Genomic DNA, 46,315 nt, shown 5'->3' with positions numbered 1-46,315 from the left:
GCGATAAAGCAGGATATTAGCGAAAAAGATAGCTTAGCAGCCAAGCGTAGAAAGTCAGGTTGGTCCGGCGAATATCGTTCAAAGATTATATTTGGTTAAAAGTTGAACAAAGTGGAATCCCGCCCTGACCACATACTTAGGTACTTTGGTAAAAACTATGGGTAACCCAGGGTCAAAGTTATTCGAAGAAGATCATCAGTTTTCACCATACTACATGGCCGGGCTTGCATTCTATAGGCTCGATTCGCTATTTCTAAATGGCACTATTGACAAGAAGTACAAGAAAGTTCGCTTCTATATTTTAATGCTCGTACCTATGATCGCTAGTACGAAAGACTTCCCACCATTAAATAGTCAGAAAAAATGTGAGCGTTTTTGTGCTCCGATCATTGATAAGCTAAATGATGAAAGTGTATATCCGAATATCTTTCTAAAGGCAATCAATGTTATTGATAAATCGGGCTCCAATGTAGAAGATAAACAAGCCCTTAAATCAAAAAACATGACTGATATGATATTAGGAGCCTATGATGGAGAAAAAATATAGCATACACATTTTGACGGACTGGTTTTCCGCTGAGATCCAGACCAACCGAAAATGCGGGCGTTCATCTTCAAGGAAATGTTGTGGTAAACTCTAATAATGAAAGTAATTGGCTAGTTTCATATGGACTATTGATTTTTTCATGTATTTTTAGCTTAAGCTTATTTTTTATTTACGGCTTGGCTTATGATTCATTTAACCCTCTAAAATGGACGTTTACAGACTCTTTCATATTTTGGTCTTTATTTTTTACGTTTCCGACTTGCTTTATCTTGAACTACTTAATAGAAAAGTCGAATCTAGACGTTGTGGGCTTTATAGGCTCATTTTTTGATATTTTCGAATATAAAAACTCAAATAAAAAGGCATTAGATTGCATTCTTTCTCATTACACCAACGTTGCTACCGTTGGTTTACTACTGATGTCTATTATATATATCTCTAAGCCTTATATACCTGAAGTGATCGGATTTTTATCTGGTTTTGGGCTAGCTATACTTTATTGCCTAGTATTCTTTATTTACTCGCTTTTCTTGGCTCGCTTAGCTGTAGGCCTGATTAACGGGAATAAATTTATTTATTTCATATCTTGTATAGGAGTATTATTTCTGGATATGCAAGTTATAGAGTTACTAATAAAAAGCGTACCAAATGCAACTTAAAACAAGGAGAAAATTGAGGACTCCCATCAATTCCATGAAATTATAGCCAGTCCCTGTTTCCAAACGCGCTGTTGCACAGAGGAGTACAAGTGGCACCGTTAATCATTGCGGCCTTATATGGCCTAATGTTTCTACTCATTAAACTGATCGCTCCTCTTGAAATGAGCAATGAAGTCAGGTTGCTACTTAATGTGGTTGGTGGCATTGGTGCGCTGCTCCTGCCGCTTTATATATACTCACGGATCGAATCAAGGCTCACTTATCGAGCGGTGAAGCAAGTGGGCATCGATTGGTGTCAAGATCAAGGCTTTGAATTCGCGAACGTTGAAGTACATAAGAATCACTATGTAGTGGTATACAAGCTGTCGGAAAAGCTAGTTCGCAAGAAGTTTAGACTCAGATTTATACCAACAACTTGGTTTGTAAAAACCGTCGACTGGCTAGATTAATCATGCTTTAGCGCAGGCATACTTCCCTCAGTTTCAGTCAAACCCGGCCAGCATTACCTTTGTGTTATGCCGCGGGGCGGAATGTGAGCAAGCCAATCAAACCCCACTAGTTTGACTATCCTCTCAGCTTTTTGCCAAAGATTACGGCACTATATTATATATATCAAACACATAAAGGAATCATCCGAAATGAAGAAATGGTTGGCTGCGGCTATCGCTTTGGCTGTATTTGCATTCATTGTGAGCAATTCAACAAAGCCAGAACGGACACCTATCAACGAAGCCTTACCTGATAGCCCGCCTTTCATTGTTTCGAATCATTTTGACGGCAATTGGCAGGGAAAACGCGTTGATGTGAGTGGTGACAGCATCTGTTCGCCAACAAGCATCATTGGGACGATTAAAGACGGCATCGTTTCATTGCGGTTAAAGTATAACAATACCCTGCTGAAGGGTTGGATCGCCGACAGTGGCGAGCTGGTGCTGTATGCCGATAGTCAAAGGTGGGGTTATCGCTTTACAGGATCGGCTAACCATGGCCGTATTGAGGGTGAGTGGAAAGTAACCAATGCCCCTTGCCATGGCACTTGGTATGTAGAAGCACAATCAAGTCAGTAGCACATCGTCACCCATAAGCTTAGGGGTTGCAGGGCCAGCCCCCTTCGTCCCCCACACTTCTATTGTATTTTTCTATTCATACCTAAGTATTAAATTCATCAGCTAAATAAAATTAACCATTCCCAACCCTTGACCTGATAAATTTTGGGAATATAATCCCAAACATGAATGAAATAAGAGAAATTGCGCTAAGAAAAGCGCTGCTAATGATCTTGAAGCCACTGGTGCGCATTTTGCTACGCAATGGTGTTGTGTTCAGTGAATTCAGTGAATTAGTAAAAAAAGTTTATGTCGACGTTGCGTTTGCTGAGCATGGTGAAAGCGGTAAAAAACAAACCGTCTCTCGTGTCGCCGCTCTCACTGGCCTAACCCGTAAAGAAACCAAACGTCTACATGAGCTCAAGCAGCCACAGAGTAATACCTCCGGGAATAAATATAATCGGGCCTCCCGAGTTATCAGTGGTTGGTTGAATGACGCTGAGTTTTCAGATGCGCCTTTGCATCCCTCTCTCCTTTCAATCGAAGGTGAAAAAGGTTCATTTGCAGCCCTCGTTAAGCGATATAGCGGTGATATCCCCACCAAGGCTATGTTGGATGTGCTTAGCGCGGCAGGCAACGTGGTTATTTCTGAACGCGGTGTGATGTTGGTGCAACACGCTTTTGTCCCGCGAGCAGATGAAATAGCTAAGTTGTCGATTCTTGGCGTGGATACCGCTGAGCTGATCAGCACCTTAAATCACAACTTGGTTTGTGATGCTGATCAGCTCTGGTTCCAACGAAAGGTGTCCAACTCTCTTATTCGTCAGCAAGATCTTAAATTATTCCATGCTTACGCCGCTCAACACTCGCAAGCCCTATTGGAAGATTTCAACCAGTGGCTGGGTGAAAAAGAGGTGCCTGAAGGAGAAGACGAATCGGATTGCTGCTATGTCAGCCTCGGCATTTACTATTACCAGAATAAACAAGGAAATCAGAATGATGAAGTTTAATAAATGTGCGCTTAGCGTCGGCGTCGCGTTGATCGCGTCAACGTTATTTGCATGTGGCGGCAGCGACTCTACCGCTAATCGCGGTGGGGGTATCGGCGGCACAGGCATCACACTCAGTAACCAGTTCTCGGGTGAAATCAGTGGCTTTGGCAGCATTTTTGTTAATGGGGTGCGCTTTAACACCGATAACAGCCAGTTTTTTGTTAATGGTAAAGCCACAGATGAATCCGCATTATCTGTGGGCATGGTGGTGCGAGTTGAAGGTGAAGCACAAAATGATCAAGGTGTTGCTAATAAGGTGTACTTTGATGCGGGCATTGAAGGGCCAATTAGCGGTGACATCATGGCATTAGGCCGCGAACAAATCGTGTTACCCGTAATGGGGGTTGAGGTTGTACTGCATGGCAGCAAAACCCAATTTGATCAGGTCACCTTTGAGCAACTCAGCCAAGATACAACCTTGTTAGCCGCCGGCAAGATGGTTGAGCTCAGTGGCTTTTATAATGCTCAAGGGCAATTTGAAGCCAGTTATTTTGAACTAGACGATAAGCCGTTTGCGGCCAACGCATCTGAAGTGCAGGTGATAGGTACGGTGACTCAATTATCCGATAGTCAATTTGCCCTTACACTCAGCGAAGGGGTAACCCCTCTGACCGTCGAGATGATCAATGCCAGCGCTGACGCGTTAGTCGAAGGTCAACTGGTAAAAGTGGAAGGCACCCTAGCCGCGTTGGATAGCCAAACGATTCAAGCGCTTGAAATTGAATCACTTGACGCGCAAGAAGCGCAAGAAGTTGAACTACAAGGCTTGATTACTGCCTTAGAAAACCAACAAAGCTTTACCTTAAACGGGGTCACCATTGACGCCAGCCAAGTTACATTACAAGAGCCACTCACGACAGATATGTTAGTAGAAGTTGAAGGCGTGATGAAACAAGGTGTGCTGGTAGCGGAGTCGATTGACATATTACGCGCCGGTGATGAACAAGAAATCGACCTAGCAGCACAGGTCGAAAGCGTTGATTTGGAAGCGCAAACCTTAACCTTATCCGCTTTTGGTCAACCCCTAACACTCGCGGTTAACAACCGAACCGAATGGGATGATGAGCGTGATGATGTGCGCCGCTTTAATCTCAGTGATGTGGCAGTGGGTGATTACCTTGAGGTAGAACTAGTAGAAACCGCTGCTGGATTAGTTGCCCAAGAGATAGAGCGTGAAGACAATGAAGACGGCAGCACGTTGGAAGCTGAATTATTAGCGTCAAATCTGGATCTTGATAATCAGCAGGTTAAGATTGCCGGGTTAACCTTAACCCTAGATGAAAGTATTGAAATTGAAGGCGAACTGGCGGTCAGTGAGTTTTTTGACCAAGCCGCAACCTTTGATGAAGTTGTGTTCCTTGATGAAGATGGCGACCAAAAAATAGACAAAATTTTATTGGACGACTAATTCCGTAGCCTTGATCACTGTCTATCAGTGTTGTTTGGCGAGCTTAGGCTCGCCTTTTTTGTTTTGAAATGGGGTCACACCGCCCTCTCATAATCTGGAATTCTCATTGCATCACGCCCAGAAAAAGGAATAATCTTAAGCAGTAATCCACTATATAACCTATTGTATAAAAGGCGATTTTAAACGATGAAGCAGATATTGCTGGTATTGGCATTATTGATATCCAATGGCGCTATGGCCGATGTATTAAAGCCTTTTACCAGCGATGGTTGCAGTGCCTTTCCCGATGGCACCTTAGAGCACAATGAGTTGTGGCTGGCATGTTGTACCCAACATGACTTTGCTTATTGGCAAGGCGGCAGCTACAGCGAACGCGAAGCAGCAGACATGGCATTAAAAGAATGTGTCGCGGCACTGGGCGAACAAGAAATCGCTTTACTGATGCAGGCAGGCGTGCGCGTTGGTGGCACTCCCTTTCTGCCCACTACGTTTCGCTGGGGTTACGGCTGGCCCTATCCAAGGTGGTACGGCAAGTTGACAGAAAGCGAGCAAAAGCAAGTTCAGGCGCTCACCAAGGATATTAATATCCGTCAATAAGCCGTTAACTTGGCAAGGGAAGGCTGCCCTCGCCAGATCACCTTTGTTAACCCTACGCCCTCCCAAACATAATAAGAGCCTAGACATCACAGGTTATTTGTTGATAATAATTATCAATAAGTTTAAGGAGAAACACCTGTGAATGAAGCGGTACAGGAACGAATAAATGTCTTATTACTCCATGCGCGAGATTACCCTGCCGGCAATATTGTTGAGATCTTAAGCCTGCCACATATTGAGTTGGATGTGTTTGCTGAACATGCCTTCGAGCTAGCCATCCTTAACGAAAAACAATACGACGTGATCTTAATAGCGAACCACGAGTTTTTATCGGCCCAACAAGATAAGCTCAGTGCCATTCGCAGTTACACCACCACGCCCACCTTAGTGCTGGTCTATGAATATTCCCTGCATCAATGTGAGCTCTGCTTTTCATTGGGTGGAGACGATTACGTTGCCGGGCCCAAACACTTAATGGAGCTACCATCACGGATCATCGCCGCAATGCGCCGCTGCCAACGGCTTTCCGTTGCCCTATCTCGCACTGAAATGCTCCTAGGCGATCTGTATCTCAATCGGGGGCTAGGTAAGGTAAGAGTGGCAGAGCGCCTCGTTGCCTTAACCCCTATTCAGTTCAAGCTGCTTTGGGCCTTGGCAACCCATTACAAACAGGTGGTCGATAAGCGTTTCTTGTATAAAACCGTATTGAAAAAGCCTTGGACCGTACATGATCGCAGTTTAGACATGCACCTAAGCCGAGTCAGAAAAAAACTCACCGGTGTAGGATTTAATGAAGAAAGGATCGCCACTGTGCATGGTATCGGCTATTGCCTCGGCGATTAACAAAATGAATGTAACAGTTGTAAAAGTGCTTTACCAGCAGCCCCGAGATGGCGAGTATTGCTGCCTCAAATGATAATAAATATCATTACTACAGGGCCATTATGATACACCATACTCATTTTAAACTATCTGCTTTAGCTACCTTGATTGCGAGCCAGTGGCTGGTCAATACGGCACACGCCGAACAACAAGACACCATCGTCATTGTTGCTAAGCCTAACAATCAAGCTGAGCAAACCATAGATTCAGCCACATTAGAACAACGGCAAGCCAACGAGCTGTCGGATGTGTTTCGCACTACCCCAGAAGTGCAAGTGGGCGGCGGCTCAGCCGTATCACAAAAAATATACTTACGTGGCATTGAAGACAATATGCTCAACGTCACCATAGACGGCGCCGTGCAAGCCGCCAACCTTTACCATCATCAAGGGCGCTTATCTATCGAGCCCGATCTGATCAAATCAGTGAAGGTGCAAGCCGGGGTGGTGCGCGCGACCGATGGTGCCGGCGCATTGGGTGGCGCCATTGCCTTTGAAACAAAAAATCCACAAGATTTACTTGCCGCAGATGAGCGGGCGGGCGCACAACTTAATGCGGGCTATTACAGCAACACGGAAGGCTATAAAGGCAGTGCCACAGGCTTTGCTCGAGCCACCGACAAGGTCAGCGTACTTGCCAGTGTGACCCTGAGTGATTTGGACGACTTTGTGGATGGTGAAGGCAACTCGCAACCCCATACCGGCTCAAAAAACCAAGCCGGCTTGTTTAAAGCCGTTGCCGAATTCACCCCAGATCAACAGTTGGTATTAAGCTACGATGCCCGCCGCGACGAAGCGTATCGCTACCATCGCCCACAATGGCAACCCAGCAAGAAAAATATCGCCATCAATCAAGAAATGCAGCGCGATACCCTCACCGGCAAATATCATTTTGCGCCTGCAGGCAGCGCTTGGCTTGATCTGCAAGTGAATGCGTATCTCACCGAAACATCCCTTGAGCACATTCAAGGGCCTTGGGGCGACTATTTAGGTGAGGGTGAAAGTTTGGGCATCGATGTGCGCAACACCTCCGCCTTTGACGTGTTAACCCTCACTTATGGCGCTGATTATCGCGAAGATGAAGGGCATCTAACCAGCCCAACCTACGGCGCCGATAAAGACAAAGGACGCGTGCAAGGTGTTTACGCGCAGGCAGATTGGGAGATCGCATCACAATGGCGCTTAACCGCCGGCGCTCGCTACGATAAATACAAGCTTAAAGAATCAAAAGGCAGCCAGTTTAACCACTCAGGCGTGAGCCCCAATGCCACCTTAACATTTCAACCCCTGCCAAATTTAAGCATTTATGCCGGTGCTGGTCAGGTGATCCGTGGCGCCACCGTACGTGAGATTTTCAAATTGGATGGTGCAACCAGCCATCCCGAGCGCAAAGAAGAAACCGCTATTACTCAAGAAGCAGGGCTGAATTGGCAGTACGACAACTGGGCCTTCACCGCCAAGTTGTTTGACCTAAAAATAAAGGATGTGGTTGCAGAAACCCACACCCGCCCTCGTCAATTAACCAATGTCGGCACCCTAAAAAACCAAGGCGGCAGCGCAACCTTGGCCTATAACTGGCAAGATTTAATCGCAGGACTCAGCTATAGCCACGCCAGACCAGAGCTCAATGGCCAACCCCTGAACGACGACACCAAGGGCATAGGCACCGCCATTGGCGATACTTGGGTGTTCACCCTCGACTATCAAGTCACGCAACAACTGCAACTCGGCTACGATGGCCGTTATGTCGAACGATTGACCCATGTCGCCGAAGGGTATGATGAGAAACCGGGCTACGCCCTGCATGATATTTATGCCCAGTGGACGCCATTTTCCCATCAGCCACTCACCTTAACTCTAACGGTCAAAAACCTATTTGATAAAGCCTACCGAGACCATGCCAGCTACGGCGAAACCAACGAAGTGGCTACAGGAACCCTAGACACCGGCCGTGATATTCGCTTTAAACTGGGCTATCAATTTTAATCACTCACTAAAGCGAACATAGCGCTGAATGACTCATCAATACCTAACCTAGGTTAGGTATTGACTGCAGTCCCACAGCCACAACCTTGATAAATCCCTTTATCTTGATCCAGCATCATGTCATAAGGTCACGAATAGATTAAATTTTGATCTTATTTGTCACAGCTTAAGCAAGGGAGGGCGACCGATGCTGAAGGTTAATCCAGTACATTGGTTAACGATATGCCTAGCGGGACTCGCCAGCGTTTCAGTATTTGCCAACACAACGTACTATTCTGAGACCTGTCAGACCAAAATTAGCTACCATAAAGGGAAACATTCACGTTTAGTGGATACCTTCTCTGATCCCTTTGGCAGCGGCCTTGCGACCATGAATGAAAACAATGAGCCCCGACCGCAAAGCGACCAGCATATTATGGTGCCGTTCCCTGGCATTTTTGATAAAGGTAGAACCTTTTATGGCAATGCTCTTAACCTGCCTGATTATGTCTGGGAATGCTCGGAATACGATGATAAAGGCATCTGTCTGGGCGTGTGCCGAACCCCGCAGAACCTAGAGTACGTTTCAATTTACAACATGTCGGTAGATGCCGAATGCGTAAAACTAGCCGGGCCGCCGCCAGAAGATTTAGAATGGCACGAGCAGAAAAAGTACCGTCAGGATGTAGAGCAAAAATGCAGCACCCTAATAAAAAGGCACCCCTCTGTTTTGGAGAGTATTAAGCGTAAGCGGCAAGCCTATACGAAACCGGATTAGTATTGAAGAGGAAGAGTGAGCCCCACCGATATCCAAATAGGTAAAAATCCTGTTTATAAACAATAAGATATGAAATGCACGCTTTCACTAAGATGCCCATAATAAAATCAGTTAGCTTTCAATTATGAACTTATATATCTCGGTAGTTTTACTCGTGATAGCTGTCAGCTACCTTATCTACATGCTTTACTCTGATGTATCGATGGAAATGGAGCTTGATAAGGGTGGATATAAGGATAACGGGACTATCTACCCGGATTTTTCTCGAGCCGATTTAGCTGATTTTATAAAAGAGTGTGAGCAAGTCGCTATCTCAACAGATCTTGCTATGTGTTTCGTTATTGCCATCTACAATACCTCAATATTCCAGCAAGAGCCTGAAGCTCCAAAATTAAATGACAACCGTTTTTCTGTTTGGGGTTACGATGATGATGTAGAAGACGTGATGAACTATGTACTAAGTGAATACAAGTTGCCACTCGTTCGGTGGCATGATCGAGAAGTATTGGACCTTGAGTCAATCGAAGATATTTTGGTGTTCATTGAGCATAAGTTAGCAGAGAAGAGGAAGAGTGAAGGCGTTCATCAAATTCTTAAAATCGATGACAAAAAGCCCCAGTCATAAACAATAAGATACGCTAGGCACCCATTGTTAATCGCGGAATAAATTCCGCTCCCACAGGGTTGAGAGCGACTACCAATACTTTTGGCTTGGGTAGGAACGATTTTTTAATCGCGAATCGATCTGCTCTCAATTCACTAATCCAAAAAATGATTTTCACTTCCACTTGAAACCAACAATATCAAACGTAAAGCGACAGGAAACCACACCCTAGCGCTTCCGTAAGTGGTTCAATATTCACTTAACACCACGGCCGCCAATTTCATTACCGTTTTATCTCACTACATACGGGTAATCTTTGTGTATTAAATCCTATTTGAGCCTTCTCAAAATTTTCTCTAGCCGTTGTTCAAAGCGGTGGTTATGATATACCCGCAATTAAATCAGTAAGTTGGTATCTATAATGCGCATCTCTACCCTGTTATCACTAAGAACATTTCGTTTAACCACCCTGGGGTTAGTTACTAGCTTGGTTTGGGGATGCGCTAATACCCCTCCAGCGACCCCATTGGTTTACAAAAGTGAACCTGTCAACACCACATCCCAAAGAGAAGAAGCTCTATTTTTCAACAATTTAACACCCGAACAAATCAAATTCTACATGGACCCTGAGCATATTGACGCCCTACATACCTGCATAGATTACATTTGGGGAAATGAAGCTGATGGCATTCAGGTTAACCTGAATAAAGCTTATAAAGCGTGCGAGAAACCAGCTCATCTCGGTGACCCACTGGCACAGGTGTTGATGGGAGTCGTTATCGAAAATGATCTAGATATCCGTAACGAAGATGCCACTGTATGGTTTGAGCGCGCAGCGTCACAAGGTAACATCTTGGGCAAGCGTATGTGGCTTAAATCTTACATAACGAATGGCGGCAACAACAAAGAAAAGGTTTTCCAAACAGTAGAAGAATTAGGTAGCGCAGGGGAAGTTGATGCTAACTATATTATCGGTATGTTCTATGAAGCAGGCTTATATACCGAGCGCAATCTAGAGAAAGCTTTTGAACACTATCATCGATCTGCCGAGAACGATAATCCCGAAGCTCAATATGCGCTAGCAAGGCTGTATCGGAGTAACGCTTATACGAAGCAAGATGATGTTAAAGCGTTCCACTGGACTTTGCTGGCAGCAACACAAGGTTTACCTGATGCACAAGCCATGGTCGGCTACATGTATCAAAATGCAATAGGTACCGAGAAAGATCACAAATCAGGGCTGACTTGGATCAAAAAAGCCATTGCACAAGAGTCTTTGGCAGGGTACGCCCACCTTGGAATGGCCTACTTACATGGTTGGGGGGTCCCAACAAATCCAAACAAAGCTATCCACTACTTGGAAATGGCCGCGAAACAGGGTTATGTACCTGCTAAAGTCATTTTAAAAAGTATGGCTCTTGAGACAAGTGATCCATCTAAGTCAACATTCGATTACTTAGAACAAGAAGCAGAATCAGGCAACTTTGAGGCGCAGTATCAGCTCGGTTTATATTTCAGAGAAGGAACCTTTGTCCAGCAAGATAATCAGCAAGCCTTTCATTGGTTTTTAAAAGCCGCCAAGCAAGGGCATGCCAAAGCACAGACCAATATTGGTTACCTTTTTTATAATGGACTGGGAGTTCAGCAGGATTACCAACTAGCACATGAATGGTTTTTAAAAGCCGCCAAGCAAGGACACGCCAGAGCACAGACTAATATTGGTTACCTCTATAAAGAAGGATTAGGAGTTAAACGCGACTATCAGCTCGCGCTTGAATGGTACTTAAAAGCCGCAGAACAAGGATATGTCAGAGCCCAAAACAACATTGGTTACCTTTATGATAAGGGACTGGGAGTTCAGCAGGATTACCAACTAGCACGTAAATGGTATTTAAAAGCTGCTAAACAAGGGGATACGATTGCCCAAACCAATATTGGTTACCTCCATGAAGAAGGATTAGGAGTTAAAAGCGACTATCTGCTCGCGCTTGAATGGTATTTAAAAGCAGCAGAACAAGGACATGCCGCAGCACAGACCAATATTGGTTACCTCTATGAAGAAGGATTAGGGGTTAAACGCGACTATCAGCTCGCGCTTGAATGGTACTTAAAAGCCGCAGAACAAGGTTATGCCAGAGCTCAAACCAATATTGGTTACCTCTATGAAGTTGGAACAGGAGTAAAGCGCGACTATCAACTCGCACTTGAATGGTATTTAAAAGCCGCCAAGCAAGGATATGCCAGAGCCCAAAACAACATTGGTTACCTTTATGATAAGGGACTGGGAGTTCAGCAGGATTACCAGCTAGCACGTGAATGGTATTTAAAAGCTGCCAAGCAAGGGCATGCCACAGCACAGACCAATATTGGTTATCTTTATCACAATGGACTAGGTGTTAAGCGCGATGAGCAGCTCGCTCTGCAGTGGTACCAAAAAGCCGCAGAACAAGGAGACAGCCGCGCAGCCAAAGCGATAAAAGCTTTAAACGCCCAGTGATGAGAGTTCGCCAGCAACATCCTGTACTTACGCTTCTTAAAATGCCACCAAAGCTGGCAAGCCTAATTAGGGCACTGCTTTAATTAAAAAGCAGTGCCAATCATGAAAAATCACATCAACTCATCACCACAGCCGCCACTTCTTTTGCGGTGCGACATTGTATGAGCTTACGCGCTAGCACTTTACGCGAAAAAGCTTGGCTAAGGGCTGCGGCTATCTCTTTTAAATGAGAAGGTTTTAGTCCGAGTAAGAGCAAGGCGCTTTCTTCATTAAAGCTAGCCAACTGCTGCCCGGTTACCTGCTCGTAAGCGGCTATGATGGTCGCTAGCTCCGAGGTTGTGTTAATGGCTTTGGGTTGGACCACACTTGGTTGGGCCACACTTGGCTGGGCGACAGTTGGCTTAACCACATTCTGCTTAGTCAAATTCGCTACCTTAAGCTGCGCGGGTTTGGGTTGCCCCATGGCGCTGACCAATAGCTCTCGGGCTTGAATGCGATCAAACTTACCGTTTCTTGATAAGGGAAGCTGTTCAAGCTCAAGCAGCTGTGACGGTACATGCGAGTTGGGTAGGCATTGCTGAGCAAACTCACGTATCTCGGCGGCACTGGCGGATTGGCCCTCGGCCAAGGTGTAAATGGCCCCAAGGGCGATATCGCCATTGCGCTCGGTATAGTCCACGATCAAGACTTGCTCTATCAAAGGACACAGGTTGAGTTCTTTTTCCACATCCGGCAGCGACACGCGCACGCCCCTGACCTTGACATAACCGTTTACCCGACCAGCAAAAATGATGTTGCCATCTTCACGGTAGTAGCCCAAATCCCCAGTTCTAAAGACTCTGACCGGATTGCCTTGGTCATCCATTATGGTGACAAAATCCGTTTGGGTAAGCTCGCCATCGGCCAAATAACCCGATGCCAAGTTCACCCCAGCCGTCATGATCCGACCGACCACGCCTTGCGGCACATGCTTACCTAGGCCGTCCATAATGTAATATTGATTGGCGGGAAATGGCTTGCCGTAAGGGATCACGGTTTTGTCTTGGTCGGTGATAAAGTGCCAAATACTCCAAATCGTGGTTTCCGTTGGGCCACCAATGGAGACCAGCGTGATGTCTTGCGGCAACGCTCTAAGCTCGTCGATGGTTTTAGGCTTAACATAATCGCCGCCCTGACACACCAATCGCAGGGATTTCAGCTTTTCCCCTTGCATACAGGCCAGTAGCATTTCCATTAAGGCCGGCACCGATTGCCAAATGGTGATGCCGTGCTGCTCCACCAACTGATTCCATCGGATCGCATCTTTTTCTTCGCCCGCGGCCGGTAAGACCAAGGTTGCCCCCGAGGAAAATGCAGCAAAAATGTCGAACACCGAAAGGTCGTGATGAAATGGCGTAACGCACATCAACACGTCGTCAGACGTTATCTGCCACGCCTTGCAGGTTTCGCCAATCACATTCGAAGTGGCGCGACTGTTGACCACTACGCATTTAGGCTTGCCCGTGGTGCCCGAGGTATAAAGGTAATAAGCGCCCTGCTCACTTTGGCTTAGTTCAATCAAGGCTTGCTGCGAAAGCGGTTCATAAGTTGATGTAACGCTTTGCAGCAGCGAATCATAAGTGACGGCGTTGGCCCGCGTGGACGGCGCTAAGGTCACCACTAAGTTGGCATTACAATTACTGAGTAAGTAATCCAAACGTCCTTCGGGTGACGACGCATCAATCGGTACCCAGATAATGCCAGACAGGGAACACGCTAGGGCCATCACCAAATGCTCTGGGCTTTTTGGTAAGCAAATCGCCAGCACATCGCCTTGCCCTAAGCCTAAATGGGCCAAGTGTTGCATCACTTTATGCACATCGGCGCCAAAGTCTTGATAGCTGATCTGGCGCTCGCCACAAATTATCGCGATGTCAGCGCTGGCATTTGCGCCTAGGTTATCCGCTATCTTGGCTAAAAACTGCGAGCATGCAAATTCGTTGCTATCACGGTTTAGCTTATAGTGATCAAGGTTCAGCACCTGATGGGAAGCGATCGCAAAACTTTGGGTGTCACATAAGGCTTGGATATGGCGTTCAATGGCACCAAGGATCGCCACCACCACCTTCTGCTCTAACGCCTCAACGGCGTAGTCAAAGCTTAATACTAGGTTCTTGTGCTCATCGAAATTGAGCCGGATATCTAAGGCAACCTGAGGAGTTTGGGTGATGCCATCAAAGAAGACTAAGTCGTCTTGGGCCGATAAGGTATGCCAAGCTAGGCCATTGGTCAGCACAACGGGTAACGCCAGTGCGCTTGAGCGCGAATTAATCAGCTGGCGGTTGATATCTATGCCAGAAAAATCAAGGTGTTCTAGCGCTTCTAACATGTCATTTTGCATGCCTTGCGCGCGCTCTAATAAACTACCTTCATTCTTGCGGTATTCCAACATCACAAAGGTCGAATCGTTACCTAACGGGCGATCACTTTGTGGAATGGCAACGGGAAAGCCAACTCGCATCTCTTGTTCTGAGGTCCAATAAGACATGCCTTCAAGGATCAACGCCGATAGCGTCGAGTTTAAAAACAAGCTATGGGTAGCCCCCACCATGGTCAGTTGGGTTAATCGCGACTTATCAATCACGATACTTTCACGCTGATAGCGCGACCCTGTGATCTGATCAAGGCGCTGCTTCCACGGCAGCGCTGGCGGCGCGCACTCTGGGTTCAGCTTATCGAGCCAATAGGCTTCATCAGCTTGGCGTTTGGCACTATCAGGTGTTGTCGCGGGAGGATGAGTTTGACCATTGGCAAAGCCTGTTGTTAATCCATGGCCTTGATTAGCTTCCTTTTGCAGTAGCTCGGATAAGATCAGCGAATGAGTGCGGCCATCAACAATCAACGCATCAAAGCTGGTAAATACTAAGGTTTGATAAGCTAAATCCGATGCGGGCAGTTGGATCACCGTCACCGACCAAGGCGATTTAGACAGCTCATGTTTAGCATGGTTACTGGCTTGGCGGATCGCGTCCACCTGTTGCAACGCGGCGTCAATCGCTAAGTGCTGTAGGTCATGGCACTGATAATTCAGCACAGGCTCTGCCGATACATATTGCACTAATCTAACGTCATCGATATGGGTGCGCAGGGCGGGGTATTTGGCCACCAAATGTCGCAGTCGCGTTTCCACCACAACAGGGTCGATTTGGCCGCGATATTCTCTAAATTCATGCATCGCACAGCCGCCCATCGGGATATGGGTCGAGCGACCCAGTAAATATGATTTTTGCAGCTCGGTGAGTGGCTTAGGCTCCGAACTCGGTAATGGCAAAGCAGGACACGCAAAGCCAAGCTGAGCCAAGGTGTGCTCTAAGGTGTGATGTATGCTTTGCGGATCGCCAGCCAAGGCTTGCACCATGGCGATAAACTTGTTGAACAAGGTATCGACAAAGCCGTCTGGAAACACATCCATACGGACATCCCAGTTAACGAAAATACCGTCATAAGCCGGGGCAATCTGCGCATCTAAGGTGACCTGCGCACTTTGCGAAATCACCCAGTTCATCTTGCCAAATGCCTGCGTCACCTCATCAGCAAACAAGTTATCGCCAGCTATGTCCATGCCCGAAGTAAAGACGATGGGCGATGCCTGCACCGTGCCGTGCAACCGCGATAGATCGCGCATCACCGATACGCCAGAATAACTTTCGTGATTAAGCAATTGATTTAATTGATTAGCGGTGCGTCGACACAGCTGTAAGGTCGATTCCTGGGCGCGTAAACTGGCACTGTAAATCAACAAATTGGAAAAATCGCCTATGGTCGAATCCACATCTTGGGTATAAAAGCCGCGATGAAAGGTCGGCACATTCAAACGAAAGCTGGGCTTATCACACGCACTGCCTACGGCTTGGGAAAACAAGGCCAAAAATAACTGGGTTAAGGTAAGGTGATGCTGCTTGGCTAGCCCTTCAATGGCGGCTCTTTCTGTCGATGTAAATAAATGAGTAAAGCGCTGACTATGGCCATGCTGGCGGTCTATGCTCTCACTCACATAAGGCAAGCTAGGGGCATCGGCCACCTTAGCTAATTGCCCTTGCCACCAAGCTTTATCCGCTTTCCTTTTCGCAATCAGGTAGCTGTCTGCTGCCTGCTGGTCTAAATAGTCAAAAAAGGAAACCCCTTGTGGTGCTTCACAGTTTGTCGCAGGCTCATGATAGAAACGCGCCAAATCGGCGACTAAGATGCGAAAGCTCTGCGCATCAACGGCCATCATATCCACATCGATATGCAAGCGACATTGGCCATTGGCATGGCGCGTCAGGCTGATTTGCGCCCCTTGTCCTTGGCTCAAATCCAATTGCTGATCGGTCATGGCTACGCGCTTATTGTTCAAAAAAGCACGCGTGTCTTCTGGCGAGAGATGCTCAATATCATCGACCGTGAGTTGATGAATAGAGGACAAAGGCGCGATGGTTTGCTGACCTTCTGGCGTTATCTGCATACGCAACATAGGATGCTGGGTAAACAGCTTAGTAACGGCCTGTGCCAACCTAGCTTGATCTAGATGCTCACCGTCAAACTCGGCATAAATATGGGCCGCTACCCCACCCATGGATTGACCTGATTGTCTGCCAACTAGGTAAGCAGCTTGTACAGTCGTCAACTCTCTCATCTTTCTTTCCACACTCTTTAATCCATTAAATGCGCCACAAGGCTAAATTGGGCACAGCCAATACTCGGTTATCAATTGCAATGAATATTAACAATAACCATTATCATTTTCATGTTGTATTTACCATCAGGGGGGATTTGGGAGGCAATTTTGTGGAGGAAAAATCCAGTAGGAGCCCCGGTCATGGGGCGATTTGGTCTTTCTATCTTGTGGGAGCCCCAGTCATTGGGCGATTTGGTCTTTCAATTAATCGCTGCATTACTGCAGCTCCCACAAAACTGCAGCCCCTACAAACTACAGCTCCCACAAAACTGCAGCTCCTACCAAACTGCTGCTAATGATCAAGGGTTGCGCCGCCATCCACACGAAGGTCGTGCATGGTAATGTGGTTAGCAGCATCGGACATGAGGAACAAGATGGTTTGGGCGATGTCCTTGGGCTCGGCGATCTTATTCAAGGGAATACCCAAACGAAACTGTTTGGCATCACCGGCGATCACCTGAGCTTCACCGTAGTTTTCATGCCAAAGCTGCAACTGCATTTCGGTTCGAGTTGAGCCAGGGCTAACAATATTACAACGGATCCCCAATGGCGCGAGTTCAATGCCAATGGATTTCACCAACATGTGCAGCGCCGCTTTCGATGCTGCATAAGCCCCCATATTGGCTCTGGGGGTATTGGCGGCATTTGAGCCTACTATGACCATGCTGCCCTTGCCCCGCTGCTTCATGCCCTTGGCCACTCCTTGCATTGCAGCCAGTACGCCAAATGAATTCACCATAAAGGTTTGCTCTATTTGCTGATGAGGCATATCGCAAAGCGCACCTAAATGCAGAATGCCAGCACAGCTCACCAGATGATCAAACTCGCCATACTCAGCTGCCCAGCGTTGAATACTTAATATCACTTGATCGGGTTGGGACAGATCCAGCTTGGCTACGCGTAACTGGCCTGAATAACGGCTGGCCAGCGCACGGGATTGGCTCGCTAACAATCGATCATCAATATCCGTTGCCAGCACCTTAGCGCCAGCGTCGAGTAAATGTGCCAAAGTACTCAACCCTATCCCCTTGGCAGCCCCTGTCAGCAAAACATGCTGCCCAGTTAAAAATCCATCCATGAAAAAATATAACCATATGAAATATAATAAATAAAAGCCTTGATTCGCATGTTTTAAACGCCTAACAGCAACCGATAACAAGGCACCAATTAAAAAATTAATGCTTAATAACAATTATTATCATTAGCATTTAATTGTCGATAAATGTAATCTTACAGCCCAAAATAAGCAAGCCGATGAAAAAATGCACAACCAAAGCCGATTTGGGTCATCGCAGACCTAGGTGCATCGTCATCACCATCTATATATCAAGAGGGATCTGTTATGAAACGTGAAGTGATAGGTTATTCAAAGATGGAAAGTGAACTGTTAGACAACGAGCTCGTGTCTTCTCCGTTTTTTTTCGCTTCTCCTAACAACACCATGCTGGGCAAGGGTGTACTAGATGAAATCCACCAGCCCATCGCGTTTTCAGCATTAGCCGATAAAGCCAACGCAATGTTACAAGCCGCGAAAAAATCCGAATCTGATAATCCGGTTCTGTTTGGCATGGTGCCATTTAACGAAAAAAACCCGACCAAGTTTATTATTCCCGAGCAGCTGTTTGTTTCCAGTAGCACCCGCGCCCTGCGGCCCAATTCGCTTGCAACGGCCCAAGCGCGCATAGTTTCTTCGCCCAACGGCAATCACTATAAGCAAGGGGTATCAAACCTGCTGGACATGTTTGCCAGCAAGGAGCTTTCTAAGGTGGTGCTGTCTCGCGCTGTCGAGGTTGCTACCGACACAGATATCCAACAGCCAGCCCTATTACGCAACCTATTATCCATCAATGCAAAGGGCTATACCTTTGCTGCAAGTATCGGTGCAGAGCACAAACTAATGGGGGCGAGTCCTGAGCTATTGGTAGCCAAAAAAGGCAGCCATCTCATTTCAAATCCCTTGGCCGGCTCGCGCCCTCGCTCCGAGTCTGACGAACAAAATAGCGACTCGATCAACTCACTACTCAACACCAACAAAGATCTGTATGAACACGGCTTAGTAGTGGAAGAAGTCGAGCGCGTGATGAGCAAATACTGTCACAACCTATACACGCCTATGGTGCCTTCGGTGATCGAAACCAAAACCATGCTGCACCTTTCGACCGTACTGGAAGGACAAGTGAATGACCCGGCAACCAATGTGTTAAAGGTCGCCGCCGAGTTACACCCCACCCCAGCCGTTTGTGGTTACCCAAGAGAGAAAGCCTACGACGCCATCAGCAAGCTAGAGCTATTTGATCGCGGCTACTTTACCGGCATGGTGGGCTGGTGTGATTCAAGAGGTAATGGTGAATGGGTGGTGACGATCCGCTGCGCCGAGGTCCAAAAACGCCAAATGAAGGTGTTCGCCGGTGCTGGCATAGTCAATGAATCTCACCCTCAAAGCGAATTGGATGAAACCGGTGCTAAAATGAATACCATACTGACCGCCGCTGGCATCCAACTACAAGATTTGCTAACGGCTTAGGTGGCACTGGTGGCAAGTAATTCTGATTTTACCCCATGGCCAGCCGCGCTGGCCGAACAATATCGCAGCCTAGGATATTGGCAAGACCAAACCCTGTTTGATCATTTACAACAAGCGGTTAGCCAGTTTGACAGCGCCACCGCCATTATTTGTGGTGAGCGCCAATTTAGCTATCAACAAATGGCTGAGCGCATATCGCAACTGGCGGCGGGTTTTGTCTCCTTGGGGCTCACCAAGGGCGACAACGTGGTGCTACAAATGACCAATGTGGCCGAGTTCTATTTTTGCTACTTTGCGCTGCTGCAAAAAGGCATTCGCCCCGTGCTCGCCTTGCCCGCCCATCGCTTGTCTGACATTGCTTATTTTTGCCAACACGCCAAGGCAAAAGCCTACATAATTGATGGCGAGCAATCGGGCTTTGACTATCAAGCCTTAGCCAAACAAGTGCTGGCGCAAACCAACACGCTGCAGCACCTAGTGGTGCGCTGCGCGCGCGAGCATCTGCAAGACGCACGATTCACCGCCCTCGCCGATCTCTACCAACAGCCCGACACACAGCAAACCGCAACCGCAGCTGAGTTGGCGTTTTTTCAATTATCGGGCGGCACCACGGGCACTCCTAAGCTGATCCCCCGCACCCATAACGACTATGCCTACAGCGTAATTGGCAGCAATGAGATCTGCGAGTTTAACCAACACACATGCTATCTGTGCGCCTTGCCAGCGGCCCATAACTTTCCGTTAAGCTCACCGGGCGCGTTAGGCGTGTTCTTTGCTGGCGGTACTGTGGTACTGACCCAAGATCCCACGCCAAAATCCGCGTTCAAGCTGATTGAAGCCCATCAAGTCACCGTCTCTGGCCTAGTGCCCCCCTTGGCATTACTCTGGATGGAACACGCGCCTTCAACCCAGCATGATCTTAGTAGCCTAACCTTGCTTCAAGTTGGCGGGGCAAAACTCAGTGAAACGGCCGCGAAAGCCCTGCCAACTAAGCTGGGCTGCCAGCTACAACAAGTGTTTGGCATGGCTGAAGGGCTAGTTAACTACACCCGACTGGATGATCCCATCGAGGTTATCATTGCCACCCAAGGCAGGCCGATTTCAACTCACGACCAAGTCAAGGTAGTCGATGAGGACGGACACCCAGTGGCGGAGGGTGAAGAAGGCTTTTTGCTGACCCAAGGCCCCTACACCATCCGCGGCTATTTCCAAGCCCCCGAGCACAATCAGCGCGCGTTTGATCAACAAGGCTTTTATCGCACCGGTGATATCGTCAAACTCACCACAGACGGCAATATTATCGTCACGGGACGAGATAAAGATCAGATCAACCGCGGCGGCGAAAAGATAGCGGCAGAAGAAGTCGAAAACCAACTGCTACGCCATGAAGGCGTCCATGACGCGGCATTAATCGCAATCCCAGATAGCTACCTAGGCGAACGCAGCTGCGCGGTAATAGTCAAACTCGCAGGCGCTGAAGTTAACCCGATAAAACTCAAATACTTCCTGCGTGATAGCGGCCTTGCCGATTACAAAATCCCAGATCTAATCAAGTTTGTCGACGCCCTACCAAAAACCTCGGTCGGAAAGATAAATAAGAAGCTGCTGAGAGAGGAGTATGCACAGCTTTGAGCCCGCCTTGCGGTATGCAATATCTGTGAGGAACGCAGTTAATCCCTTAATCATGGATAAGGGTTTAACTGCCGCTTTGCTACAAGAGCTATTCGTCGGCAGTGTAGTGCCGCCAGTTAAAGTAGGCTTCATCTGCCATACTCAACATGGCTAAATCTTCTTTTGTATCACCGTAGGCATAGATTTTTTCGTACTGCTCTAGTTCAAACTTAGAATGGATCAATTTCGGCTTATTTTCACAACTGCAGTCACCATTGACATAACGTCCAGAAAACCGACCACGGTCAACTTCAAGCTCACTACAAACGAGGGAAAACCCATTTTTAGTACACCAAGGTTTTAAATACACATCGAGTGATGCAGACACGATAACAATTTGATCGCCATTCTTTTTATGCCAATTCAGCTTTTTTATAGCCACTTCTCTAAGGTATTTCGGCACAATATCCTCAGCATATTTCTCCCCAGCAGCTACGATCTCATCAACATTCCGGCCAAAGAAGGCCACAAAGCTAGCAATGGTTCTCATTCTAGGGGCCGGTATAACACCCAGTTTATAAAGGATAAAAAAGGGTAGCAGCACTATTTTTCCCAGTAGTGCCCTTCGCTTTGTTCCAGATAAGTGCAGAAACTTGGTGTACATATCTGCATTCGTGATCGTTCCATCGAAATCAAACAGTGCAATATTCAACGTTCGCCTCCCTAATGACAAACCGCAGTTCTGGTAAATGTACAACCTCACCACCGAACCATATTTAGACTATATAAAGTCTACAGTTTGACTTATTAACATACTACCTATAGGATAATAAGGATAACTAGGATGACCAGCTAGTGATAAACCAATTAAATGCACGGTGATATGACAGAATTGGATCCGAGCAACTGGAGGACACGCGAGATGCGTATAGAAACAATAAGTTATTTGAAAAAAAACGCAGCCAACTTGGCACTTGAAGAACCCATGACAATTACACAAAACGGCAAACCAGCCTATGTGATAGAGTCTTACCAAGAAAGAAAAAAAAGAGATGAAGCAGTCGCACTGCTCAAGCTAATATCTTTCTCAGAAGAAGACGATAAGAACAACCGTGTGATGACAAGTGAAACCTTCAAGGAAAGATTGGCCAAAAAAAGATCTCAACTTGGAGAGAATATTGATGAACCAAGAAGTGCGAATTGAATATACAGAAACGTTTGAACAGCTGACCAACAACTTAATTAGTTTTATGGCTCATCACATGGAAGAAGACAAAGCCATAGAGAAGATACTAGCAACAATTGAACATTTTGAAGACCTTGTCAAAGAGAACCCCCTAGCAGCCCCCTTGTCGCTCACACTATTAGACCTTGGCATAAAAACCCTAAGAGAATATAAATACAATGGATTGCGCATCTTGTACAAAATAAAAGAGCAAGAGATGACAACAATACAATGCAGCGTCATCATCTCACAACGACAAGATATAGAAAGAGTGCTTGTAGACCACTGTATTCTATACAAATAACGAAAGTATAACGTGCTTTAAGAAGTTAGATCCGACTAAGCGGCATAGGCTGGTGCAAATCGCGGCATGACTGCCGCTCCTACTTTTTCAGCATTATCAAAGATTAATACTCTGCATCCATCACTTCGTGACGTTCGGCGTGGTAGGCCTCTTCGTCTTTGCCGCGTTTCCAATATGGAATGGCATACATGTTCTTTCTCGCTAGCTGGTACTCCTCTTTGAGCAATTTACGACAGGCTATCACGCTGGCATTTTCACCGGCAATAAACGCCGATAGGGTTTGCGCGCCTTGTGGCTTAGCTAGGCCGCTGATGGCGTTACTTAACAGGTGTTGACCGCTGTTGGCATCTCGTACTAACCATTGCAGTGTTACGCCTTGAGGATGGGCGATGTCATGTTTATCGGCCATATCATCGATTTCAATAAAGGCATAACCTAGGGTGTCTGCTGGCAAGCTCTCCAGTATCGCGCTGATGGCGGGCACGGCAGTCAGATCGCCGGCGATGATGTGCCAATCAGCCGGTTGGATCAGTGGCTCGGGGCCGGCTGGGCCAACTAAGCCGATTTGCGATCCCGTTTGGGCTTTAAATGCCCAGCCGCCGCCAGGGGCGTCGGTGCCATGAATAACAAAGTCAATATCCAGCTCGTTGACATCGGCGCGGTATTTTCTCACTGTATACGCTCTGGGCACGGGCTTGTGCTCGGGCCAGATGATGGTTTCACCTTCACGGTACGGTAGCTGCAGGATGCCACTTTCACGGTTAGGGAAAAACACCTTAATATGGGTGCCATTTTGATCTTCAGGAAAGCCCTTGAGGTCTTCTCCCGTCACGGTCACGCGCAATAAGTTTTTAGACACCGGCTGCTTTCGAACAAAGTCCAGCAACATGGGATAGGTACGCTCGTTGTTATCGCTCATCATTTTACCTTTTTGAATTTGCTGGTTAAGCCGATACTGGCCCTTGCGAAGTGGTGAGGGTTGCCTCGATGGCCTGCCACCATTCTTGTAACGAAACGGCCTCAATTAATTGCGCAAACGACACATTGGCCCCTTGTTTGTTCCATTTTTCCACCAGTGTCATGGCGCGCATCGAATCTAGCCCCATAAACATTAGGTTTTCGTTTACATCTATATCGTTAGCATCGACGCCTAAGGTATTAGCGACATCGGATTGCAATACATTTAGGCTTAAACCACACCCTTTAGATGCACTTATCTCCGCCACCGCTTGCTCTAAGGTTTTAATGCTACCTGCTCTGCCGGCCACGTAATTTAAGGTGTGAAGATGGTCTTGGCGCGTGAAGTCCGCAATGGCATCACCGATAACAAAGGGCTGCACATCGTACATAAAGGCATCTAATGCGGTCGACAAAATACCTATGTGGCCGTAAATCCCCGAAATAATCAGTTGGGTTTTGTTATTTTCGCGCATGTATTCAAGTAGCGGGGTTTTCTTAAACGCGCTGTAGCGCCATTTTACAAATTCTATGTCGTCTTGCTCTGGCGCCAATGAGGCCACCACGGGCGTATGATCGCCATTTAACCCCGGCCCCCAAAAATCCGTTAATAAGGCTCTGTCTTTCGGGTCTTGGTTGGCGGGTTGAGCGGTATACACCACGGGTATCCCCGCCGCTTTGGCTTGTTTTTTAAGCGCCTGAATATTGGTTAAAATATCCGCCATCGGGGCGGCATTCACTTCATAATATCCAACAAAATACTCCTGCATATCGTGGATCAGCAGCACGGCTTTGCTTGGGTCGATTTGCCAATGGGTTCTGTTAGTTGGAAACTCGGTGTGCGTTGGCAAGTCGTAACTTGCTATTTTTGGTATCGCCATTAATTTTTGTCCTTCACACTTTTATCAGCGCTGAATCTGGCAGCAGGCTCGATAAATCAAATCGCTTGGTCATGTTTATGCGCTGTGGCTGGATTCAGGAATGCTCAGCCCATGTTCACTGCGCCAGTGTTTAATTTGTTGGTTGATGTACCAATCTATGATGTCGGTAAATAGGCGCTCGACGTACTCGGCCGACAGACCGGCTTGTTCGGCCCATTTTTTTCTGTCTTGCAACATCACTACCACACGTTCGGGCGCGGGGATGCTTTGCTCATCGGGCTTAAATTGGGCGGCGGCTTTTACATATCCCATACGTTTGGCGAGAATTTGCACTATCTCTTTATCTAGGGAATCTATCCCGATGCGAATATCGTTCAGGCTTTCGCAAGCTTCTGGCTGTTTTAAAGACGACACATTTTTTCCTTTATTGTTATTCCCTACTGCTATACCCCACTAATTGGTAGCGGATATATTCGTTCAACAAATTCTAAATAGCGGCACTCATCCAAGGGCTTCCATCTGGGCCCGGTACACGCTTTTTATCTATTTTGCCCACCGCTGTTTTCGGCAAGCTAGGCACTAGATGTAGCTCATCGGGTAGCTTGAATGCGGCCAATCCTTGCTGCTTAAGAAAGCTGCGCAAGTCTTGCAAGGTGGGCGCGAGGCCTCTTTTAACTAAGGCAACGCCAATTTTTTCTCCTAAATGCGGATCGGGCACCGCCACCACGGCTACTTGCGCCACATTGGGGTGCATTAGCAAGTGCTCTTCTAGTTCATCGGTGGCAATGCATTCACCGGCGCGGTTCACCACGTCTTTGATCCGACCTGTGACCACGATATAGCCGTTTGCATCGAGCATGGCGCGATCGCCACTGCGGTAAAAACCATCTTGAGTAAAGGCGCGCTGGTTATGTTCGGGAGCACGGTAGTAACCCCTTAAGGTATAAGGCCCTCGGGTCAATAACTCGCCCTCTTCGCCGAGTGCAGCGGGCTGCCCCTCGCCATTGACGATAAGCACTTCATCCCACTCGCTAACTGGGCGGCCTTGCTTGGTGGCGATCAGTTGTTCGTCATCGTTTAAACGGGTGCAAGCAATCAAACCTTCTGCCATACCAAAGACTTGCTGCAAGGCGCCGGGAAAGGCTTGCTGCACTTTTAAAGCATCGCTGTAGGCGAGCTTAGAGCCACCCACTTGCATGACTCTTAAGCTAACGGTATCGGCACTTTCCCATTCCTTGGCCGCGGTCCACAGCTGCGCCAATGCGGGCACCAACGCGGTCGCGGTCACCTGATGTTGTTCGATCGCCGCAAAGCAATAGTCAGGGCTAGGGTTAGCCGTGAAAATCACCTTGCCACCCACATGCAGCGCCCCCAATAAACCGGGGCAGCCTAAGGTAAAATTGTGCGCAGCGGGCAGCACCGCCAGATAAACTTCGTCACGGGTAAATTCACTGGCAGCGGCGCAGCTTGCAATGTTAAAGCGATAGTCGTTGTGGGTTCTTGGGATCAGCTTAGGCAAACCAGTAGTGCCACCTGACACTAAAAATAACGCAGGGTGGTCGGGATCCGGTGTAGCAGGAGCAAACTGGCTTTCATCGCCTTGAGGTAAACCGGCATATTGACCCGCCTCGCCGGCGATATAAAGATGGCTTAATTGCTGCGCAAACTCGCAGCTTAAAGCATCGGCGATCTGCAGGGCTTTGCCATCATTATCTAAGTTAGCGCCAAAGTAGGCTTTCGCGCCGGCCAACTTAACAAAGTGACTAATTTCAGCAATACCGTGAGCCGGTAATGCCAGCACAGGTACTAAGCCCGCACGTTGTAAGGCAAAAAAGACCTTGGCGAAGGTTAGGCTGTTGCTGATTTGAAACACCACCCTGTCCCCCGCTACCAATCCAGCCTGCTGTAATCCAGCTGCTATTTCATCGGCTGCAAGCAATAAGGCTTGGTAGCTAAGATCACCTGTCGCATCTGCCACCGCCGTTTTGGTCGGATGGCGCTCAGCACCTTCTGTTAATATTCCCCACAGCGGCGTATTAAGCCAAATATTAGCTTCGCTAAATTTGTTTGCTTGATGCGCAGGCTGAGTTACAAAGCCTTCTAACAAGCTAGCTTGGTCGGTATTTTCCTTCAGCACAATGTCCCTCTTGATCCTAATAGTCTTTGTCGCGCGCAATAGAAGAAAGCCTTTCCTTGCTGCCTTTAGCGGTCGGGTTTATCTCCAACAACACAAATAGCAATGATAATCATTTGGATTACACAATCAAGTAATGATATTGTGTAGGGCAAATTTACCGTCACTATTGGAAGTTTTTGCTTCCGAACAACAAGGAAATGATTTTGTCAAAGCAAGCAGCGAATATTGATTTGTTAGCCGTGATCAGCCAGCTACTCAATGTGCCTAGCGAATCGGTTACCCCCGACATGAACCTGATTGAACTCGGCTTAGACTCCATCAGCATGATGCGGCTAACCGGCCAACTGAGAAATGCGGGGTTAGATATTAACTTTGCTCAGCTGATGGCGAACCCAACACTCGCCTCATGGCAAGCTATCATCGCATCAACTGAAGCAGGCTAACCATTAACTTGGTCTATTTGTTTCGCTGATGGCTGAGCCCACATTAGCGGCATAACAAGCTATCATCGCAACCAATGAAGTACCCGCATAACGCCTCATCTTCTATCTCAAGCAGCCTTTAGGGCTGCTTTTTTATTAGCCAAAAAAACGCCCTGCTCAAGGCAAGGCGCTAAGGTCTAGCAGATTAGAAGTACAGCTCTACCGAGCCACCGAATAGGCGCGGTTGCTGCTTCGTCAACACGCCACGGAAGTTGTAGATATCATCATCTGAATCAAACAAATTGGTTGCAAACAAGGCTAAACGACCGTGATCAAATACATAAGCTAGCTGAGCATCGGCCACCCAGTAAGCATCGATTTTTTCGTTCGGGGTGTTTTCAATATCGGTGAAGTAACCGCCTGTGTATCTTGCGTTACCACTGAGCTCAAATCCTTCTGATAGGGTGTATAACGCACCGATGTTAGCCGTGAGAGAAGGCGCTCGAGGCAACTCGTTTGACTCACCCGTGGGTGCCTTGAAGTGGGTTTTCAACAAGCCCACGCCGGCAGATAGCTCTAAATCGTCGGTTGCAAACCAGCGGCTGCCAAGCTCTGCACCATAAGTGTAAGCTCCGTCTACGTTATCAACGCGCACATCACCGTTGGTGGAAGTTTGTAGCACCTGGTAGTCGTCAAAATCGTTATAGAACACGTTAGACGTTAGCTCTAGCACGTTATCTAACACGCTGTGGCGAGTAAACAGTTCGTAGTTCCACACGTATTCGTTGTCATACTCATAGGGCGTAAAACCAGCAAAGTTAATGCCGTTAAAGCCTAAACCAGCGCCGCCCGAGCTAAAGCCTTTGGCTGCACGAATACCTATGGTTTGGTTTCGTTGTGGTTTGTAAGCAAACTCCAGCTTTGGCAAAAATACCGTTGAAGATTTATCGTAATCTAGGCCATAAAAACGCGAGTCGATAAAGCGTTTTTTGTTTTCATGCTCTAGTCGGCCCGCCGCCACGACGTCCACTGTCTCGGTAATGGCATAAGTGACTTCAGCAAAGGCCGACACGGTTTCGTTTTTACCTTTCATTGGGGTGGATGAGCCTAGCTCTTCGTAAGCCTCATCATCGTCCGACTTAAAGTAGCGCGCCCCCACTAGGCCTGATAGATCGCCGTTTGTCGAGTGATAGCGAAGTAATGGCTCTACTTGAAATTGCTTGCTGTCTGAGCTGATGTCTTGCTTACCGCGAGGTGCTGCTGGGTTGGAGTAGCGATTGTACGAAAGATCGGAATAAATCAGGTTATTCTCAAAGGTTAACGTATCAGATATCTGGTACGTGATATCCCAAATACCACTGGTGGACTTAGTTTTATAAATGGCGCGCATGTCTGCGCCTTGCTCCGTTTCGGATTGCGGTCCGCGCGTATCCATATGAGCAATGGTTAAGGTTGTTTTAAAGCCTACAAGGCCAGCAGGTTCAAACAAGAATTTACCCCGAGCCGTGGTCATCTCAATGCGATTAGGATCGCCGATTGGCTCGTAAGTGATTAAATTAGCGTAGCTGTCGCGTTTTTGCTGATCAACACTCAATCGAAAGGCCAGTTGATCTTCAACAATCGGCGTTGAAATGACCGCAGCGGTTTGAGAAAAATCTTGTTGGCCTAATACGGCCCTTGCCTTAGTTTCAAATTCATAAGTGGGATCGTTAGATCTTAATACAATGGCACCCGCCGATGCGTTTCTACCTTGCACATAACTTTGTGGGCCAAGGTAAATTTCGGCTTGCTGCATGTCCCATAACGAAAGTGGACCAAAAGCCGCTTCGGAATAACCTAACGAGCGTCCATCAACAGACAGGTTTAGCCTTGGCATTGAACCACCAAACGCCGCTAAGCCGCCAATAGAAGGGCCTGACCCATCGACACCACGAACCGAGGGTAAATTGTTACCAACCCCAGAGTCGACAATATTAGGGGTTAACTGAATCAAATCATCAATTTCGGTCGCACCGGGTGTGGTGGCTATCCGGTCTTCATCAAACACCTGCACACTCGAGCCAGTGTCATATATCGAGCGCTCTACCTTCTCACCGAATACCGTAATCACTTCCGCTTTTTCTGTTTTTTGCTCCTTGCCTTCCGTGTCTGCAAGCGCTTGACCGCTAACACAAAGACCCATGATTACCGCGGATAAGGTGCGCAGCTTGAATCGGCTATTTGCTAGCTCATTCGCTGGCGCAGGGCGTAATGCCGTCATTTAAAATTCTCCTTCATTGAGCATTAACTTTAGGTGCGTTCATGTACCGCAATGCATGAGAAAGTGGGAAGTATTCAATTTCAGTCGCGCTGGCATTCGCCGCAACAACGGGTGTTAGCTGAACGTCCTTTGTTCTCATTGGCTGCGAATTAATACATGAGCCAAGATTCCGACTTAGAAATCGCCATGTTGAGTAAACGCCGAAAACGCACAACAAGTGAGATTGCAAAAGCGCTTAGGTTTTTGTTTCAGTGACCTGACGAATTTCAGGCAGCACTTTATAGATATAACAAACAAATGTAAAGCATTCTCATTTACCTTTGTTTATAATTATTATTTAGTTTTGTCTGTGCTCATCGCACTTCACTATTTGCTTTGGCGGCATTCCTTGAGCAGGCCTCCACAGAATGTGGGCCTGAGTTTAAGTTTGGCTGTTACAATTCGCCGAGCGAGCTCGCCTCCCACAAAAACTTGTGCTTACTAGCCGAGCTCGTCGCTTATAGGGATTGGCTCTGGGGGTTCTGAGAGAGAAAATGCAGCAAGTCGTCCGCATGCCGTTCAACTTCCGCGCGACTAAACAAGCGCTCTTCCGCCTCAACGGTTAATGACATACAAGCCGCCGCCCGGTTGCTGCGAAAGGTGATATTAAAACCGTCTGCCACACCGCCCGCCATCACTTTGCTTGTTGTGTGGCAAGCGTGAAATTCAGCACCCTCAAAAGGAAGGACATTTATGAAAGGAGAAACATGATACTGCCCTGAGGATAACTTATTTTCCACGCGATAGCGGCCATGGCGATAATGGTTTCTGAGTTCACCCACCGCCCTTTTTAGCCACTGCTCGATGGGCTCATCCGGTTGCTGAACCACCAAGAAAGGCATGGTATTGACCATTAACGCGGGCATGTTGGCGCACGGGTTCCCCATACGGTTCATAAATGGCAACCACACGGGCAAAGGCTTATTCGTTACGTCACGACCCCAACTTTGGTATAGATATGCCGCACAAAGCAAGGTCAGTAGATCGCTCCATCCTATCATCAGCTTTTGCGCCATGGCCACCAACCCTTGACCTAGCGTATCGGGGAGCTCTCTGACGACGGCGCAGGTATCGGCTAGTGCGCCCGCTCCATCGCTCAAGGGTAATTCGGTCTGTTCGAGATAGCGCTGCCAATAGGCTTGATCCAAACTAAAACGCTGGCTTTGTGAATAATCTCGGCTTTCTTTTAGGTACACCTCTAAAGGTTTAAAGCTAGGTTGCGGTGTGACTTGGTGTAGCAAGCAGGAATAAAGATGGGCACTGCGCTGCGTTAGTAATTGCATGCTATAGCCATCAACCGCGATATGGTGACTGCGGATATACCAAATGACCGTATGTTCATCAATAAGATATAACTGGGCCCGAGTGATGGCATCTTGGCTTAGATTGATAGGCATGGCAACATCTCGGCGCATCGCGGCTTCTGCACAGGCTATCGGTGCTTGCTGATCTCGCAGATCATTGACCTCAAGCTTTACGGGCTGTTCACTGGCCACCCTTTGTAGTGGGTATGTTTGGTTGGCGACTCGTTTAAACCTAAGGCTTAACACCTGTGCTTCGATTAAAGCTTGGTCAATGGCTTGAATAAGCTTGGCCACATTCATTTCACCCGTTAGTGTTAAACAATGGGCCACCGTTGATAGCCCCTTGTCTGGGTGTTGTAAGTATTCGTCCCAATAGGCTTGTTGTGCCTGAGTAAGAGACTGCCATGTTTGCTGATTCATGCTGCTCTACCTAATGACTTATTTGACCTTGATAAAAATCGTTGCACCATCATGCCCACTAAGTCGGGATGCTCTTGATGTGCACCATGGGTAGCCAAGGGTAGATTGGCCAGATGGCAATTTGTTATTTTTGCTTTCAATGCCACAGCCTCAGCAAGGGAGAAAATAAAATCGCTATCCCCTCTTATTACTAGGGTTGGACACTGGATCTGGGTCACTTGCTGGCCGGGGTAGCCTGAGCCTGTTGAATCAAACCAAGCTTGCTTAACGGCATCAACCAGCTTTGTAAAATGGGGCTGCGGATTCAAGCGCTCATATAAGGCCACGTCATGAGCAAATCGCGTTCGCCAAAAGTCAGCCGTTAGGCTAGCCAATAACTGCATCCCCGGATCGTTCTCATGGTATCGCCACTGGGCGCCAAGGGTGATCAAGTGACTCACCTGATTTGGCTGCTGCGCCGCCAAACGATAACCCACTATGCCTCCATCACTAAACCCAAACACGGCATAGCGGTCAATAGCGAGATGGCGCAACACGGCTTCAACATCTTGCTGGTATCGCTGATAGCTCAGCGGAAAATGGCCCAAAGGCGATTGACCATGGCCACGCAAATCGACATTAATCAGCATAAAATCTTGCCCTAAGCCTTGCTGGATAGGCGTTAACTCATGCATCGAGCCCAGCCCACCGTGAAGCATAAGTAAGGGCTTACCTTCCTTGTTCCCCGCAACTTGGTAGTAAATTTTGCTACCCATCACATCCACATAACCACTATCAATTATCATCATCACACTCTTACTCTGTTGTGGCACGCAGCTCAGCCTAAGTGCCGCCCCATTTGCGGTAACTGGATTAGCCAATGGTTAACCCAATGGTTAACCCATTGGAGAACCGCTTCATCCGGCTAAAACTTAAAATTGATAATGATAACGCTTTTCATTAAACCTTTTAATAAAAATATATTGCCTGTATATTGCCCCCTTCATATACCTCGCAGTTTTACTTTTGAAGTCAATAAAATGAGTCCTATCAAACAATTATTCCTACTCAATGCTGTTTGCATGACCGCCATGATGGCGGTGATCCCAGTGATCGGCCCGATTATTCGAGAGATTGGTCTGATGGAATGGCATGGTGGGTTAGTGGTCGCCATCTCTGGCATCACTTGGCTACTCAGTGCAAAAAAATGGGGCGAAGCCAGTGACAACAAAGGCCGCAAACCCTTACTACTGCTAGCGACATTCGGCTATGGCGTGTCCTTTTTGTTGATGACGATATGGCTGGATATGTCCTTGCAGGGTAGTTTTAATACTCTAGTGATACTGGTCGGCCTGATCTTGGTGCGCGCCTTGGTAGGCTTATTCTTGGCGGCTATCACCCCGATCAGCAACGCCTTAGTGGCCGACATCACCTTGGCCGATCAGCGCCAAGCCGCCATGGCCACGATCGGTGCAGCCAGCGCCATCGGACTGGTGGCTGGCCCCGCTATTGGTGGCGGGTTATCGCAATATTCGTTAACCTTGCCCTTGTATGTGTTGTCTAGTTTGCCCTTGTTAGCTTGGTTGTTGATTAAGCTGCGTTTGCCTGAGACCAAGGCCGCTCAACAAGCACCCGACCAGCCCATTTCCTTTTTTGATCCGCGCCTTCGCTTTGCCGCGCTGGCCATGTTTGCTTGCATGTTTGCCGTGCTCACCGCGCAAATCATTATTGGCTTTTTGGTGCTAGACAGAATCCGCGACACGCCAGAGTCGGCCGCCCAACTTGCGGGCATAGTGCTGGCCATCACGGGGGTCACCTTAGGCATAACGCAAGGCTTAGTGGCACAAATCAAGCACAACCTGTTACTCAAAAGCTTGATGGCTGGCCCTATCGCAGCCAGCGCAGGCTTGCTCACCATCGCCCTCGCCCACTCGGCTGTGGTGCTCATTGTTGGCTATATGTTGCTGGCCATAGGCTTAGCCCTGCTTTTTCCCGCCATCCAAGCCATGGCCGCTAATGCAGTCAACCAAGACGAACAAGGCGCCGCGGCCGGAACCATTTCAGCCATTCAAGGACTTTGCTCTATCTTGGCCCCCCTAGTGGCCACCATCTTGTATCAAGCCCACCCAGGTCTACCTTACTGGACAGCCGCCGTCCTGATGGCAGCCCTGTGGTTAAGTGTGCTAATCCAACAAGCCAAATTCAGTGAAAACAAATAGTCACACCGGGATGGAAACTACTGTGTGTGGGAGCAGCAATAATGCTGCGATAAATTCTCAGTCAAATCGCCCCATTACTGGGGCTCCTACGAGATCATCGCCCCCGGGTAGGAGCGATATTTATATCGCGAATAATTAACAGGTAACACGCTGTTTCGCGGAATGAATCTCACTCCTACCCATATGCAACCAACCATTTAAAATCAACAACTTACTCTACCGTAACACTCTTGGCGAGGTTACGCGGCTGGTCGACATCTGTGCCTTTGATGATGGCGACGTAGTACGACAGCAGTTGCAGCGGGATGGTGTAGACAATGGGCGCGAGAATTTCGTCAACATGAGGCACGCGCAGTAAGGTGATGCCTTCACTTGCCACCAGCTCGGCTTCATCATCGGCAAAAACGTATAGGTGACCGCCGCGGGCACGCACTTCTTCGATGTTGGATTTGAGCTTTTCTAACAACTCGTTGTTGGGTGCGACCACGATAGTGGGCATATCGGCATCAATTAAAGCCAGCGGGCCGTGTTTAAGTTCACCAGCGGCATAGGCTTCGGCGTGAATATAGCTAATTTCTTTAAGCTTTAGCGCCCCTTCCATGGCGATGGGGTATTGGTCACCACGGCCTAAGAATAACGCGTGATGTTTTTCAGCAAAGTCTTCGGCTAGGCTAGCGATGCTGTCATTAAGGGCTAAGGCTTGATTCACTGCATCGGGTAGACGTTGCAAGGATTGCACTAACGCACCTTCTGCCCATTCATTTAGCACGCCTTTGCTTTTTCCGATGGCACCACAAAACAGCAATAAACCGGCTAGCTGAGTGGTAAAGGCTTTGGTCGATGCCACACCAATTTCGGCGCCCGCTCTTGTCATAAAGGCGAGATCCGATTCACGCACTAAGGATGAGCCCGGCACGTTACAAATACTTAAACTGGCTGTGTAGCCCATTTCTTTGGCCAAGCGCAAAGCGGCTAAGGTATCGGCGGTTTCACCTGATTGCGATAAGGTTACGATCAAGCTATTTGGGCGCACAAAGGATTTGCGATAACGAAATTCGGAGGCAATTTCGACATTACAGCTCACCCCTGCCATGGCTTCTAACCAATAGCGCGCCACCATGCCAGCGTGATAAGACGTACCACAGGCGATGATTTGCACATGCTCTATGGTAGCGAAGGTATCGCCCGCTCCCGCGCCAAAGGCTTCACACAAAATGGTGTTGCCAACAATGCGGTTTTCTAAGGTGTTGATGATGGCCGTGGGTTGTTCGAAAATTTCCTTCATCATGTAATGGCGATATTCGCCTTTATCGCTGGCATCGTGAGTGACGTTGGACTCAATCACGCTGCGCTCAACGCCGGTGCCATCTTTGGCAAACACCTTAACCTCGCGACGAGTGATTTCAGCGACATCGCCTTCTTCTAGAAACATAAAACGGCGGGTAACGTTTAATAAGGCTTGCTGATCGGAAGCGATAAAGTGTTCACCCACCCCCACCCCTATTACTAATGGGCTGCCAGAGCGGGCAACAATCAGTTTTTCGGGTTGCTGGGCATCCATGATCACTGTGCCATAGGCACCCTCTAGCTCTGTCACGGCTTGTTGCACCGCACCTAACAAGTTATCCCCTTGCCCCAGATGATGCGCGACTAAATGAGCGATGACTTCGGTGTCAGTTTGCGATGCAAATTCAAAACCGAGCCCTTTTAGCTTCTGGCGCAGTTTTTCATGATTTTCGATGATGCCATTATGAACCACCGCGATGCGGCTTGAGACATGAGGATGAGCGTTGATTTCGGAAGGCTCGCCATGGGTTGCCCAGCGAGTATGGGCGATGCCTGTACCACCTGATAATGGCGTTTCGTTTAAGGCATCACCTAATGCTTGTACTTTTCCCAAGCGTCGCAGGCGTTGAATGCCTTGTTGATGATTAATTGCAATACCCGCACTGTCATAACCGCGGTATTCTAATCTGTGTAGTCCTTCTAGTAGTATTTCCGCAACATCCCGTTGCGCTACTGCGCCAACAATCCCACACATAGGCTGTTTCCTTATTGTTTGAGCCAAGCTTGTTCCATCATTTATGGTCCATGACTCATGATTTCATTAGGTTTTATATCCATCCTTAGAAGTGTAGAAGCTTCGGGATTCCTTACCGAAGATTTTCAAATAAAAAAGGCCGAGCATTCACTCAGCCTCTACTCATTGTTGATAATGCAATTATCTTTCCAGTTTGCTCGCCGCTACTTCTTTTGCTTTTCTGGACGTAGCCAATTTTGAATATGGCGCTGCTTCACGCGGCTGATCACTAGCTCTTTTTCACCCACGTTATGGGTAATGGTCGAGCCTGCGCCTATCGTCGAGTTTTGACCTATGGTGACCGGCGCAATCAGTTGCGTATCTGAGCCGATAAAGGCACCGTCTTCAATCACGGTTGGGAATTTATTCACACCGTCGTAGTTACAAGTAATGGTACCTGCGCCTATGTTAACGCCCGCGCCAATCGACGCATCACCTAGATATGATAAGTGGCCACATTTACTGCCCTTGCCTAAGGTGGCTTTCTTCATCTCAACAAAGTTGCCAACCGCTGCGCCATCTTTTAATACTGTGCCAGGACGTAAACGCGCAAACGGCCCAACTTGACAGCTTTCACCTATCTCAACGCCTTCAATCACGCTATTGGCTTTAATTTCACAATCATCGCCAATCTTGGCATTGCGGATCACACAATTAGGGCCAATTTTCACGTTGTTGCCAAGGCGCACTTTACCTTCAAATACACAATTGACGTCAATTTCAACGTCCATACCGCAATCTAGGGAGCCGCGTAAATCAAAACGGCTGGAGTCTAAAATCGCCACGCCGTCCATCATTAACTCTTCGGCTTGATGCAATTGGAAAGCGCGCTCTAATCGGCCTAGTTGTAAGCGGTTATTCACCCCTTCAACTTCAATCGCCGAGCTAGGTTGTACCGCATTCACAATGCGACCTTGTTTATAGGCCATTTCAATAATGTCGGTAACGTAATACTCACCTTGAGCATTGCTATTACTTAGTTTGAATAGCCAGTTTTGCAGGTCTTTGGCGTTGGCAACCAAGATACCTGTGTTGATTTCACGAATACGGTGTTGATCGGGCGACGCATCTTTATGCTCAACAATGCCACAAACCAAGCCGTGCTCACGCACAATACGACCATAACCGGTAGGATCGTCAACCATCAGGCTCAATAAGCCAATACCGCCAGGAGGCTGGGCTGCAACTAAACGTTTGATGGTGTTTGCACCCAGTAGCGGCACATCCCCGTAAACCATCAAGATTTTTTCATCGTCTTTGAAATGTGGCGCCGCCACTTGCATCGCATGACCGGTACCGAGCTGCTGCTCTTGTTTAACCCAGTTAAGCTTAGTGTCTTGAATGGCTTCTTTCATATAGTCACCACCGTGACCATAGACCAGGTGAATGTTATCAACGCCCAAGCTTTTGACTGTATCAATAACATGCTGCACCATGGGTTTGTGGGCAATTTTATGCAGTACTTTCGGGTATTTAGAACGCATGCGAGTTCCTTTACCCGCAGCGAGAATGACAACACTCAATGACATATTTTTTATTCCAACGATAATTTTGGGAAACAGTCTAATAAAAAACCGCTTAATTCTTAATAAAAAATAACACGTATAAATGAATTTTTGTTTAAAAGCGGTAAAAAAAGCACTTTTGTCTGAGGCTTTAGACCTCAACGATAGCAGACACGATCAATAATAAATAATAATTCACCTAGTATTAAGCTGGTTTCGCTTCACTAAACTAGGTAAAACCCTTATAAATATCGGCAATAGAGTTAATAGGATAGTAAACATGAAAAAAAGCACCTTACTCGTCACCTCTGTGGTCACCAGTAGTTTATTACTCGGCGCATGTACCACTCTGGATCCGTACACCCGCGAAGAAAAAACCTCTAACGCCACTAAAGGCACCCTAATCGGGGCCGCGGGCGGGGCGGTTATCGGCGCTATTGCCAATAATTCCAAAGGCGCGCTGATTGGGGCGGCAATTGGTGGTTTAGCGGGCATGGGCGTAGGCCATTACATGGACACGCAAGAAATGCACCTACGCCAACAGCTGGAAAATACCGGCGTAAGCGTCACCCGTGTTGGCGATACCATAGTATTAAATATGCCTAATGCGATTACCTTTGACGTTAACCAAAGCACCCTAAAGCAAAACGCCATGCCTGCATTGGATAGCGTGATTTTAGTGTTACAAGAATTTAATGAAACGCGCGTTAACGTGCTCGGCCATACCGACAGCACAGGTGCAGCAAGCTACAATCAAACCCTATCAGAAAAACGAGCCGCTTCTGTTGCCAGCTATCTACTGCAAAAAGGCCTACCTAATAACCGAGTGAATCCTATCGGTTATGGTGAAACCCGCCCTATCGCCGATAACAATACCGAATCTGGCCGCGAGCAAAACCGTCGTGTGGAATTGGTGCTAACGCCAATGACAAAATAACGAATCGGCCATGATTGGACACAAAAAAGCCAAGCATCTGCTTGGCTTTTTTGGTTGCCGCAAAACAGTTTAAGCAGCCGCTAACTTTGGATTTGAGCCAAAGTTGTTGGCATCTTGGCTATCCATAATCATGAAAATCAATAAAATAATTCCGCCAACCGCTGGTACTAAACCAATCCAAAACCACCAGCCTGAACGACCCGTATCATGTAGGCGACGCACCATGACCGAAATGGCAGGAATGAACGCAGCCAAGCCGTAAATAGCAATCAATGCCGTAGAGATAATCCCCATGGTGCCTAAAATCGCATCAAGAATACCGCCAACCGCACCCAGCACGAACATCGCAATGATATTGAACAGGGTAAAATACCAGTATTCACTACGACGTGCACGACCTTCAAACGTGGCATATTTTGCCCAGCATAACTTGTACCATTCCATATTTAACGCTCCTAAATTTACAGAATAAAAAATTAATCATAAAACAATCATGCCGCAAGTATACTGATAACTAGCTCAGATCATAGTGATTAACAACACAAAATAAAAAACAACTGATTTAAAGGACTAAAAGCCACTTAGCCATTCTTGATATCTAACAGCTAAGCCTAAGGATGGGGTTAAAGAAAGCAAAAATAATGCGTAAGCTTGTTTGCTATTCAATCTCTAAAACAGATAAAAAAGAGTAATCCCTAAGCGGTCTTACTCTCTCAATGACCTGCTAGCACTAGATGACTATTTCTTTTGCTGCTGCGCCAGCTTTTGCTCTTGCTTATGCTGACGACGCTGCTCGATCACCTTACCTACATCACCACCAAGGTGCGCTTCACCGCGAGATTGAGCCAGTTGAATTTGCTTTTCACGTTCTTGAAAGCGCTGCTTTTGCTTGTCACTTTGTTTATCAAAACATTGCGGACAGCTGACTCCAGCCACATAACGCGAGTCTTGCTTGTCTTGTTCGGTAATCGGCAAACGACAAGCATTACACTGGTCGTAATGGCCTTTTTCCAGTTGATGATTAACCGCCACGCGGCCATCAAAGACAAAACATTCACCTTGCCACAAGGTTTCCTCTTCTGGCACTTCTTCAAGGTATTTAAGAATGCCACCCTCTAGGTGATAAACCTCTTCAAAGCCCTGCTCTTTTAAGTATGCGGTTGATTTTTCACAGCGAATACCACCGGTACAAAACATAGCGACTTTTTTGTGTTTATCTTTATCGAGGTTTTCCTCAACATACTGAGGAAATTCACGGAAGGTTTCGGTGTTGGGGTTTACCGCATTTTTAAAGGTGCCTATGCTGATTTCATAGTCATTGCGGGTATCGACCACTAATACCTCGGGATCGGAAATTAACGCATTCCAATCTTTTGGATTAACGTAAGTGCCCACCACTTTGTTAGGGTCTAAACCTTCCACCCCCATAGTCACGATTTCTTTTTTCAGCTTCACTTTAGTGCGTAAAAACGGCTGTTCGACATCAAAACTCTCTTTATAGCCGATATTGGCCAATCTAGGGTCACTTTTTAGCCAGGTTAAGACCGCATCTATGCCGCTACGGCTGCCGGCGATAGTGCCGTTAATCCCTTCTTGGGCTAACAGCAAGGTACCGCGCACATCGTGCTTGAGCATCACCGCTAACAGCGGAGCTTGAATGGCTTGATAATCGTCGAGGGTGACAAATTTATAGAGGGCACATACTACATATTGAGACATTTTATTTTCCTTATTGAGCTAACCCAGACGTAAACCGGGCGCGAAAGCGGCGCTATTCTAACCAGTAAACCGCTGGCTAAACACCGACAGAAAATAAGGTTAAATAATCCCTGCTAGCTTTGCTGCCAAGCCAAGGTCAGGGACACCGAATCAGCAAACCTAAGGGCATGGGGTTTATCTATGCGTACCTTGGCATAGGTGACCCAAGGGTGCTGGTGGCTGATTTTTAAGACATCATCCACCAGCTTTTCTAATAACAAAAACCGGCCTTCCTCAACATGATGAATGATTTGCTTGGTCACGTCCTTGTAGTTTAAGGCGTCTGACACATTATCAAACAAGCGTGCTTTTTCTGCGGGGTAATGAATTTCTACATTGATCACAATGTCCTGCATCTTCTCCATTTCTTCTGGGTTAAACCCTATGTAAGTACGCAGGCGTAAATCGGTAATATTTATTATGGCTTGGCTGGTTGGCATAAAGACCTCAAAAATGATTAAACCAGATGGCGGCCGCCATCTAAATGTAAAGTGCGGCCAGTGATGTACTGGCTTCGTAATATATAATCCACGCAAGCAACCGCCTCTTGTTCACCCGGTGCTAATCCCATCAAGGATTTGGCCAAGGCTTTGGATTTATAAGCGTCATCGTCACCTTGGTTAAACATCAGCAAGGCAGGCGCGATGCTGTTCACCTTGACCTTAGGGGCCAGCTTGGCGGCAAAAGACAAGGTTAGGTTAGCTAATGCGGCTTTACTGGCGGCGTACGCCATGTGTTTTTGGCTACCTTTATCGGCAACATAATCGGTGAAGTGAATAATATCGGCCTGCTCTGAGGCTAGCAGCAAAGGCGCTAAAGCGTGGTTGATCTGATAAGGCACTTGCACATGCACTTGCATCATTTGTGTCATCAAACCAGCTAAATCTGGGCTATGTTTTTCTGCCGCCCAATCTGACGCATTGTGGATCAAGGCCCGAATGGTGGTGGTATTAGCCTGCACTTGAGCAATGAAGTCATCGATGCCCTGCTGGTGAGCAAAATCGGCTTGAATACAAATCACGCCTAACTCCCGTAATTCATCCACACCTGCTCGATGGCTGCGATAACTGACGATCACCTGATACCTCTTGGCAACATAATGCTTGGCTAGGGCTAGACCCACTCTTTGCCCCGCGCCGGTAATAACAATACTTGGTTTCATTGACTGTCCGCTTAAATTTCGATGGTTTGATTACGTCCCTGATCTTCTTATGGTTCACTAACAGTATGGTCGATGTCGTGCTATTTATCTGATAAAGAAGCAAAAATGAGATAGGTACAATATTTTTTTGCATTCAGTGATCTGGAAAGGAAGGAAGAACGTTTTGTTACATGAAGGGTAATTGCAGTGATAACACTCGTTCGGCTAAACCCAATTTTAGCTAGTCAGGCGCTTTAATATTGAGGTTGCCATGCCCCTTCGCCATCAAAGAGAAAATAAAAAAGCACCTATTACAGGTGCTTTTTTATTATTTACTGGAACATGAAAAACTTATAGATAGGGTTTAACCAGCTTTGTCATCATCTCGATATGGTCATCGCGATCGTTTAATGCGGCAATATAGCGGTATTGCTCACCACCCGCTTCGATAAACACATCGCGGTTTTCATGCACCATTTCTTCCAAGGTTTCTAAACAATCGGCACTAAATGCCGGACAAGCAACCGCGACATTTTTAATCCCTTGCTCAGCCAGTCCAGTTAAGGTGGCGTCGGTGTAAGGTTTGAGCCATTCCGCCTTGCCAAAGCGCGATTGAAAACAGGTGATCACTTGGTCTTTATCTAATCCCAATTGCTCAACCACGAGGCGAGAGGTTTTCATGCACAGGCAATAGTAAGGATCGCCGTTGTCGAAAAACTGTTTGGGCATGCCATGATAAGACAATATTAATTTGTCGGGCATGCCATTAGCAGCGATGTCTTCACGGATCGAATTAGCCAATGCCGTGATGTAGTTGGGGTCGTCATGATAGCTGTTAATAAAGTGCAACTGCGGCACAAAGCGCCATTGATTGAGCTCGCGGCTCACCGCATCAAAGGTCGACCCCGTGGTGGGCCCTGAATATTGCGGATAAAGTGGCAATACCACCACCTTGCGTATACCTTCTTGCTGAAATTCACGCATCACCTTAGCCAAATCTGGCTCACCATAGCGCATCGCTAGCTTGACCTTAACGTTTAACCCCTGTGCATCGAGTTGCTGCTGTAACTTATCACGCTGGTTTTGGCTATGTACTAGCAAAGGCGAGCCGCCTTCCATCCAGATGCTTTGGTACAGCTTGGCGGATTTAGCCGGCCTAACGCGCAAAATGATACCGTGGAGAATAATCATCCACACCAAGCGTGGGATTTCCACCACGCGAGGATCAGATAAAAATTGCTTCAAATAAGGACGTAGCGCCGCCGCGGTTGGGGCCTTTGGCGTGCCTAAATTGGTTAATAGCACGCCTGTGCTGGCTGATAATTTTTCATGCGCGTTTTCCGTTAGCGCAGTAAATCGAGACAAGGTCGTTCTCCAAATGTTGCGATGGGGCCTAAGTTTCAGCGGCCAAATTAACACCTAACAAACTAAAGTAAAATAAGATCACTCACTTATTGTGTTGCCTTAGCCAACATGGCTTGTAATGTTTGCTGAAAGTCATCACTGCTTGGTTTAGTGGTACTGGTAAAGTGCTTGACCTGCTTACCATCGGCGCTGACTAAATATTTGTAAAAATTCCACTTCGGCGAGGCCGATTGTGCCGTCAGGTGCTTAAAGATGGGGTCGGTTTGCTTACCCCTGACCGAAATGGGCGCAAACATATTAAAGGTCACGCCATAGTTAACATAGCAAACTTTAGCGGTGTCTTTTTCACTGTCTTCTTCTTGAAAAAAATCATCCGATGGAAAGCCAAGCACCACCAAACCTTGATCTTGGTAGTCTTGATGCAGTTGCTCTAGCTCCTTAAATTGAGGGGTAAAGCCACAATTACTGGCGGTATTGACGATCAGCACAGTTTTACCTTGGGTTAACTCGCACAAGTCAACTTGCTGGTCTGAATTAAGTTTTTGTTTTGTTGTTTGCAAAAAATCAAGGCATTGAGCTTGACTAGCGCCGCTCACCAGCCCAGCACTTAGTGCGCCCAAGATGAACAAATGTTTCATAGTTTCCCCCTAAGACCGTGTTTTGACATCACCTAATCGCAATTAAACGATAGCCATGTACAAATTGATCATTTTGCTGTGTTAAGTAGATCGTGGAAGCACCAGTGATGGTGCGATTTATTTATCCTAAATACCATCACCAAGCATTTCGCAGCATGACTGCTACTCCTACTGGCCTACCTAGCATCTACCCAAAGATGTGATCAATCTGTCATAGCCGCTCGTAATAATAATCGGATACACAATAGGAATAGCAAGATGAAATTAGCCCTCTTCCCCTTACCGGTTTTTTTACTACCTGGTGGGAAAACACAGTTAAGAATTTTTGAGCCGCGCTATCAGCGTATGGTTTCAGAATCTCTGCGCAATCAAACTGGGTTTGGCTTATGTAGCTTTGCGGATGCGGCACAACAAGAATTGATGCAAGCAGGTACACGGGTTGAAATATACGATTTTGACCGTTTTGAAGATGGCACCTTGAGCATTTCCATCGAAGGCAAAGAGAGATTTAAAATCAATAGCTTTACCACAGATAAGGACGGCTTACGTCAAGGTGAAGTCACCCTATTGGAAAACTGGCAACCAAGAGCGGTGGGTGATGAACATCAATTCGTAGCCGATAGCTTGGCCCGGCTACTTAAAGATCATGCGCTATACCAACAGCAAGACCTGAAACAACCACTGCAGGATTTAACCTGGGTTTGCCAACGCTGGCTCGAATTATTACCTATGCCGGCCGAAAAGAAACAGTCATTGTTTATGCAATTGCAATTTGAAGGGCTGCTTCAACTGATTGATGATGTGTTACTGCAACATAATGATGTTCGCCAATAAAAATCACACTAGGAATTGATCCATTGCACAGGGGCATTCGTTTCATAATACGAACTGTGCTGCTTTACGGAAACTCAACAGCAGCGACTTTACATCAGCAACGATGAGCATAGAATCATGTATCAAACAAATCAGTTAGCGGATGCCACTATTAACAAGTCAGAATCAGCAGTCGATGTGCAACCCGATTTAAACCAATATCTAATGGCTGTTGCTAGCCATCAAGACAAGGCTGCATTTGCTAAGCTCTTTGCTTTCTTTGCTCCTAAAATCAAGGCGTTCGGGTTAAAACAGTTTCGCCAAGAGGCGTTAGCCATGGACTTGGTACAAGAAACCATGAGCTTAGTATGGCGAAAAGCACAACTGTATAGCCCGGAAAAAGGAAAAGCGTCAACTTGGGTATTTACCATCATGCGTAACTACAGCTTTGATATGTTGAGAAAGATACAACATAACAAAGAAGATAACCTAAGTGACGACTTATGGCCTCTGTATGAAGAAGCGGAGCCCGAGCCGGACTACGAAGACGATCATTTGATGCGTGAACAATTGATTCAAGGATTAGAGGCACTACCTCCCAAACAAAAAGAAGTGGTAGAGGCCATTTACTTAAAAGAGATGACGCACCAAGAGCTAGCAGAGCACCTCGGCGTTCCACTTGGCACCATCAAGTCACGTTTACGTCTGGGTTTAGAGAAATTGAAAGAAAAAATGGAGCTGCACAATGATTAAACACCATCCCGAATCAACGATGATTCACGCCTTTGTGGCAGGTGAATTACCAGCATCCCTTTCAATTGCAGTAAGTGCTCACTTAGAGCTTTGCCCCCATTGCAAGGCAATTGCTGATAAAGCCACAAAAGCCATGGCCGATGAGTTTAGCGGTAATGAGGCGCTTGTCGAGCTAGCTGAACCAACCCCAGCTCAGCCCGTTGATGAGTTTGCTACCATGCTGGCAGCCATTACAGAGCAGCCAACGGACGCGCCCGCTTTAAAAAGTGCCGCAGTTGAGTCCAGTAATCAGATGGCACTAGGTGAGAAAACCTACACCCTGCCGCGCGCGCTTCGGCAGTTTAGCCAAACAAAATGGAGCGGCCTAGGTAATATACAGCGTGCTCGATTAGGTTTGGACGAAGGTGACGTGCACGCTAGCTTATTACAAATCGATGCCGATAGTGCCATTCCTCATCATACCCACAAAGGCTACGAGCTGACCTTATTACTGGATGGCTGCTTTGAAGATGAGTCTGGTCGCTATGAAAAGGGAGACTTTATTATCTTAAATGGGGAGCACCATCATAGCCCTTATACCGCTGAAGGTTGTTTGTGTTATACCGTGTCTAATGCCCCCCTTCACTTCACCTCAGGTGTAAGTAAACTGCTTAATCCAATAGGCCGCTTCCTGTATTAAGATTTATGTGGGAGCGATATTTATATTGCGAATGATGCGCTATTAACGCTTTATTTCGCGAAATGGATGTCCACTCCCACAGGCCTAGCTGATCATAATGGTGTAACGCGCCACACCACACTAATGCAAAACAGCGATTGCATTTTGTTATCAGCAAGGCTTCAATGACAGCTTATACCCAGTCACAACGGTTGAGCCCTAAGCACACATGACAAGTACCAAACAGATACTAATTGTCGATGACGACAAAGAGATTCGTGAGTTACTGCAACAGTACTTAAGTAAATCAGGCTTTGATGTGGCCACCGCCGAAGAGGGGGTAGCCATGTTTCAATGTTTAAGCCAAAACCAACCCGATCTGATCATTCTTGATGTCATGATGCCCGGTGACGACGGCTTTACCTTATGCCAAAAAATACGCCGCGATTCTAACGTCCCCATTATTATGTTAACCGCTAACTCAGACGAAACCGATCGTGTGATCGGATTGGAAATTGGCGCCGATGATTACATCGCCAAGCCCTTTAGCCCACGGGAATTATTAGCGCGAATTAAAGCCTTACTGCGACGAGCGCAGTTTAGTGCCAGCGCCGAAGCGCGTTACATTCACTTTGCCAACTGGCGTTTGGATACCCAAAAACGCAACCTATTAAGTGAGGATGGCGAGGAGCTGGCGTTATCCGGTGCCGACTACAATATGCTGATGTTGTTTTTACAGCACCCTAACCAAATCCTCGACCGAGATACCATTTCCGACGCGACCCGCGGCCGTGAAGCCCTGCCGATGGAGCGCGGCATCGATGTACAACTCAGCCGACTACGCCAGCGCCTTGGTGACAATGGTAAAAACCCTAAATTAATAAAAACCATACGTGGTGCTGGTTATGTCCTTATCGCAACCGTCCGACATGAAGGCTAGCACGGAGCAAATTAAATACCTCACCACGCGGCTGCTTGCTTGGCTGTGGCCACGCTCTTTGCTACACCGCATGGTGATGATCATTATTGTGTCGGTAGCCCTAGCCCAAGGCATTAGCAGCTTTATTTGGGTTAACTTATTCACCAAGCAAGAAAATACCGCACTGGTCAGTAATGCCGAACAGTTGGCAAATAGCGCCGCTAGCACCGCTAGCTTTTTCAAAAAGCTGCCTCTTGAATACCGCCATATCGTATTAGATCAATTGCGTAATATGGGTGGTTCGCGGTTCTTTGTGTCACTTAACAGCGAAGAAATCCAGCTGACCCCGATTGCCGACTCTGCGCAAAAACACTTAGTGATCAATAAAATTCACGACATTCTAAGGGAAAAGCTCGGCCCTCAGTATCCAGTAAAAATAGACTTTTCCCGGCCGGACAAACTCAAGGTATTAAATAATAACACCTTACTTTCCGAGCTCCCCCCCTCGTGGGCGAGTTACTCGTTGCTGACTCACGAACAAAACTTGCCTATCTTGGTGCTGCAAATTGAGTTGTCGAAGAATGAGTGGCTTTACCTTGCCGCCTTGATGCCGCCCCCGTATATCGTCGAACACAAGGATTGGATCCCCAGCCCACAGCTCACCACCATCATTTTAACTACGCTGTTTTTATTGCTGTTTACCTTTGCATTATTCCAATGGCAAACACAGCCGCTG

42 protein-coding genes (1 of these 42 running past the window's edge) are annotated in these 46,315 nt (G+C 47.2%); 24 read left to right on the top strand and 18 right to left on the bottom strand.

The genetic code is table 11. The features are described 5' to 3' along the window. The first annotated feature begins 157 nt into the window (after nucleotides 1–157). The 12 genes from K6Y21_RS16620 (at nucleotide 158) to K6Y21_RS16565 (ending at nucleotide 12,034) form a co-directional block, all read left to right on the top strand. Nucleotides 158–547 (top strand): hypothetical protein, encoded by a 390-nt coding sequence (locus K6Y21_RS16620; protein WP_233073015.1) that lies wholly within the window; start codon nucleotides 158–160, stop codon nucleotides 545–547. A gap of 80 nt (nucleotides 548–627) precedes the next feature. Further along, on the top strand, nucleotides 628–1,206 hold the full coding sequence (locus K6Y21_RS16615; RefSeq protein ID WP_233073014.1) for a hypothetical protein: 579 nt from the start codon (nucleotides 628–630) through the stop codon (nucleotides 1,204–1,206). Nucleotides 1,207–1,295: 89 nt separating this feature from the next. Then, entirely contained in the window at nucleotides 1,296–1,655 is a 360-nt protein-coding gene (locus K6Y21_RS16610; protein ID WP_233073013.1) for a hypothetical protein, read from the top strand. Nucleotides 1,656–1,844: 189 nt separating this feature from the next. Beyond that, nucleotides 1,845–2,273 carry a hypothetical protein gene (locus K6Y21_RS16605; protein ID WP_233073012.1) on the top strand — a complete coding sequence of 143 codons (429 nt, stop codon included), beginning with the start codon at nucleotides 1,845–1,847 and terminating at the stop codon, nucleotides 2,271–2,273. Between the two features lie 164 nt (nucleotides 2,274–2,437). Then, nucleotides 2,438–3,262 carry a DUF6502 family protein gene (locus tag K6Y21_RS16600; protein ID WP_233073011.1) on the top strand — a complete coding sequence of 275 codons (825 nt, stop codon included), beginning with the start codon at nucleotides 2,438–2,440 and terminating at the stop codon, nucleotides 3,260–3,262. Beyond that, a complete protein-coding gene (locus tag K6Y21_RS16595; protein ID WP_233073010.1) occupies nucleotides 3,249–4,712 on the top strand; it encodes a DUF5666 domain-containing protein in 1,464 nt (487 codons plus the stop codon). Before K6Y21_RS16600 ends, K6Y21_RS16595 begins: the two co-directional genes overlap by 14 nt. Nucleotides 4,713–4,898: 186 nt before the next feature. After that, nucleotides 4,899–5,309: a hypothetical protein gene (locus tag K6Y21_RS16590; protein WP_233073009.1), complete on the top strand. Its 411-nt coding sequence runs from the start codon at nucleotides 4,899–4,901 to the stop codon at nucleotides 5,307–5,309. A 138-nt stretch (nucleotides 5,310–5,447) separates the two neighbouring features. Next, nucleotides 5,448–6,152 (top strand): winged helix-turn-helix transcriptional regulator, encoded by a 705-nt coding sequence (locus tag K6Y21_RS21420; protein ID WP_233073008.1) that lies wholly within the window; start codon nucleotides 5,448–5,450, stop codon nucleotides 6,150–6,152. Between the two features lie 101 nt (nucleotides 6,153–6,253). Further along, nucleotides 6,254–8,176 (top strand): TonB-dependent receptor domain-containing protein, encoded by a 1,923-nt coding sequence (locus tag K6Y21_RS16580; protein ID WP_233073007.1) that lies wholly within the window; start codon nucleotides 6,254–6,256, stop codon nucleotides 8,174–8,176. Between the two features lie 187 nt (nucleotides 8,177–8,363). Further along, a complete protein-coding gene (locus K6Y21_RS16575; RefSeq protein WP_233073006.1) occupies nucleotides 8,364–8,933 on the top strand; it encodes a hypothetical protein in 570 nt (189 codons plus the stop codon). A 124-nt stretch (nucleotides 8,934–9,057) separates the two neighbouring features. Beyond that, entirely contained in the window at nucleotides 9,058–9,558 is a 501-nt protein-coding gene (locus K6Y21_RS16570) for a hypothetical protein (RefSeq protein WP_233073005.1), read from the top strand. 400 nt (nucleotides 9,559–9,958) lie between these two features. After that, nucleotides 9,959–12,034 (top strand): SEL1-like repeat protein, encoded by a 2,076-nt coding sequence (locus tag K6Y21_RS16565; protein ID WP_233073004.1) that lies wholly within the window; start codon nucleotides 9,959–9,961, stop codon nucleotides 12,032–12,034. 115 nt (nucleotides 12,035–12,149) lie between these two features. Here K6Y21_RS16565 and K6Y21_RS16560 read toward each other — a convergent pair whose 3' ends face one another. Both K6Y21_RS16560 and K6Y21_RS16555 read right to left on the bottom strand, forming a co-directional pair. Next, nucleotides 12,150–16,688 carry an amino acid adenylation domain-containing protein gene (locus K6Y21_RS16560; protein WP_233073003.1) on the bottom strand — a complete coding sequence of 1,513 codons (4,539 nt, stop codon included), beginning with the start codon at nucleotides 16,686–16,688 and terminating at the stop codon, nucleotides 12,150–12,152. Nucleotides 16,689–17,022: 334 nt separating this feature from the next. Then, nucleotides 17,023–17,808, bottom strand: coding sequence for a 2,3-dihydro-2,3-dihydroxybenzoate dehydrogenase (locus K6Y21_RS16555; protein WP_233073002.1), 786 nt, complete (start codon nucleotides 17,806–17,808; stop codon nucleotides 17,023–17,025). A 264-nt stretch (nucleotides 17,809–18,072) separates the two neighbouring features. Between K6Y21_RS16555 and K6Y21_RS16550 the strand changes: the two genes are divergently transcribed. Next, a complete protein-coding gene (locus K6Y21_RS16550; protein ID WP_233073001.1) occupies nucleotides 18,073–19,254 on the top strand; it encodes an isochorismate synthase in 1,182 nt (393 codons plus the stop codon). Nucleotides 19,255–19,263: 9 nt separating this feature from the next. Beyond that, nucleotides 19,264–20,886 carry a (2,3-dihydroxybenzoyl)adenylate synthase gene (locus tag K6Y21_RS16545; RefSeq protein WP_349629506.1) on the top strand — a complete coding sequence of 541 codons (1,623 nt, stop codon included), beginning with the start codon at nucleotides 19,264–19,266 and terminating at the stop codon, nucleotides 20,884–20,886. A gap of 88 nt (nucleotides 20,887–20,974) precedes the next feature. On the opposite strand, the gene K6Y21_RS16540 is transcribed toward K6Y21_RS16545, so the two are convergent. Next, nucleotides 20,975–21,577, bottom strand: a complete 603-nt coding sequence (locus tag K6Y21_RS16540; protein ID WP_233073000.1) for an HAD family hydrolase — start codon at nucleotides 21,575–21,577, stop codon at nucleotides 20,975–20,977. A gap of 210 nt (nucleotides 21,578–21,787) precedes the next feature. On the opposite strand from K6Y21_RS16540, the gene K6Y21_RS16535 reads away from it, so the two are divergent. Beyond that, nucleotides 21,788–22,069 carry a type II toxin-antitoxin system Phd/YefM family antitoxin gene (locus tag K6Y21_RS16535; RefSeq protein ID WP_233072999.1) on the top strand — a complete coding sequence of 94 codons (282 nt, stop codon included), beginning with the start codon at nucleotides 21,788–21,790 and terminating at the stop codon, nucleotides 22,067–22,069. Beyond that, on the top strand, nucleotides 22,047–22,394 hold the full coding sequence (locus K6Y21_RS16530) for a type II toxin-antitoxin system RelE/ParE family toxin (protein ID WP_233072998.1): 348 nt from the start codon (nucleotides 22,047–22,049) through the stop codon (nucleotides 22,392–22,394). Before K6Y21_RS16535 ends, K6Y21_RS16530 begins: the two co-directional genes overlap by 23 nt. Nucleotides 22,395–22,497: 103 nt before the next feature. Here K6Y21_RS16530 and K6Y21_RS16525 read toward each other — a convergent pair whose 3' ends face one another. The 4 genes from K6Y21_RS16525 to K6Y21_RS16510 form a co-directional block, all read right to left on the bottom strand. Next, the gene (locus K6Y21_RS16525; protein ID WP_233072997.1) at nucleotides 22,498–23,313 is read right to left on the bottom strand and encodes a siderophore-interacting protein; all 816 of its coding nucleotides are present in this window, start codon (nucleotides 23,311–23,313) and stop codon (nucleotides 22,498–22,500) included. A 25-nt stretch (nucleotides 23,314–23,338) separates the two neighbouring features. Beyond that, complete coding sequence (locus K6Y21_RS16520; RefSeq protein WP_233072996.1) at nucleotides 23,339–24,232, bottom strand: isochorismatase; 894 nt, start codon at nucleotides 24,230–24,232, stop codon at nucleotides 23,339–23,341. Nucleotides 24,233–24,307: 75 nt separating this feature from the next. Beyond that, complete coding sequence (locus K6Y21_RS16515) at nucleotides 24,308–24,646, bottom strand: isochorismate lyase (RefSeq protein WP_233072995.1); 339 nt, start codon at nucleotides 24,644–24,646, stop codon at nucleotides 24,308–24,310. Between the two features lie 73 nt (nucleotides 24,647–24,719). Continuing rightward, nucleotides 24,720–26,369, bottom strand: coding sequence for a (2,3-dihydroxybenzoyl)adenylate synthase (locus tag K6Y21_RS16510; protein ID WP_233072994.1), 1,650 nt, complete (start codon nucleotides 26,367–26,369; stop codon nucleotides 24,720–24,722). A gap of 203 nt (nucleotides 26,370–26,572) precedes the next feature. Between K6Y21_RS16510 and K6Y21_RS16505 the strand changes: the two genes are divergently transcribed. Continuing rightward, nucleotides 26,573–26,812, top strand: a complete 240-nt coding sequence (locus tag K6Y21_RS16505) for a phosphopantetheine-binding protein (protein WP_233072993.1) — start codon at nucleotides 26,573–26,575, stop codon at nucleotides 26,810–26,812. 184 nt (nucleotides 26,813–26,996) lie between these two features. On the opposite strand, the gene K6Y21_RS16500 is transcribed toward K6Y21_RS16505, so the two are convergent. The 3 genes from K6Y21_RS16500 to K6Y21_RS16490 all read right to left on the bottom strand — a co-directional run bounded on the left by K6Y21_RS16500 (nucleotide 26,997) and on the right by K6Y21_RS16490 (nucleotide 31,602). Beyond that, a complete protein-coding gene (locus tag K6Y21_RS16500; protein WP_233072992.1) occupies nucleotides 26,997–29,051 on the bottom strand; it encodes a TonB-dependent receptor in 2,055 nt (684 codons plus the stop codon). Between the two features lie 497 nt (nucleotides 29,052–29,548). Next, nucleotides 29,549–30,814 (bottom strand): condensation domain-containing protein, encoded by a 1,266-nt coding sequence (locus K6Y21_RS16495; RefSeq protein ID WP_233072991.1) that lies wholly within the window; start codon nucleotides 30,812–30,814, stop codon nucleotides 29,549–29,551. Further along, nucleotides 30,811–31,602: an alpha/beta fold hydrolase gene (locus K6Y21_RS16490; RefSeq protein ID WP_233072990.1), complete on the bottom strand. Its 792-nt coding sequence runs from the start codon at nucleotides 31,600–31,602 to the stop codon at nucleotides 30,811–30,813. Before K6Y21_RS16490 ends, K6Y21_RS16495 begins: the two co-directional genes overlap by 4 nt. Nucleotides 31,603–31,833: 231 nt before the next feature. On the opposite strand from K6Y21_RS16490, the gene K6Y21_RS16485 reads away from it, so the two are divergent. Beyond that, entirely contained in the window at nucleotides 31,834–33,012 is a 1,179-nt protein-coding gene (locus K6Y21_RS16485; protein WP_233072989.1) for an MFS transporter, read from the top strand. A gap of 211 nt (nucleotides 33,013–33,223) precedes the next feature. Here K6Y21_RS16485 and glmS read toward each other — a convergent pair whose 3' ends face one another. After that, complete coding sequence (gene glmS / locus K6Y21_RS16480; RefSeq protein WP_233072988.1) at nucleotides 33,224–35,053, bottom strand: glutamine--fructose-6-phosphate transaminase (isomerizing); 1,830 nt, start codon at nucleotides 35,051–35,053, stop codon at nucleotides 33,224–33,226. A gap of 203 nt (nucleotides 35,054–35,256) precedes the next feature. After that, nucleotides 35,257–36,621, bottom strand: coding sequence for a bifunctional UDP-N-acetylglucosamine diphosphorylase/glucosamine-1-phosphate N-acetyltransferase GlmU (gene glmU, locus K6Y21_RS16475; protein ID WP_233072987.1), 1,365 nt, complete (start codon nucleotides 36,619–36,621; stop codon nucleotides 35,257–35,259). Between the two features lie 256 nt (nucleotides 36,622–36,877). Between glmU and K6Y21_RS16470 the strand changes: the two genes are divergently transcribed. Continuing rightward, nucleotides 36,878–37,534, top strand: a complete 657-nt coding sequence (locus K6Y21_RS16470; RefSeq protein ID WP_233072986.1) for a YiaD family glycine zipper/OmpA-like lipoprotein — start codon at nucleotides 36,878–36,880, stop codon at nucleotides 37,532–37,534. Between the two features lie 69 nt (nucleotides 37,535–37,603). Here the strand turns inward: K6Y21_RS16470 and K6Y21_RS16465 are convergent, their stop codons facing one another. From K6Y21_RS16465 to K6Y21_RS16440, 6 genes are all read right to left on the bottom strand, one after another. Beyond that, complete coding sequence (locus K6Y21_RS16465; RefSeq protein ID WP_233072985.1) at nucleotides 37,604–37,978, bottom strand: DUF805 domain-containing protein; 375 nt, start codon at nucleotides 37,976–37,978, stop codon at nucleotides 37,604–37,606. A gap of 294 nt (nucleotides 37,979–38,272) precedes the next feature. Beyond that, complete coding sequence (gene trhO / locus K6Y21_RS16460) at nucleotides 38,273–39,253, bottom strand: oxygen-dependent tRNA uridine(34) hydroxylase TrhO (RefSeq protein ID WP_233072984.1); 981 nt, start codon at nucleotides 39,251–39,253, stop codon at nucleotides 38,273–38,275. Nucleotides 39,254–39,366: 113 nt separating this feature from the next. Next, on the bottom strand, nucleotides 39,367–39,732 hold the full coding sequence (gene folX, locus K6Y21_RS16455; RefSeq protein ID WP_233072983.1) for a dihydroneopterin triphosphate 2'-epimerase: 366 nt from the start codon (nucleotides 39,730–39,732) through the stop codon (nucleotides 39,367–39,369). A 17-nt stretch (nucleotides 39,733–39,749) separates the two neighbouring features. Continuing rightward, nucleotides 39,750–40,454 (bottom strand): dihydromonapterin reductase, encoded by a 705-nt coding sequence (folM, locus tag K6Y21_RS16450; protein ID WP_233072982.1) that lies wholly within the window; start codon nucleotides 40,452–40,454, stop codon nucleotides 39,750–39,752. Nucleotides 40,455–40,784: 330 nt separating this feature from the next. Further along, nucleotides 40,785–41,798 carry a ferrochelatase gene (hemH, locus tag K6Y21_RS16445; RefSeq protein ID WP_233072981.1) on the bottom strand — a complete coding sequence of 338 codons (1,014 nt, stop codon included), beginning with the start codon at nucleotides 41,796–41,798 and terminating at the stop codon, nucleotides 40,785–40,787. An 86-nt stretch (nucleotides 41,799–41,884) separates the two neighbouring features. Then, a complete protein-coding gene (locus K6Y21_RS16440; protein WP_233072980.1) occupies nucleotides 41,885–42,436 on the bottom strand; it encodes a glutathione peroxidase in 552 nt (183 codons plus the stop codon). Nucleotides 42,437–42,694: 258 nt separating this feature from the next. Here K6Y21_RS16440 and K6Y21_RS16435 point away from each other — a divergent pair, with 258 nt between their 5' ends. The 5 genes from K6Y21_RS16435 to K6Y21_RS16415 all read left to right on the top strand — a co-directional run. Next, nucleotides 42,695–43,270, top strand: a complete 576-nt coding sequence (locus K6Y21_RS16435) for an LON peptidase substrate-binding domain-containing protein (protein ID WP_233072979.1) — start codon at nucleotides 42,695–42,697, stop codon at nucleotides 43,268–43,270. A gap of 117 nt (nucleotides 43,271–43,387) precedes the next feature. Then, nucleotides 43,388–44,002 (top strand): sigma-70 family RNA polymerase sigma factor, encoded by a 615-nt coding sequence (locus K6Y21_RS16430; RefSeq protein WP_233072978.1) that lies wholly within the window; start codon nucleotides 43,388–43,390, stop codon nucleotides 44,000–44,002. Further along, nucleotides 43,995–44,681: a ChrR family anti-sigma-E factor gene (locus tag K6Y21_RS16425; RefSeq protein WP_233072977.1), complete on the top strand. Its 687-nt coding sequence runs from the start codon at nucleotides 43,995–43,997 to the stop codon at nucleotides 44,679–44,681. Before K6Y21_RS16430 ends, K6Y21_RS16425 begins: the two co-directional genes overlap by 8 nt. 208 nt (nucleotides 44,682–44,889) lie before the next feature. Beyond that, complete coding sequence (locus K6Y21_RS16420; protein WP_233072976.1) at nucleotides 44,890–45,600, top strand: response regulator; 711 nt, start codon at nucleotides 44,890–44,892, stop codon at nucleotides 45,598–45,600. Then, nucleotides 45,566–46,315 carry the beginning of an ATP-binding protein gene (locus tag K6Y21_RS16415; protein WP_233072975.1) on the top strand. The gene runs 753 nt beyond the window's last position, so the window shows 750 of its 1,503 coding nt (coding positions 1–750); the start codon lies at nucleotides 45,566–45,568; its stop codon lies beyond the right edge, outside the window. Before K6Y21_RS16420 ends, K6Y21_RS16415 begins: the two co-directional genes overlap by 35 nt.

The organism is Motilimonas eburnea (genome assembly GCF_021295345.1).
Classification (GTDB): Bacteria; Pseudomonadota; Gammaproteobacteria; order Enterobacterales; family CBDFNC01; genus Motilimonas; species Motilimonas eburnea.
Note: the sequence above shows the minus strand (reverse complement) of the source record. Positions and strands in the feature narration are given on the sequence as shown.

Coding starts and splice junctions, on each gene's coding strand:
- trhO (WP_233072984.1), bottom strand. CDS start 39,253: ATGTCTCAATATGTAGTATGTGCCCTCTATAAATTTGTCACCCTCGAC.
- K6Y21_RS16570 (WP_233073005.1), top strand. CDS start 9,058: ATGAACTTATATATCTCGGTAGTTTTACTCGTGATAGCTGTCAGCTAC.
- K6Y21_RS16495 (WP_233072991.1), bottom strand. CDS start 30,814: ATGAATCAGCAAACATGGCAGTCTCTTACTCAGGCACAACAAGCCTAT.
- K6Y21_RS16620 (WP_233073015.1), top strand. CDS start 158: ATGGGTAACCCAGGGTCAAAGTTATTCGAAGAAGATCATCAGTTTTCA.
- K6Y21_RS16420 (WP_233072976.1), top strand. CDS start 44,890: ATGACAAGTACCAAACAGATACTAATTGTCGATGACGACAAAGAGATT.
- K6Y21_RS16530 (WP_233072998.1), top strand. CDS start 22,047: ATGAACCAAGAAGTGCGAATTGAATATACAGAAACGTTTGAACAGCTG.
- K6Y21_RS16555 (WP_233073002.1), bottom strand. CDS start 17,808: ATGGATGGATTTTTAACTGGGCAGCATGTTTTGCTGACAGGGGCTGCC.
- K6Y21_RS16500 (WP_233072992.1), bottom strand. CDS start 29,051: ATGACGGCATTACGCCCTGCGCCAGCGAATGAGCTAGCAAATAGCCGA.
- K6Y21_RS16580 (WP_233073007.1), top strand. CDS start 6,254: ATGATACACCATACTCATTTTAAACTATCTGCTTTAGCTACCTTGATT.
- K6Y21_RS16605 (WP_233073012.1), top strand. CDS start 1,845: ATGAAGAAATGGTTGGCTGCGGCTATCGCTTTGGCTGTATTTGCATTC.
- K6Y21_RS16560 (WP_233073003.1), bottom strand. CDS start 16,688: ATGAGAGAGTTGACGACTGTACAAGCTGCTTACCTAGTTGGCAGACAA.
- folM (WP_233072982.1), bottom strand. CDS start 40,454: ATGAAACCAAGTATTGTTATTACCGGCGCGGGGCAAAGAGTGGGTCTA.
- glmS (WP_233072988.1), bottom strand. CDS start 35,053: ATGTGTGGGATTGTTGGCGCAGTAGCGCAACGGGATGTTGCGGAAATA.
- K6Y21_RS16465 (WP_233072985.1), bottom strand. CDS start 37,978: ATGGAATGGTACAAGTTATGCTGGGCAAAATATGCCACGTTTGAAGGT.
- K6Y21_RS16550 (WP_233073001.1), top strand. CDS start 18,073: ATGAAACGTGAAGTGATAGGTTATTCAAAGATGGAAAGTGAACTGTTA.
- K6Y21_RS16600 (WP_233073011.1), top strand. CDS start 2,438: ATGAATGAAATAAGAGAAATTGCGCTAAGAAAAGCGCTGCTAATGATC.
- folX (WP_233072983.1), bottom strand. CDS start 39,732: ATGCCAACCAGCCAAGCCATAATAAATATTACCGATTTACGCCTGCGT.
- K6Y21_RS16430 (WP_233072978.1), top strand. CDS start 43,388: ATGTATCAAACAAATCAGTTAGCGGATGCCACTATTAACAAGTCAGAA.
- glmU (WP_233072987.1), bottom strand. CDS start 36,621: ATGTCATTGAGTGTTGTCATTCTCGCTGCGGGTAAAGGAACTCGCATG.
- K6Y21_RS16565 (WP_233073004.1), top strand. CDS start 9,959: ATGCGCATCTCTACCCTGTTATCACTAAGAACATTTCGTTTAACCACC.
- K6Y21_RS16525 (WP_233072997.1), bottom strand. CDS start 23,313: ATGAGCGATAACAACGAGCGTACCTATCCCATGTTGCTGGACTTTGTT.
- K6Y21_RS16575 (WP_233073006.1), top strand. CDS start 8,364: ATGCTGAAGGTTAATCCAGTACATTGGTTAACGATATGCCTAGCGGGA.
- K6Y21_RS16470 (WP_233072986.1), top strand. CDS start 36,878: ATGAAAAAAAGCACCTTACTCGTCACCTCTGTGGTCACCAGTAGTTTA.
- K6Y21_RS16590 (WP_233073009.1), top strand. CDS start 4,899: ATGAAGCAGATATTGCTGGTATTGGCATTATTGATATCCAATGGCGCT.
- K6Y21_RS16425 (WP_233072977.1), top strand. CDS start 43,995: ATGATTAAACACCATCCCGAATCAACGATGATTCACGCCTTTGTGGCA.
- K6Y21_RS16595 (WP_233073010.1), top strand. CDS start 3,249: ATGATGAAGTTTAATAAATGTGCGCTTAGCGTCGGCGTCGCGTTGATC.
- K6Y21_RS16535 (WP_233072999.1), top strand. CDS start 21,788: ATGCGTATAGAAACAATAAGTTATTTGAAAAAAAACGCAGCCAACTTG.
- K6Y21_RS16440 (WP_233072980.1), bottom strand. CDS start 42,436: ATGAAACATTTGTTCATCTTGGGCGCACTAAGTGCTGGGCTGGTGAGC.
- K6Y21_RS16485 (WP_233072989.1), top strand. CDS start 31,834: ATGAGTCCTATCAAACAATTATTCCTACTCAATGCTGTTTGCATGACC.
- K6Y21_RS16490 (WP_233072990.1), bottom strand. CDS start 31,602: ATGATGATAATTGATAGTGGTTATGTGGATGTGATGGGTAGCAAAATT.
- K6Y21_RS16435 (WP_233072979.1), top strand. CDS start 42,695: ATGAAATTAGCCCTCTTCCCCTTACCGGTTTTTTTACTACCTGGTGGG.
- K6Y21_RS16520 (WP_233072996.1), bottom strand. CDS start 24,232: ATGGCGATACCAAAAATAGCAAGTTACGACTTGCCAACGCACACCGAG.